The following is a 57,671-nucleotide window of genomic DNA, read 5'->3' on the forward strand; positions in this document are numbered from 1 at the left end:
CTATTCGTTGGATTGTCATTGGATGAGATTTGTTCCAAAACTTATCGGCATGGGATAAGTAAAAAACAAGACAACTAGTGTAGACCTAAGCGGGGAAAGACCTTCCCACAATTTGGTGATGATCCCTACGATTGAGGTCCTGGTTCCTATTGGCACTCTATTTTTATGTATTCATCAAAAAGTACTAATCAATTATAAGTGTATGAAAAAATTATTCATTGTGGCTATTGCCACGCTACTCAGCTACTCCGCCTCAGCGCAAATGTCCACCTATGACCCGTTTTTCAGATTTGGTTTGAAAGCAGGAGTTAATCTTTCCAATATCCGGGGCAATGATCTATCGCTTGGCTCAGGTGGCTCAGCATTTAATTTTGAAGATAATAGCAACCGTGCGTTAGGATTTGCTGGTGGGGTTTTCTTTCGCTTTGGCCGGAAGTTTTACGTACAGCCTGAGATTTTGCTCAGCCAAAAAGGAGGAACATTTAATGTGTACCGCGACGGTGTAACCAACGAAGAAGGAAAACTCGATGTTCGTTTCAGCAATCTTGACGTTCCGGTCATGCTGGGTGGTCGGTTTGGCAAATTTTTCCGGGTCAATGTCGGTCCGGTGGCCTCGCTTCGTATGACCAATTCTGGTAAAATAAGCGATGCGTTTAATCAGTATACGGATAATGAGGTCGAAGAAACGTATAACAATAACGTTACGTTTGGCTATCAGGCAGGCGTTGGTTTCGATTTTGGACGCCTGAGTCTGGATGTTCGGTACGAAGGTAATCTGAATGATGTTGTCAATATCAATTACAACAACGTAGAAACTGCTAACAAATTTGGCCGGAAAAGTAACCTGTTTCAGGCAACTCTCGGCATTGCGATTTTGTAAGGTTTAAGTATTTTTTTGAAAATAGCGAGGCCGTGGATCTATGATTCACGGCCTCGCTATTTTTGTATTTATATTTTCATATTTATATATTTTCACATTTTCACAGGGCTACACCCTGTGCTGATGGATGGAACCCTTTCAGGGCTTGTATTATAATTTAGAAAATTCTATTTTCATTTAGATATCTAAATATTTTTTTGTTGGAAACAATCTCTTTTTTTTATTTAAACACTACATGAAATCTTCATCAATAATCTATTGTATTTAAAAAATAGTATTAAACAAATGATTTTTTAAGTAAATATTCAGAATTAGAACAAACTGTTTTACAATAATTATTTGATTCAATATACTGAAAATCAATAAAATATGAAAACCAAGAACTATAATATAATTGGTCATGGCTATTTAGAATTCGTTTTCAATTAATCTCATAAAAAAAGCTTTTTTCAGGATTTGAACATAGAATATTCTGGTTCAAATCCTGAAAAAAGCTTTAATCAAATTATTGGTACATTCTTATAACTTATCCGATCAAAATGGCAGTCGGTAGCCTGCGGATATTTGGGAGTTTCTAAACAAATTTCTGGCCGACAAATCAACGTAAAACCGTCCTCCGGCGACCTGAAACAGGTTGGCTCCCACAATGATATTAAACACCCCCTGCGTATTGTTAAATTCATTGGATCCTATTTTCATCAATCCAAGTCCAACACCGGCATAAGGGCTGAAATCCGTTTCATTTTTCAGTTTAAAATCATAAATACCATTTACAAACAAACCAAAAGTACTGCTAGTACCAAATCCCAGGAAGGTTTCGGGCATGAGGTAAAAATTAGTTTCCCGGTAGCGGTAGTGGCTTCGGAAACCGATATTGAGCGTCGTGGCTCCACCAAAATTTACTCCACCCAGGGCAGACATTCCGTTATAATGGAGGCGGCTAAAAAAACCGTCTTTGGCCGCATGAGGTCCTACAAATGCCTGCTGCTCGGGAGTAATAAAATTGCGACTTGTCGCAAGTGACGAAACTCCTGCTGCCTGCTCCACTTCCATCTCCTCGGGTAGAGTTTCTACGGGTTCATCCACAATTCTCACAACTCCGTCCTGCCGATTTTGGCCCTGACGAAGCTCTTCCAGTTCATTTCGGAGTGCCTGAAGTTCTGCTTCCAGTTCCTGCCGGTTGTCATTCCGGGCACCTAGTCGTTGGTTCTGCTGACGTTCGTAGCGGCGTTCCAACTGATTCATCGAACGCTCCATGCGTTGCTGATACCGCTGATTGGTACGTTCGATTTCGTCGATACGTTTTTTATACTCATCTGTCATGAGCTTCATTGCAGCCGGATCTCCATCTCGATAGGCCGACCGATTGGCTTCTTCTTCGGCTTGTTCGGCAGCCTTTATTTTTTCGATTCCGTCTTCGAGCGCCTGCTTTTCATCGGTAAGTTCTTTTTCAAGTGTTTCATTTTTCTGAGCTTTGGCGCTGTCGAGTTCTGCCGAAAGTTTACTAATCCGTTTCTCATAGGCAGCCTGCATTTCTACTGCCCTTCTGCGCTCAGTACGCATTGCATCCAGTTGATCCTGAGGAAGATCTCCGTAATTAGCAGAACCCTGTCGACCTCCTGACATTCTGCCGGAATTTCTCATGGAATCATACGAACTATTCCGTTGATCGTTCCGGTTAGAGTTATTAAAATCCTGCCGAATTTCTTCGTTATTTTTTTCTATTTGATCAAGCTTGTCTTCGATCGAACGCAGACGTTCCTGCAATTCTTCCATATATCGACGCTGCGATTGATTTCTTTCAAACTCGCGTTCCGCTTGTTTTTCGGCCTCATCCAGTTTATTTCTGAATTCCGTTGGGTTCATTTTCATGAGTTGCCCATCCTTCTTATCATATGCTTCTTTATTCGCATCTTTTTCCTGCCGCTGAATGTCCTCAATTTCAGCAATTCGCTTTCTGAGTTCGTTTCTTTCCTCGGTTAGTTCATTTACCCGCGTGCGGTCGTCATCGGCCCGGGCGTCACGAATGTCGTCATTAAGGTCGTCGATTTTTTCTTCATAGCTTTTTTTCAAATCTTCGCTACGTTCAATTTCAGCTTTCATGTTTTTCATGACGACTGCATCATAAGATGCTTCTTCAATTTTCTTCACCGGATCTCGCCCATTTCCCAGCAATAGCCCCAAACTCAGGCCATAAGCCCAGCTCGTACTAAGTTCATCCGGATCAACGGTATTTTCCAATAAGTCGTTTGAAGTTAGAAGTGCCTTGGCATAAGCCGTCAGTTTAAGTGATCGGGAAAAAGGAAAATCCAGGCCCAAACCACCTGAGACGAAGGGTTTGTTATCCATTTCAACGCTGATTCCGTTTACTTCATAGCCTTCAAGAGCGTCAATTACTCCACCACCGACGGTTATATTGGGCGTTAGTCCCTGCCCATTGGAAAGTTTAAATTTTCCTTCTCCTCCATACAGAGCGAGGCGATCGGCAGTTGAAAAATAGCCGTCTTCCATCCCTCGCCAGTAAAAACCACGAATGCCTACGTAAGGTCCAAAATTGAATCCTGAACTTACCCCAATAAATTTGGTATTGGCAAATGGTAAACTCTTATCAAAATTCAATTGACCAGCCGTAACTTCGATAGGCAGACTGATACCCCTGGAAAAATTTGCCAGATAGTCTTTGTCAAGTTCCGACAAGTCGCCGGGCTTGCGCCCGCCAAGATAAAAAATCAGTGAGGCCCGAACGGACCAGTTTCTTAACAATTCATTGGGATAATCGGCCAATGCCAATTCATTGGCTGTTCGCTCCGCCGCGCTCGTCAGACTTCGCACCGGCGAATCGTTAAAACTCGTATTGACCGCCTGTACGCCAAAGGTGTATCGGTCTCCTGCACTGAATTGCAGACCGCCCCCGGCCGATACATAAATGTTCTTGAAAGCAGTAAGGTCATCCGGACTCAGCGTTTGAACCCCCGTGCCCAAAGTCAGATACGGAACCACCCCTCCACGGGCTAAATTAATTTTGAAGTCGCCACCCCAGCGCTGTACACCAACATTAATGGTGTCCAATAACGCATTTTGCAAAGCGGGTGTGGAAAGTGAACTGAAATTTCTAGTCAGATTCAGCGATTGCAGGTACGTAGCCCGGAGCTCCACGAACTCTCCGAAACCGAATCCGAGCTGTCCACCTACCAAAAATCCATCACTAATTCCGGTATTTTTATTCCAGAACACATATTCTCCCGAGGGAGCCAACGTATAACTTATTCCTTTAACCTGAGCCTGTGTTACTTGTGCGCTCGCCAAGGCCATCATCAGGCACAGCCCTATCAGGCGAGTCCCCTTTTTGTGTAGTTTCATTTTCATACTCGTACTTCATTTAGAGCTACGCTGCACCCAAAACACGCACCGCCTAACTCGATGGTTAAATCGATTGATACCAAAATCAGATTGAATAGCGGACCCTGGGTCGGTCAAATCCAACTGATTTTAGTTTGTTTTGTCAAACTGTCATCAAAAAGAGTATACCAAAGATGCATCCTGTATGAATTGGCTACGTATAGTAACCAATAATGGAAAGTCCGTGCTCGTAGCTGGGGAAAGATCACCCCTGACGGATCGTAGCTGTATGAAGAAGTAAAAGTTTGTAATAAATTGGGGTGTGCCTATTCATGCATAAATTCCCAGGCACTATGATACCCTCCGGCCTGCTCGGCATAGGAAATAAAATCAGCATAAAACGGCAGACGGGCAATGGTTGCGCTATCGCCAATGACGACAAGTTTTTTTCGGGCGCGGGTCATGGCCACATTCATACGGCGAATATCGTTCAAAAAGCCAATTGTTCCTTCGTCGTTGCTGCGGGTAAGGCTGATATAGACAATATCGCGCTCCTGTCCCTGAAAACTATCAATGGTGTTAACAGTAATTGTCTGATTGAGCTCTTGCGTCAGAGTCAGGTGCTTTTGCAACTCCTGCATCAGCAATACCTGCTGGCGATAGGGAGAAACCACACCCACGGTATACACTTCTTGCGTAGAAAGCTGACTAATGAAAGATACTAAATGCTTAAATAAGAATGCAGCTTCTTCTGGGTTTGCATAGCTTGTTCCTTCGCTCTTTTCTTCAAAACCGCAGCCCGCCGTATCAATAAATACCAATGGCGCTTCGTCAGAATGAACCGTGTGCCGGGCTACGGAAGGATGGGCCATGAGTTTGTTTTCGTAAAAAATCTGTGATGAATACCCCATAATCAATTCGTGCATGCGGTACTGTTCACGAAGCAAAACGACGGCTTCGGGATGCGCAGCAACGCATTTTTCCAAAAGTGTGGTGGTTAAACCCTGCGCAGCAGCCTCGGCTGATTTTACGGTTGGCGGCAATTGGCAATGATCACCGGCCATAATTAATTTGGGTGCTTTTAGTACCGGAATCCAGCAGGCAGGTTCGAGAGCTTGTCCGGCTTCGTCCATCACAACGGCCTGATAGCTCGCTCCGCGCACCGTATAATGATTGCTCCCGACGAGCGTAGCCGCAATTACCTGCGTTTTGCTGACGGTATCCTCAATGGCGTACTGTTCCAGTTTGCCTACCTCTTTCATTAATTTGCGGGATTCGTCAAAGAGTGCATTGCGTTGGTCACGTTCGGCTTTCCCAAAATTGCGTTTGTAGGTATGAGCCAGATTTTTGAATTCGGCGGCTTGTTTTTTGAGCCGCTTCATTTCTTTGGCGGAAGGGTGCTCAGCCAATTTATGTTCCAGCGTTAGCGCCAGCAACTGGTCCGCCACTCGTGCCGGATTGCCAACACGCAGTACATTCAGGCCGGCTGCGGCCAGTTTTTCACTTAACAAATCTACGGCCGTATTACTCGGTGCTACTACTAGCACCGGAAGTGGATTTTGTCGCAGCAACGCCCGGATCGCCGCTACCAGCGTGGTGGTTTTGCCCGTGCCCGGCGGACCGTGCACAATTGCAAGCTCTTTGGCTGCCAAAATTTTCTGAACGGCTATTTGCTGAAATTCATTTAAAGTGGTCGCCTCTGCATTTTCGTTAGAAATCAGACTAAATTCCGGCGATTTCTCAGCTGTCAGTACGCGCAGCAGTGCGCCTTCAACCGGCAGAGCATGACGGGTAGAGGCGGTATTCAGCGCAGCCTGCATTTCGTCATAACTATTACTATCGAAAAGTAGATCAATTCCCAGCTTGCCGTCACGCGTCCAATCGGGCAATTCGTCTACCCGAAAAGATATTTTAAGTTTATTTCCATAAATAAAAGACAGAGTTCCTTGCAGCCGATCGGTTTGAGGTGCATGGTTTGAAAAGAGCGCTACGGGCATTCCTGAACGAAACTGATGCGCCAGGTTGTGATGCGTAGTACGTTCAAACTCGACGGTCAGGTACTCGCCCCGGCCAATTTCCGTAGCGCAGATTGCCACCGGATACCAGGCCATTCCGTTGGCGCGGCGTTCTGATGCCGTGGTAGTCAGGGTTTGTTGCTGGAAACTCCGAAGGTCTTCCTCCCGCTCCGTCTTTACTAGTGCAAGTTGATTTTTAAAATAATCCATGCCCAAAGGTAATGGTTTCGGCATGGACGGGCATTCACCATTTTCATTACTGAAAATCCCTTTATCAGAAATTGTAAAGGATCAGCTACATAAAAAATTAAAATCATCAGGAAGTGAATAAAAATATTATTTACCTACTCTTGCAAAATTCGAGATTACTTTCTTTTTTTGTGAAAGAACATTTCTCTCTCCATGAAGTTTCTAATAGCAATTATTTTGATTTTCAGCGTTATTTTTGCTTTTTGGAAAACAAGAAACAGGAAGCAAACACTGATGCCTATTGAGAGAGAATTGGAACAATTTAAAGTTAAAAATAGTTACATAACAAATATACTAGTTTCGGGTCTCATGCATCATGAATTTGACCGTGCGCTGTCGGAAGGTTTTGTTACCCACATTTCGCATTTTCAACTTCGTCGGCAACCCACTCATCCTTCGGACCCTTCGGCTGTGGCGATTTATACGGGAAGGTTTAAAATTGGATATGTTCCGGTCCGGCATGTTCAGAAGATTGCCGAAGAACTTGACCGGGGCGATCATTTTGGAATTACGTTGAGTGGCTATTATCCGTACAAAATTATATTTGAACAACTGGAACTTCGGTTGACGAATCAGACCCTGCAAAGCAGCCTGTCGCAACCGGCCTTTTAATTTTTTTTAAAGGTTTCTTAGAAATATTCAGCAATTCATTATCTTTGAAGCTGAATACCTAATTTAGAGGAGGGATATTTAGAAAAGCCTGTTTTTACCTAAAAACAGGCTTTTTTGTGCCCACTATTATCTCTAATTCTTCATCCGTACGTCCCATTCTCCCGATTCATACGTTTTGCAAAAACTTTTTTTGAAAAAATAATGGGGAATTATTTCTGAGAAAATAATCATGACCGTCAATTTTTCTGACCAAAAGCCTGCCCCAGGAAAAGTCTGTTTTTTACATATTGAAAAACATTGCCCATGCCCATTAAACCCGACCATGAAGCGTTTGTCCAACCTCCAAATACCAGATATAGCGATGAGAATTTTCAAGAAAGTTTCGATTTTGGCCAGCGTTTTCCTATTTACGCAGTGCGCCACTACCTCCCCCAGTCAATCGCCCACGTTGGGAAGACCGACCGCACGTGTCGATACCCAACCCGCTGCATCAAGTCAGGAGTTGACGCTCGACAAAAGTTGTCCGCTCGATAAAGTACAGTGGTTATACGCAAGCAAAGAGGTAAACTTAGCTAAGCAACAGCAACTTGCCCAACTTATTGCGGAGGCTGCCCTTGTAGACGCCACGACTTTGGACCAAATGGTCAGTAACAATTCAAATAACCCCTTAGCTATTTCTTCCTCACTAAAAGCCCTTATTGATAAAATGGCGGAGACAAAAACGCCCGTCTCGGATGCATTTTATAAAGAGTATGTCAATAGCCGTATGACCATGTGCGCAGTAATTGAAGCTCTGCGCAACGGCTCTATTAAAAAAGATCAGAGTTCAAAAGTAGCCGGAACGGCCTTCAAAGATGTAGTAAAAACGTTTGAAAAGTTTGAGTAAGTTTAGCCGGGATAAATTTTAAAAAAGGTTTTCAAGCTCGAAAACGGGTAGAATGTAAGAATAAGGAGGTTTTCAAGGCATGTGCTCGCAGGGTACTTCACATGCGAAAATTTCAAATCAACTTCTTACCTAAACGAAATGATGATCAGGTTTTGCTTTTTTTTACTGCTCGCTGGATTCTCCATCAACAGTCAGGCTCAAGACGTCAAAGGGCTACAAGAGTATTATAGTTCTTACTTTACTATGGGCGTGGCGGTATCGCCTCGATCGCTGGCATCGGAGGCTGAGTCGGCTTTGATCAAAAAGCATTTTGGCAGCATCACCGCTGAAAATGTAATGAAGCCCGGCCCGATTCACCCCGCTGAGGATACCTACGTTTGGGGACCCGCTGATCAGGTGGTTGAATTTGCTCAGGCCAACGGCATGAAAGTTCGGGGACACACTCTGTGCTGGCACAATCAGACGCCTGACTGGTTTTTTAAAGATGAAAACGGGAACACTGCTTCCAAAGAACTGGTGCTGAGCCGGTTAAAGAAACACATTGAAACCGTGGTTGGCCGCTACAAAGGGAAGATTTACGCCTGGGACGTTGTCAATGAAGCTGTGCCGGACTCACCCGAAGGGACGTATCGGGATAGTCAGTGGTACAAAATTGTAGGGGAAGAATACATAGCCCGTGCATTCGAGTACGCTCATGCCGCCGATCCTGACGCGATCCTTTTTTATAATGACTACAATACCGAACAGCCAAAAAAGCGGGAAAAGATTTTAACCATCGTTAAAAAACTGCTCGCAGACGGCGTACCGATTCATGGCGTAGGCTTGCAGGGACATTGGTCCATCAATGATCCTTCGGCTGAGGAACTTGAAAAATCCATCAACTCTTTTGCAGACCTGGGCCTGACAGTACAAATCACAGAATTGGACGTTTCGGTTTACTCGAACAGTCCCGAAGAGCGTTCGGCTACGGCACCACAGGCCGGAGTTTTTACACCTGAGCGGGAACAAAAACAGCTGGAACGCTACAAAATGATCATGGAGGTTTGTCGGAAAAATAAGGACAAGCTCAGCGGCATCACCTTCTGGAATGTATCCGATCGGACTTCATGGCTTGATAACTTTCCGGTACGGGGAAGAAAGAATTTCCCACTTCTATTTGATCAAAACCTACAACCTAAAAAGGTGTTTTTTGAAGTAACTTCTTTTGAAAAGTAACGAATGAGCAATTAGCTCTTTGCCATCAGCTTGTTTAAATAGTTGATTTTCAAGAATTTATTGCTCTGAAAATCAACTATTTAAATGTATTGGAGCCTAAATTCTTTAAAATAACCTACGCCTAGAAATTATTTCGGATACCAAAACTCAGCTGCGGGCTCAGGAACAGAAAATCGGGCAGCAGCTCGGTGTAGCCACCTCCTTCCAGAAAAAAGGAAGTGGTTTTCATGCGGGAAAAATATTCCAGACCAACGGTTCCGCCCGGCCCCAGCGAAATACTTTTAGGATACGAAACCTCCGCCGTCATTGCCGAAGGATCAGGATAGTAATGCCGCGCGTTGATTTGTCCGCCAAATCCTGCGTAAGCCGTCATTCGATTATTTATAAATGGAACGTACCATAAGTACGTCACATTCAGCATCACTCCTACCGATTGGTAAGTACCTTTGCGGTATACCCGGTTTTTTCCAACCAGGCCACCATAAGTTCCAAGGGCAATATCCAGTGCATTGCGGTCTCCGTATTTCCGAAGATTCAAGGCGGTTGGTTCCCCAAGTTTTGCGCCAACGGCCCAGCGTCGTGGTTGGGCAAACGTGCTGACAGACAAACCTGCCACCAGAAATAGCAACATATAAATTCTCATATTTTCTTTCATTTAGTAAACGGCAAGTACATGGAAGTCTTTTCTAAAAAAAGTACGCCAGACCAAGTAAAAGAGGGTTTATCAGGGAGTTGCGTGAAGAAACCTGCAAAATGAGGCCAGGCCAGTAAGGTCGGCTTCTCTTTATTTTGTACAAAATACGTTGTTTGGCGGGTGATTTATTTTTACTATTGTAGGCAAATTTCTTCTACCATTACCATAACCAGGCTTGTAGTGGCTACTCGTTCAACCAGTAAAGTATTCAATCCCAAAGACTTAATCGCCTATTTTTTAGTAGCCGGCACCGGGGCAGTCGTTCAGTTAGTTTCAAGCAGCCTCATTCAGGATTGGTTCGATATTTCCTTTCAGCAATCGATTTGGCCTTCCTACCTTATTTCTTTGGTGGTTGGTTTTACGCTTACCAAATTGTTTGCCTTTGACGCCCGGAAAACAAATCAGACCAATCGGGAGATGGTGAAATTTTTGATGGTTGCGCTTTTCTCCGGCTTTGTTACTGATATCACGACCCGGCTTGCCTACTTCGTATCAAGCAGCTATTTCCAGATTTTTGAACTGCAAATCCCTTTCTCTCACAAATTGGTAAACGTCAACGAAATGCTATGCTATATTTTTGGCATGGGGTGCAGCTTCGTTAGTAACTACACCCTGCACAAAACCTTTACCTTTAAGAGTACCGGATTTTACGACCGCCTGAAAGCTTTAATTCGCTGATTTTCAAACCAACATTCTGGAATCACATTCTTTCCAGAATAACAGCTGAGGCTCCGCCGCCGCCGTTGCAGATGGCTGCCAGGCCATAGCGTCCCTGTTTCTGCTGCAAAACGTTGACGAGCGTACCCATGATTCGTGCCCCCGAAACACCCAACGGATGCCCCAACGAAACTGCCCCACCAAACAGATTTACTTTTTCCGGCGAAAGACCAAGCGCTTTCATGTAAGCCAGCACGACTACTGAAAAGGCTTCGTTCACTTCAAAAAAATCAATATCCTGCAAGGTTAAACCTGCCCGTTGCAAAACCTTTTTTGTAGCAGCGATAGGCGTTGTTGTAAACCAAAGCGGCTCTTGTTCGGCATCGGCGCTTGCCACTACACGAGCCAAAGGTTTGAGATTTAACTCCTTTACTTTCTGTGCACTTGCCAAAATGAGCGCTACGCCGCCATCGTTGATGGTTGAAGCATTGGCCGCCGTCACGCTGCCATCGGGCGAAAACACTGGACGGAGGGTCGGAATTTTTTCAAAATTGACTTTTTTAAATTCCTCATCTTCCTGTATCAAAATCGGACTTCCTTTGCGTTGTGGAATTTCTACGGGTACAATCTCCTCCCGCAAATACCCTTTTTCGGTTGCCTCGGCGCTTCGTTTATACGATTGAATAGCGTAGTCATCCTGCGCCTCCCGTGAGATTTCATGTTTTTCCGCCGTGCGGTCTCCACAAACACCCATCGCCACGTGGTCGTATGCGTCCGTCAGTCCATCTTTCGACAACCCGTCAATAATTTCCCCATTGCCGTAGCCATAGCCGTAACGTGCTTTGGGAAGATAAAAGGGAATTTGCGACATATTCTCCATGCCACCGGCTACTACGAGTCCCGCTTCTCCCAGCCGAATGGACTGCGCGGCAAAAGCAGCGGCTTTCATACCCGAAGCACATACTTTATTGACCGTCGTACAGGTGGTTTGGTAGGGAAGCCCGGCCCAAAGTGCCGCCTGCCGGGCAGGTGCCTGACCGACATTGGCCGACACGACATTGCCCATAAAAACTTCTTCGATGAGCAAAGAATCCAACACAATTTTTTCCAAAGCACCTTTGATGGCAAGTCCGCCAAGCTGCGTAGCCGGAAGGCCCGACAAGCTACCGCCAAAACTTCCGAGCGGCGTGCGCGCCATTGAAACAATGTATACTTCTTCTGACATGATTTAAATATGTTGATGAATGATAGATGAAAGGATTTATTCAAAAATAGAAACTTTCCCCAAAAATAAATCCTTATACTCCTTATTCAGGAACGTTGCGGGCGCTGGTATCGTATCAATAAAGGGAGAGATTCTCATGAGATATTCTTGGAAAATCAATAATTCAGTTGTAGGTTTGTGCCCAATAATTTCATATTTTTTTTGATAGCTATTTAGTCTACCAATCTACTAAACTTAATAGACTTTGAAACCATCATCCTTAGGTCCTCCCGCGCAGGATTTGGCTCAATCGGCCAATTGGGAGCCGATTCAAGCGGTCAAAATAGCTACCGGCGACCTTTCGGAAGATCGACGCCTGGCAGCTCAGGCTCGTGAACAGGGACTTTCGGTGTGGCTTCCTGATTTACCGGATGAATCGGACTCTCTTTTTACCAATATAGTCTACCAAACCGATAGAAATAAAGGCGATTTGGCTGCTTCCTTAAATAATACAACCCCACTTCCAGCCTGGCGCAACCTGCAAAACCGTCTCATTGAGGTTGTCCTTCGGCAACGCAGCCGGACAGAAATTGCTGTGAATTTGTTTTCGGCGCTGGCGCTCATGGTGGTTGGACATTTGCTGTTTGGGTATGTCAGCGTAGATCGTCTGGGCAATGTGTGGAATTCGTTGCTGGCCGACGAAAACTTTTACTTTTATCTGCTGGGTGGCTTCATTGCTCAAATGATCGACGGCGCGCTCGGTATGGCTTACGGAGTTACGGCAACTACCTTTTTACTAACCTTAGGCGTCCCTCCTTCCGTGGCGAGTGCGAGTGTGCATTCTTCCGAAATATTTACAAGTGGAGTTTCTGGCTACATGCACCTTAAATTTGGGAATGTAAACAGCAAATTATTCAAAACACTGCTCATTCCCGGCGTTGTGGGGGCCATTTTGGGGGCTTATCTTCTGACGGCCCTTGAAGAATATATTTATATCGTAAAGCCGATTGTGGCGGTTTACACCCTGATTTTGGGCGTGCTTATTCTCAAAAAAGCCTTAATGAAACGCATTGAAAAACGTCCGTTTAAAAAAATCGGTTGGCTGGCCATGTTGGGCGGTTCGCTGGATGCCATTGGCGGCGGCGGCTGGGGGCCCATCGTTTCATCTACCCTCATTGCGCGGGGCCGTCATCCGCGCTATACCATCGGGTCGGTAAACCTTACGGAGTTTTTTGTTTCGCTGGCCAGTTCAGTAACGTTTGTAACGCTGATCGGCTTTTCGCACTGGCAGGTGATCGTAGGATTGATCCTGGGGGGCATGGTAGCGGCACCAATTGCGGCAACACTATCGCGCAAATTGCCGATAAAAACCATGATGATTCTGGTCGGAATCGTGGTAATTGTGGTAAGTTTGAGGATTATTTATACCGTCATTCAAAGTAATTTTATGTAAATAAGCGTGTAAGAAAAGTCAACTCCCCTGCCCTCCGGCTTCATTTGGCTTTATCTTGATACACACGTTTTTTTCTTCCTGACTCATGAAAAAACAAACCAAAGTAATCCGGACGCAAACTACACAAACTCAGTACCGCGAGCATTCCAGTCCGCTGTTTTTGACCAGCAGCTTTACCTTTGAAACTGCCGAACAGGGCAAAGCGCTGTTTGATGAAACCGAGCAGGGCAATTTGTACAGCCGCTTTTCGAACCCTACTGTACAAGAGTTTGTCGACAAGGTGTGTATGCTCGAAGACTGCGAAGACGGGGTGGCTACGGCTACGGGCATGGCCGCTGTGTTTGCCAGCCTTGCCGGAATCCTTCAGGCAGGCGACCACCTGATCGCGAGCCGCGCGTTGTTTGGTTCGGCACATCAGATCATTACCCAAATCCTGAGCAAGTGGAATATCACGCATACCTACCTGGACGCCTCCGCACCCGAGGCCGACTGGGAAGCCGCCGTGCAGCCCAACACCCGGATGATATACATCGAAACGCCTTCGAATCCCGGCCTGGAACTGGTCGATATGGAAATGATTGGCCGCCTGTGCAAAAAGCATAACCTAATTTTTAATGTAGATAACTGTTTTGCCACGCCGGCCCTGCAAAATCCGGTTGATTTTGGCGCGCATTTGGTGGTGCATTCGGCTACAAAATTCATGGAAGGTCAGGGGCGTGTATTGGGTGGTGTGGTAGTTGGGGAAGCGGAGTACATCAAACCTCTGCGGTTTTTCTGCCGCCAAACCGGCCCGTCGATGTCGCCTTTTAATGCATGGGTTTTGTCCAAAAGTCTCGAAACGCTGGATTTGCGCATGGAAAAACACTGCGACAATGCCCTGAAACTGGCGCAGGCCCTGGAACAGCACCCGGCGGTAAAGCAGGTAAATTACCCTTTTCTGCCCTCGCATCCGCAGCATGAGCTGGCATTGCGGCAAATGAGCGCTGGTGGTGCCATCGTGACGATTGATCTGGAAGGTGGTTTTGAGCGTGTATCGGCCTTTATGAAAGCGCTGCAAATTCCTTCGCTTTCATCCAACCTTGGCGATACCCGAACCATCGTGACCAACCCATATACAACTACTCATTCCAAGTTGAAACCGGAGGAGAAAAAAGCCTTGGGAATTACCGAAGGATTGATTCGTATTTCGGTCGGACTGGAAGCGGTGGAAGATTTGATTGAAGATTTTGCGCAGGCTGCCGAGGTGAGCGCCCAACTGGTAGCGCACGTATGAAGCAACAGATTGTCCAACTAGCCCTGCTGGTCAATGACTACGATGAAGCTTTGGATTTTTATATACAAAAATTAAGGTTCGAGCTGATTGAAGATACAGTCATGAGCGAAACAAAACGGTGGGTGGTGATTGCCCCGCCGGGCTCGGACGGATGTAGGCTTTTGTTGGCAAAGGCCGCTACACCGGAGCAGGAAACGAGGGTTGGCAATCAGACGGGCGGTCGGGTGTTTTTATTTTTACATACCGATAATTTTGAACGGGATTATCAAAATCTCATCGCTCAGAATATTTCGATTGTCAGGCCACGAAGTGAGGAACCTTACGGAACAGTAGCCGTTTTTGAAGATTTGTACGGGAATTTGTGGGATTTGATAGAACCAATAAAAGAGTAATTTAAGAAAATGATACGTCAGGAAAACTTTACGGTTGACTCACTCACCGAACTCCTCCGCGGAAAAACGGAGGTTGAATCTTTGCAAACACTAGCCGAACTTTTTCCCGGCGAGGTTTCCTTTTCCAGCAGCCTTGGTTTTGAAGATCAGGTAATTACGGATCATATTTTGGCAAATCATCTTCCAATACGCATTTTCACGCTCGACACCGGAAGACTTTTTGAAGAAACTTACAAGACCCTGCAACGAACCAACAACCGCTACGAAACCAAAATTGAGGTCGTTTTTCCCAAAAACCCTTCGGTCGAAAACCTGCTGAATCAAAAAGGGCCGTACAGCTTCTATGATTCCGTTGAAAACCGTAAAGAATGTTGCTTTATCCGCAAAGTGGAACCGTTGAATCGGGCGCTGCAAGGGGTTAAAATCTGGGTGACAGGCATTCGGGCTGAGCAGTCGGGCAACCGTCAGGACATGCCGCAGGTGGAGTGGGACGAGGCGCATCAGCTGTTTAAATTTCACCCGCTGCTGCACTGGACTTTCGAGGACGTAAAGGCCTATGTTTCCAGCCGAAACGTTCCTTACAATCCACTGCACGACAAAGGATTTGTGAGCATTGGCTGTGCACCCTGTACACGTGCGATCATGGAAGGAGAAGATTTCCGCGCCGGACGCTGGTGGTGGGAAGATGAAAGCAAAAAAGAATGCGGTCTGCACGCCCGTTGACCATACGTATCTGATTTAATAAACAGCAGTAGTTCATGGAAAGAAATTTTAAATCAAAATTTTCCCAAAAAACTACGCACGGAACACTACCAAAACTATGACCAATACATTTGATTACCTCGATCAGCTCGAAGCCGAAGCCATCTATATTATGCGGGAGGTAGCCGGGCAATTTGAACGCCCTGCCCTGCTATTTTCGGGTGGAAAAGATTCCATTACGTTGGTTCGGCTGGCGCAAAAAGCATTTGCTCCGGCAAAAATCCCGTTTACGCTGGTACACGTAGACACAGGCCACAACTTCCCGGAAGCGATTCAGTACCGCGATGAACTGGTAGAAAAAATCGGTGCAAAGTTGGTGGTTCGCTACGTGGAAGATACCATCAAGGCCAAAGGCTTGCAGGAGCCTACCGGAAAAAATGCGAGCCGTAACTGGCTGCAAACATACACGTTGCTGGATACTATCGAAGAATTTGAATTTGATGCCTGCATCGGCGGTGCCCGGCGAGACGAAGAGAAAGCCCGTGCCAAAGAACGGATATTTTCTTTTCGGGATGAATTTGGACAATGGGACCCAAAACGGCAGCGTCCTGAGCTTTGGAATTTGTTTAATGGCCGGATTCATAAAGGTGAAAATGTTCGCGTTTTCCCAATTTCCAACTGGACAGAACTTGACGTGTGGTCGTATATCAAACGTGAAAATATTGACCTGCCTTCCATTTATTTTGCTCACGAGCGCGAATGCATCCTGCGTGATGGCCGTCTGCTGAATCATACGCCCGTCATTCAGCCCGACGAGAACGATCAGATTGTTACCCGCCGGGTTCGGTTCCGTACCGTTGGCGATATGACCTGTACCGCCGCCGTAGAATCTGACGCCGCTACCCTCGACGAAGTAGTGGCTGAAATCACGATTTCCCGCATCAGCGAGCGGGGCGAAACCCGAATTGACGATCAGCAAACCGAAGCAGCCATGGAAGACCGGAAAAAAGGAGGCTATTTCTGATACTCCAAACTACGTAGTGTTGGTAGTTATCAGACATTCTTTTTTTCTTTTTCCAACTTTCAATCTTTCTTTTTTTGACTCATGGATTTACTAAGATTTATAACCGCAGGCTCCGTAGACGACGGCAAAAGTACGTTGATCGGGCGACTGCTTTTTGATACAAAAAATATTCTGGCCGATCAGATGGAAGCCATCGAAAAAGCCAGCAAAAGCCGCAACGACGGAGAAATTGACCTCGCGCTGTTGACCGACGGCCTGCGCTCCGAGCGGGAACAGGGCATCACGATTGATGTAGCCTACAAATATTTCCAAACCCCCAACCGGAAGTTTATCAGCATTGATGCCCCGGGGCACATTCAGTATACGCGCAACATGGTGACGGGCGCTTCCAATGCCGACCTTGCCATAATTTTGGTAGATGCCCGGCAGGGAGTTGTGGAGCAAACCCGCCGACATTCGCTCATTGCCGCGATGTTGGGCATTCCGCATGTAGTAGTTGCCATAAATAAAATGGATTTGGTGGGCTATTCCGAAGATCGTTTTCTGGAAATCGCGGCTGATTATAATTCCCTTGCCCAAAAACTGAAAATAAAGGACCTTTCCATAATTCCGGTAAGCGCGTTGAATGGTGATAATGTGGTCGACAAATCTGCTCATATGCCCTGGTACAATGGCGATACCATGCTGACGGTCCTCGAACAGGTGAATGTACTGAAAGATCTTAACCTGAATGACGGCCGTTTTTCGGTACAGTACGTGATTCGCCCGCAAACCGCTGAACTACACGACTACCGGGGGTATGCCGGACGTATTCAAAGCGGTACGTTTCGTCGGGGAGACCGCATCATGGTGCTGCCGTCTGAACAAACATCGACCATTGAAAAAATTGAAATTGGTGGCAATGAAGTAGATGAAGCCTTTGCCGGTCAGTCAATTACCATTTCACTTACCAACGATATTGACATCAGCCGGGGCGATATGCTTATCACTGCCGACTATCAGCATCCTGTGGTGAGTCAGGATCTGGAAACGCTGATTTGCTGGATGGACGACCGCAAGGAACTGAAAGTTGGGGGCAAATTTACCCTGCAACATGGCACCACCCGTACCCGCTGCTCCGTACGCAGCATTGATTATCGCATTGATATTAATTCTTACGAACAACTGGAAGGCATCGAAAGCCTGAAACTGAACGATGTAGCCCGTGTGGTATTACGCACGGCGCAGCCTATTGCCTACGATCCGTACCTTCAAAATCGTACCAATGGTGCAGCGATTCTCATCGACGAAACGTCCAATGTGACGGTCGGTGCGTGTATGATCGAATAATTTCATCCCAAATTTTGATTAAAACGGAACTCCCAACCCGTTTTAATAGTTGAGTTTTAATATACTAATCCGATAGACTATAAGATTTTATATCCTTATGAATACTCTGAAAATTACCGAAAATGTATCGACCGCTGCACAGCGAGATATTTTTGAACTTCAAAGAAAAATCGGTGCATTCACGGACGGAGAAGGAAGCGAAGAAGCTTTCCGGAAGTACCGTCTGGCGCGCGGCGTGTACGGTCAACGGCAGCCGGGCGTTCAGATGATTCGGATAAAACTGCCTTATGGCCGCGTCACGGCGGATCAACTCGTGCGCATTGCGGATTGTTCGGATGAATTTGCAACCGGAAATCTCCATGCAACCACTCGTCAGGATATTCAGCTGCATTTTGTGAAACTTTCGGATTCGCCTCAACTTTGGGCCAATCTGGAAGATGCCAACATTACGCTACGCGAAGCCTGCGGAAATACCGTACGGAACGTAACTGCCTCATCAACAGCGGGTATTGATCCCGATGAACCGTTTGACGTAACTCCTTACGCACAGGCTATTTTTGAGTATTTTCTAAGAAATCCTATTTCGCAGGAAATGGGGCGTAAATTCAAAATCTCGCTTTCTTCTTCCGAAAAAGATTCTGCCTTTGGATTCATGCACGATGTGGGGCTGATTCCACGACTGACTCAAAATGCACAAGGCGAACTGGTCAAAGGATTTAAAGTACTTATTGGCGGTGGATTGGGCGCACAGCCTTTTCCGGCACAGGTTGCCTACGAATTTTTACCCGAAGATCAGGCAATTCCGTTCACAGAAGCACTCATTCGGGTGTTTGACCGCTATGGCGAAAGAACCCGCCGACACAAGGCCCGCATGAAGTTTTTGCTGAACGATTTGGGCCTTGAAACTTTACTCGAAAAAGTGCAGGAAGAATGGATTGCCCTCAAAAGCAAACGACTTCCGGTGGCACCGTTGGCCTTTGACTGGCAAAATCTGCCGGAGCGCACGCCGCTTTCAAGCGAGGAAATCGCAGCGCTTGCCGCAGAGAAATTAGCAGCCGAAGCCATGGATATTTTCCCCAAATGGCTTGCTACCAATGTTTTTGAACAAAAACAAAAAGGATGGTATGGCGTACAACTGCGGGTACTATTGGGCGACATGTCCTCAGACACGGCGCGCGCACTTGCCGAAATCGTACGGCAACACGCAGCGGACGACATTCGGGTGACGGTCAATCAGGGCTATTTGCTACGGTTTGTGAAAGCCGAAGATCTCCCGGTTTTGTTTGAAAAGCTACATGCGCTTGGCCTGGCTGAGCCGGGTTTTGACAGCACGGCTGACATTACTACCTGCCCCGGAACCGATACCTGCAACCTGGCGATTTCGAGCAGCTACGGCATTACCCGGGCGCTGGAAGTAATGATGAAAGAGGAATATCCTGACCTGATTTATAATAATGATATAAAAATAAAAATCAGTGGGTGCATGAATGGTTGCGGACAGCACAGCGCCGCCAACATTGGTTTTCACGGGAGTTCCATTAAGAACGGCAAGCTGGTTTTGCCTGCCTTGCAGGTGCTGCTCGGCGGAGGATTTACGGGTGTCAGCGAAGGACAAATTGGGGATAAAGTCATTAAACTTCCTTCCAAGCGTGGTCCCGAAGCGATGCGCTATTTGCTGAGCGACTATCAGACTAATGCCTTTGAAGGTGAATACTTCAATCAGTACTACGCTCGACAAACCAAAAATTATTTTTATCAACTTCTTAAACCGCTTGCCGATCTTTCTAAGGTACAGGACGACGAATACCGCGATTGGGACCACGACGAGCTGTTCAAAACCGAAGTAGGTGTGGGCGAGTGCGCCGGAGTAATGATTGACCTTGTGGGCACGACGCTCATTGAAGCAAACGAAAAATTGTCACTTGCGCACGAAATGCTTGCGGAGGGAGTTTGGGCCGACGGAATTTACCATGCCTACAATACTTTCATCACCGGTGCCAAGGCGCTGCTGATTGGTGAAGGCATTGCTACCAATACGCAATACGGATTGGTGAAAGAGTTTGATACTCAGTTTGGCAAACAATTTTATACCTCCGAAAATGAAACTCCATTTGCTGAGGTTGTTTTCAGTATTAATAAAAACGAACCTACCGAAGCCTTTGCCCGGACGTTCGTAGAGGCCGCCGGAGAGTTTTTGGCAAAGGTGAAAGAAGTACGCGACAAACAATTGGCCGAAACCGGAGCGCCTGCCTTGCAGGAGCTTACGTTTGGACAGGACAGCTAATTTGACTTTACTCATGAAATTATATCTTATTGGTGCCGGTCCCGGCGATCCGGAACTGATTACGCTGAAAGCTGTAAAGCGACTGCAACAGGCAAAAGTGGTGTTGTACGATGCGCTCATTCATCCCGAACTGCTCGACCACTGCCCCGATACTTGTGTGAAAGTACATGTCGGTAAGCGATTTGCGCAGCACAGTTGCAGTCAGGACGTAATTAACTACATGATTGTGGAGTATGCCTTGCAACATGGCGAAGTCGTTCGGCTCAAAGGCGGTGATCCGTTTGTGTTTGGGCGGGGCTACGAAGAAGCCGAATTTGTGGCGCGACACGGCATTGCTACCGAAATCATTCCCGGCATATCGAGTAGCTACGCAGTTCCTGCGTTGGCGGGCATTCCGCTCACTTCCCGTGGCGTAAGCGAAAGTTTTTGGGTGGTAACCGGCACCACACAGGCACATCAACTCTCGTCTGACCTTGCCTTGGCGGCGCGCTCCACGGCCACTGTGGTGGTGCTGATGGGCGTTCACAAGCTTCCTGAAATCGTTGAAATTTATACGGAGCTTGAAAAACTAAACGAACCGATTGCGATTATCCAAAATGGCACACTTCCGAATCAGAAAATTGTAACCGGAAAAATCAGCAACATTTTGCCATTATCCCAAATCAGCGGCATTGGTTCTCCTGCCATCATTGTCATTGGCCGGGCGGCGGCTCTGCCCGATGCGGCTTTGCAGTGCGTCAGGCAGGTAGTTGCCAAGCCGGATTTGATGTCGTAAGTGGAATTTATAAAGTACAACAAAAAGGGCCTTTGGATGAAGGCCCTTTTTGTTAAAAATTTTGCAAAAAAATAAATAGTTAACAATATCAGGAAAACCAACTCAGCACCCAGGTCCAGTCAAGGTGAATTCCTTTTTGTTGAAATTCAAGGATATAGATCATTCCGGCCAAAAACAAATAGCTCACAAACAGCCATTTTTTCTTCTGCTCGTAGCCTGCCGGGTTGTGTACATATTCAAAAACCATGGAAGCAGAAAAACCCACGACCATAAACAAAATACAAATCGCGCCCGCATCCTGACGGTAATGATGAAACGTACGCAGCGCCGGCGCTCCGAGGGCAAGGTAGACAAGCCACATGCCAAAACCCGTCCGATAGAGGTACATGCTGAGTCGTCGGTCATTTTTAATATCGAAAATCCCTTCAAACATAGCGGTATACATTTTTTATTGATTAGTGAAGTTAGTAATCTTCGGGAACTTATCCTATTTTATTCAAATGATGTCGGATTTCCCGTATTTTTGCAAAAATTACAGTCATGAGAAATATCCCCGTTCGCTTGCTGATTTTCCTGCTAAACGGCATATCAAGGCTTTCCTGGAAAAAGATTTACCGAATTTCCGACGGTATGAGATGGATCATTTTTGATCTTTTCAAGTATCGAAAAAAAGTTATTACCGAAAATCTAAAACGCAGTTTCCCTGACAAAACCGACGCTGAACGAGCTCAGATTGAACGCGCATTTCATCAAAATATTACCGATATTATGGTGGAATCTATCAAATTACGGAGCATGAGCCGCGAAGAAGTAGGAGCTCGTTTTGAAATTGATGCTACTTTGCTCAACGAATTTTACGCAAGAAAACAAAATCCCGTTGTCGTGCTGGGTCACCTGGGAAACTGGGAAATGGCCAATCTTTTTGCTTCTTCCCATTTTTTGCATCAGGTGGTTGCGGTCTATCATCCGTTGACAAACCCTGTGTTTGAAAAATACCTCTACGACATCCGTACCCGCTTTGGCTCCGAGATGATTCCGATGAAAGAGGCCTACACGCGCAGTCCGGTGCCGGGTGAAAAACCGTTTTTGTTTTTTTTGGTAAACGATCAATCGCCCAATCCGCAAAAAGCCTACTGGACAACTTTTCTAAATCAGGACACGGGTATGTTCCGGGGAGTGGAGCAAATCGCCCGCACGTTCAACAGCCCCGTGGTGTATGCCTGCATCGAACGTAACGAGCAACGCCGGGGACACTACCGCGTGCAGCTCAAAACTATTACGGAAAACCCGTCCGAAGTGCCGCTCAACGGAATTCTGGAACAACAGGCTCGCCTTCTTGAAGCGGATATTCGTAAACAACCGGCCAATTGGCTGTGGAGTCACAAGCGCTGGAAGCATGCCAAACCCGCCAAACTTGACTCCTTTCAACTCTTAGAAAAAACGCCTCGCCGTGCCCAAACCCACTAAATTTCTAATTCTGCGATTCTCCTCAATTGGCGACATTGTCCTGACCACACCGGTGATCCGGTGTTTGAAAATAAAGTATCCCGATGCGGAGATTCACTACTGTACCAAAATACAATACAAAGGTCTACTGGAAGAAAACCCATACGTGGACAGGGTGTGGATGCTGAACAAAAGCCTGAAACCGCTGATAAAAGACCTACGGAAAGAACAGTTTGACTATGTCATAGATCTTCACCGCAACCTGCGTACGCTGCTGATTAAGGCCGCTTTGGGCACGCGCTCGTATAGTTTCCCAAAACTCAATAGCCAAAAATGGTTGCTAACCCGGTTCAAAATAAACCTTATGCCTATGGTACATATTGTAGACCGCTACATGGCAACGGTAGCTCCTTTGGAGGTTTTGAACGACAATAAAGGTCTGGACTATTTTATTCCTTATCGGGATATAGTCGAGCGGGCGTGGATACCGCTTACACACCGTAACCGCTTTGTGGCCTATGCTATCGGGGGACAGCATACTACCAAAAAACTACCCGTAGATCGCATGATTGAACTTTGTCAGCGGATCAATTTTCCTACCATTTTGTTGGGAGGAAAAGAAGATTTTGACGCCGGTGAGCAGGTCAGGCTGGCACTGGGCGATGCCCTGATTTTTAATGCCTGCGGAAAATGCAACCTCAATCAATCCGCATCGTTGATCAAACAGTCTGAACTGGTATTTTCGCACGATACGGGTCTGATGCACATTGCGGCAGCTTTTCAGAAGAAAATTTATTCAATCTGGGGAAATACGACGCCGCTCTTTGGCATGTATCCGTACAAAACGCCACACGTGGTGCTTGAAAATAACAATCTTTCGTGCCGTCCCTGCTCCAAAATCGGTTACTCAAAGTGCCCCAAAGGTCATTTTAAATGCATGAATGAGCTGAGTTTCCCGCTGGAAATTAAAGAACTAAGAACGCAGAAATGAGGTTTTACTAGTTTGGAGGATCTTGTTTCCATTTTTTTTAAAACTTCTTTTTTTAACCCAAATTCCTGACAAACAGTCATTTGTACTGTACAGAGAATTGACATACATACTATGAACCGAAACGTTTCGATTGGCCTGGTGCAAATGTCCTGCACGTCGGATATAGAAAAAAACCTTGAAAAAGCCATCGCCAACATACGCATAGCTGCCCAACAAGGCGCTCAAATCGTGTGTTTGCAGGAGTTGTTTAAATCGCTCTATTTCTGCGATGTAGAGGATCACGCCAATTTTAGTTTGGCCGAAGCCATTCCCGGACCTACAACCGAAATACTTGGTGCGGTGGCGGCTGAGCTTGGTGTGGTGATTATTGCGTCTCTTTTTGAAAAACGAACCCACGGACTCTACCACAACACCACCGCCGTGCTCGACGCCGACGGCAGCTACCTGGGCAAGTACCGCAAAATGCACATTCCGGACGATCCGGGCTACTACGAAAAATTCTATTTTACGCCCGGCGATGCTTCCAATCCTACGCAGACTGAAACGGCAGACGGAGATGGGTATCGGGTTTTTGAAACCAAATTTGCAAAAATTGGCGTGCTCATCTGCTGGGATCAATGGTATCCCGAGGCTGCTCGCATCACAAGCCTGATGGGTGCCGAAATTCTTTTTTATCCTACCGCAATTGGCTGGGATACCGAAGAAACAAACCCCATCACCAACGATGAACAATATGGCGCCTGGCAAACCATTCAGCGTGGTCATGCTGTGGCCAATGGCGTATTTGTGGTGGCCGTCAACCGCGTAGGCCGCGAAGCCAATCAAGAGTTTTGGGGCGGATCGTTTGTAGCAAATCCCCACGGACGGCTACTCTATCTGGCACCACATCGGGAGGAAGTTGTTCATACACAGGAAATTGATCTGGCACAAATCGACCATTACCGCACGACCTGGCCGTATTTTCGGGACCGCCGTGTAGACTCCTACCACCCCATCACGAAACGATTCATAGACTGATCGGACCTCATCGCCGATGATTCATTTTAACCAAAACGAACTTTTACCTTGGCAATTCCCACGCATTTAGATACGCTTACACCCAAACAACTTGGGTTTAAATTTCCAGCCGAATGGCACCCGCACCGAGCTACCTGGCTTACGTTTCCACATAATGAGGCCTCCTGGCAAGGCGACAAACTGGCCCGCATGCGTCCACAATACCTGGCCTTTATTAAAGAAATCAGTCGGGGAGAAAAAGTGGGGATTGTAGCTCATAACCAGCAACTGAAAGCGCAAATTGAAGAATGGCTGGATGAAACGGGTGTAGATTTAAATCAGATTGAATTTGTCATAAAACCCACGAACGACGCCTGGTGCCGCGACCACGGTCCGGCGTTTTTGATTAATCCCGACACCCGGCAGCGGCTCGTACTCGATTGGGGACATAATGCCTGGGGAGGGAAATATCCGCCTTACGACGACGACAACCGCACGCCGATTGCCATTGCGGAACATCTGCAACTGCTTACGATTCAGCCGGGTATCATCATGGAAGGTGGTTCGGTAGAATTTAACGGACAAGGAACTGTGCTCACAAGCCGCTCCTGCCTGCTGAACCCCAATCGCAATCCGCATCTGAATCAGGCGCAACTGGAAGAATACCTTGCCAATTATTACGGGATTGAGCAGGTGCTGTGGGTGGAAGATGGAATCGTAGGCGACGATACTGACGGGCACATTGACGACACCACCCGTTTTGTCAAGGAAGATACCGTCGTTGCCTGCGTAGAAAGTGACCCGAATGACGCAAATCATGCCGTGTTACAAACCAATCTTGACCTTCTTAAAAAAATGCGGCTGCCGAATCAAAAACAATTAAATGTTATCGAACTACCCATGCCAAAAGCCGTTATGATTGATGATTTTCGGACGCCGGGCTCGTATGCTAACTTCCTGATTTGCAATGCCGGGGTGATTGTTCCTGTGTTTAATAATCCCAATGATCAACTGGCCATTGATATTCTTGAAAATGTATTTGCCGATAAAAAAGTAATCCCGCTGCCGGCAACCGAAATTATCTGGGGACAAGGTAGTTTTCATTGCCTGAGCCAACAGGAACCCTCTGTTTAACCTTTTTTTTGTGAAGAAAATAAATTTTTACCCACTTCTTTGGGTACTGGCGTTTTCGGCTTGTCAACCTGCCCGACAAACCGTGACCAGCATGCAGGTAAAAACGCTGAAAGCAGTTGACCTCGAAGAAACGCTGACCCGGCAGGACGAATTGCTGATGGCTTACACGCTTACTTCCTATGATCAAAAAGGGCAGGCCGTAGCCATGGCACAAGGTAGCTGGGGAATTGTAGAAGCGAAAAAAGGACAGGTTTTCCCGGAAACAGCTTTTCCGAAAATTCAGCTGCAAATGCCGCTGAATGGCAAAATTGTGGCTTCTCTCGTACTTATTGAAGTAGATAATTACGCCAAAGCACAACAAACACTAACCAAACTGCGTACGTATAACGACTACCTGAAATTTCCGGTTGGTTTGGCCGAGCTAGCCGACGTTGCCCTTACACCGTTGAAATATATTTCCATCAGTTTATCCGCGCTTGGAATTGGCTTTCAGCTCGCCGATCGGCTCGACGACGACGATGTTTTGGGCGAACACCAAACCGTGCTAACCTACGTTGATGCGCAACAAACACCGCTTCGCCCGGTACCGGTTGTGTTTGAAAATTCTTCGTTCGCCAGTTCGTACCGGTATGAATTACGGTATGATCTCCAAAGCCAATCAATTCAGGTAAAGGGCAAAAGCAGGCGCTGAGTTTTTAATCTGTGCCGAAAGCCCGTAACTTTGAATGAATGTACACTATTTGAAACGCCGGAATGTTTACTATACACAACAAAATTAGCTATCAGAATATCAACGTACGTCCCCACAAACTTACCTATCGCTGGACAGCCCTTTGTGTGTTGTTAGCCTTTGGATTGGTGTCATGCAAGACAGTCACACCTCCTCAAATAGCCCCTCCCACGGCTCAGGAACCAGTTTTGCTGCAAATTGGCGAGAATACATACAGTCCCGACGATTTCTTTGATGCCTTTACCCGGAATCGCTTTTCGCAGGATTCGGCCAAAGCAGTGAGTGTCGGAGCTTTTTTTGAGGTATATACCACCAACCGCCTGAAATTGGCGGCTGCCCGGCAGGCCGGGCGCGATACCACAAGCGACTTTCTGGAAGAAATTGCTTCCTACCGCGATCAGCTGGCAACTCCTTATTTAACTGATAAAGAGCTGATTGATGAGCTGGCAAATGAAGCCTACAAACGTCTGGAAGTAGAGGTTCATGCCTCGCACATTTTGACGGCTGTACCCGAAGATGCTTCCCCTGACGATACATTGGCGGCCTATCGTGCAGCAGTGGCGATGCGGGGGAGACTTTTGGAAGGAGAGGATTTTGGAGAAATGGCCCGAAAGTTTTCGGCAGATTCCAGTGCCCGAACCAATCGGGGCGATTTGGGCTTTTTTACTGCATTTCAAATGGTTTATCCTTTTGAAACAGCTGCTTACAATACACCCATTGGACAGATTTCGGAGCCGGTTCGTTCGTCTTTTGGCTACCATCTCATCAAGGTACATGCCCGGCGACCCGGCCGTGGCAAACTTCGGGTGCAGCATATTTTGATCCGGGAACAGAAAAATACCTCAGCTACTACTACTAACGCATCAGCGGAGCAACGCATTCAGGATGCCTATTCCAGATTGCTGGCGGGCGAAAGTTGGGACAAAATGGTGCAGATCTATTCCGATGATTTTCAGTCAAGAACCAAAGCCGGTTTACTTCCTCCATTTGGTACCGGCGAGCTCATGCCCTCCCTGGAAGAAGCGGCCTTTGCGCTGACAGAACCGGGCGCTATTTCCAAACCCGTACGTTCAACTTACGGGTGGCATATTCTGCGTTTGGTTGAAAAACGTCCGCTCGAAGCGTACACAATTATGCAGCCGTACCTGCAGCAAAAAGTAACTACGGACACCCGGGGAAAGCGTATTCAGCAGGCATTTATTAATCAGTTAAAGCAGCAATATACGATTCAGGAAAATTCCGATGCGTGGAGCAAAGTGGCTGAATTGGCCGATAGCTCGTTACTTATGGGTACCTGGAAAATCCCGGCGGATAAACCTGCGATTGTTGAAAACCCCGTGTTGTTTACGATCGAAAAAGAAGCCTCTACGAGTGTCGCTTTTCTTGAACATGTTCAAAAATACCAAACACCACTACCGGCAGGTGCCGCTTATCAAACTGTTATGAAGCGGCATTACAACGATTTTCTTGGGAAAAGACTCCTTGCCTATGAAAAAGCCAATCTTGAAAATAAGTATCCTGACTTCAAAAATCTGCTGACCGACATGCGGGAATCGGTCCTGCTTTCCCAACTCATGGAACAGGAGGTGTATCAGCGTTCGCTGAATGATTCGCTGGGACAGCGCCGGATTTATGAGCAAAATTTAGCGCAATATTCGTATCCCGAGCGTGCGCGTGCCCTGGTGCTGGATGCAAAAGATACCACCACTCTGCACGAAGCGTTTCATTTACTGGAAAAAGAACCTTACCCACTGCAACTAAAAGGGGAAGAACTTTTGTACGAAGAATCGCAAACCAAACCCAATGAGCAGCAGGTTAATACGTTATACATTCTGGCGGCAACATTGAAAAAGAATGCAGATTTTGTGGTAGAAATAAACGGCTACCGAACTGCGGGAGAAGCCGATACGGTGTCTGCTGCACGGATTAACCACGTGGTGCGTTACCTCAATCAGCAGGGGATTTCTATTGGCAGAATTATGGAAAAAGACAATGGTTCTTTTAAGCCTGTGGAAGAACCCGCCCGTAACCGCCGGGTGAGTTTTCTGTTTTTTAGTAGAAATAAAAAAGATATTGAAAAATCCTTTAACAGTAAACAGCCCAATACGCTGAAACTAATCGAAGGTTTTTTTGCCAAAGACCATCCGCTGATGAAAGACGCGCTGTGGGAAGAAGGTGTACAGGAAATGGTGCAGGAAAATGGCCGCGCCCTGGGCATTGAAATTTTAAAAATTGCCCCCCCCCGACCCAAAACTTTCAGTGAAGCACGGGGGACAGTTATTAATGCCTACCAGAAAATTTTGGAAAAACAGTGGATCGAATCCCTTAAAAGTCAGTTTCCGGTAAAAGTGAATCAGGAAGAACTAGAAAAACTCATTAGATAACCGTATTTTGCAACGATAGTAACAAACCAATGTATGAAAATTAATCTTTCTTATTTCCGCCTGATGCTTAGCCTTGCTTTGGGTATACTTTCTCTGAGTAGTTTTGGGCAAGGCCAACAGGGAATCAGCGTGGATAAAATCATTGCCCGCGTTGATAATTATTACATTTTACGCTCTGAACTCGAAGAATTGTATCAGAGCTATACTGCCGAAGGCCAACGCGCCCCTGAGCGTGGTCAATTGCTCGAATCGCTGATTATCAATAAAATGCTTTTGGCAAAAGCCGAAATTGACTCCGTCACGGTAGAAGAAAAAGACGTGGACAATCAGCTCGATGGCCGCATGAGCTACATGATTCAACGCTTTGGCTCTGAAAAAAACCTGGTGGAAGCCTACGGAAAAAGCATCGACGCACTAAAAACCGAGCTCCGTCAGCAAGTGAAAGATCAGGCGATTGTAGAAACGATGCAGCAGAAAATTGCGGGTGACGTAAAAATCACACCCAATGAAGTTCGGAAGTTTTTTAACTCAATACCCAAAGACAGCTTGCCGTACATCCCCTCGGAGGTAGAAGTAGGGCACATTGTCCGCATGGCCACCGTAACCAAAGAACAGCGCGACAAACTGCGGGATCAGTTGCTGGACATCAAAAAAAGAGCCGAAGGTGGCGAAGATTTTGCCATGCTGGCACAGATATACTCAGAAGACCTGGGCTCTGCTAAAAATGGAGGAGACCTGGGATTTGCCAAACGTGGCGCTATGGTGCCAGAATTTGAAGGCGCCGCTTTGGCCCTGAAACCCAATGAAATCTCCAACATTGTAGAAAGTCAGTATGGTTTTCACCTGATCCAACTTCTCGAAACGAGAGGTCAGGAGTACCATGCCCGCCACGTATTACTACGGCCTGACTACAACCGGGGAACCGACGTAACCGAGGCTATCCGCCACCTTGATAGCCTGCGTATTTTGATTAAGGTAGACACGCTGACGTTTGCCGAAGCGGCCAAAGCTAACTCCGAAGATAAAATGACATCAGATGCCGGAGGACTTATCAGTGATCCGCAAACCGGCATTTCAAGGCTTTCTTTGGATGCTTCCATGGATCCTGCGTTGTATTTTGCTTTGGATAGTATGAAAGTGGGCGACATCAGTGTGCCAATTTCCTACCGTACCGAAGACGGCCGCAGTGCCATGCGAATTTTGTGGTACAAAAGCCGCTCGGAGCCACATACGGCAAATTTGCAGGACGATTTTGAGAAGCTGGCACAAATTGTGCTTTCCAATAAGAAAAATAGTGCGCTGGAAGAGTGGTTCAAAAAAGCTGCCGGTGATGTTTTCATTAGTGTAGATGATGAATTTAAAAATTACCAAATCTTTGGCTTAACTCCCAATGGGAATCAGTAAATCAGGCCGTAAACCGTATTTTTATTCTAAATCCAACCTTAACAAACTATCGTGAAATACCAATCGGACGTAGAAGCCGCCAAGGCGATGAATGAGGCCTACCAAAAACTCCGCACCGAAATCGGGCAGGTCATTGTGGGACAGGAAGAAGTAGTAAAACTATTGTTAACAGCTATATTTTGTCAGGGGCATTGCCTGTTGGTAGGTGTGCCGGGACTGGCCAAAACTCTTTTGATTCAGACGATTGCCTCGTCGATGGATTTGAGCTTCAACCGTATCCAATTTACCCCTGACCTCATGCCTTCGGATATTGTGGGTTCGGAAACATTGGATCAACAGCGAAATTTTAAATTTATTCGTGGACCCATTTTTGCCAATATTATTCTGGCCGACGAGATTAACCGGACTCCACCCAAAACCCAATCGGCGCTTTTGGAAGCTATGCAGGAGTATTCGGTAACAGTAGCCGGGCAAAAGCACGATCTTTCGCGGCCGTTTTTTGTGTTGGCTACCCAAAACCCCATTGAGCAGGAAGGTACTTATCCCCTGCCCGAAGCGCAGCTCGACCGCTTCATGTTCATGATTTCGCTGGATTATCCATCCTATGCCGAAGAAGTAAATATTGTAAAAAGTACAACGTCCGACATTCGTCACAAGGTAGCCGAAGTCATTAGCGGAGCCGAAATTCAGGAGTTTCAGCATTTGGTTCGCCGCGTGCCCGTAACTGACAATGTGATTGAATATGCCGTAAAGCTGGTTCAGAAAACTCGCCCTAACACGGCACTTGCCGCCAAAGAATCCAACGATTATCTCGAATGGGGCGCAGGACCACGTGCTTCACAGGCGCTGATTTTGGCAGCCAAGTGCAACGCCCTGCTTGCAGGAAAGTATTCGCCTGATATTGAAGATGTTAAAGCCGTTTCTCTGCCCGTATTGCGGCATCGGATCGTCCGAAATTTTAAAGCAGAAGCCGAAGGAATTACCGTCGATGACCTGATTGGACGGTTAGTTTAGGTTTCTTTTTGATATAAAAAATTCTTTAAAAAGATTTGCACCTGCTCATGTTGAGTATCGGTGCAAATCTTTTCTTTTTTGGCCAAGATGTGTTCTAGGCTCAATTGTTTTACCTCTATATTTCCACTAAATCTTAACAATCCATGACAATCACCGGCAAAAACTTCATAGGTTTCAGCCGCTCTGCTGCCACAGAATCGCATACGTTTCAGGCGTACGTTCCGGCACAGGCTACGCATCTACCCGAAAAATTTTATGCAGCTACGCCTCAGGAAGTGGACGCCGCCATGCAAAAAGGGACTCAGGCATTTGATACTTTCGCAACAACTTCTCCTGCGCAGCGGGCTGATTTTCTGATGGCTATTACCAGGGAAATCATGGTATTGGGCGATGAACTTCTGCAACGGGCCCATCTTGAAACTGGCTTACCATTGCCTCGGTTGCAGGGCGAACGCGCGCGGACCATCATGCAATTAACTCAATTTGCGGACCTTTTGCGCGAAGGCTCCTGGGTAGAAGCGTCGATTGATACCGCCGAGCCGAACCGTAGTCCATTGCCTAAACCCGACATTCGTAAAATGCTCGTACCCATTGGTCCGATTGTAGTTTTTGGTTCCAGTAACTTTCCCTTTGCCTATTCGGTTGCTGGCGTAGATACAGCCCCCGCGCTGGCCGCCGGAAATCCTGTGGTGGTAAAGGCCCACCCGGCTCATCCGGGCGTGAGCGACCTGACGGCTCAGGCCATCCAAAAAGCAGCTGAAAAAACCGGGATGCCCGACGGTGTATTCTCGATGCTTTTTGATGACGGCTACATCGTAGGCTCGGCTCTTGTGAAGCATCCTGCAACCAAAGCCGTAGGGTTCACGGGCTCTCAAAAAGGCGGCATGGCCCTATACAAAATGGCAATGGAACGCAGCGAACCCATTCCGGTTTTTGCCGAAATGGGCAGTGTAAACCCAGTAGTGATTTTGCCCGAATCGTTGTCAGCCGATACCAATTCCCTGGCCCAAATGCTGGCGGCTTCGGTTACGCTGGGGGCCGGGCAGTTTTGCACCAACCCCGGTTTGGTATTTGTGGTTGAATCTCCTGAATTAGAGGATTTTATAACTTTGTATAGCAGAGAAATCAGCAACGTAGCCTCAACAACGATGCTTACCGAAGGAATTTGCAATACTTTTTATCAATTAAAAAAAGAAGCACTTGCCCAAAATGCAGTAGAAATCCTGGCTCTTTCTGAAATCAAAAGCGAGGAGCAAAACCAATCGCAGGCCACGGTGGCGCGGGTAAGCGGAAAGGCGTTTATGGCCAATCCGGCCTTGCACGAGGAGGTATTCGGCCCCTATTCGCTATTGGTCGTGTGTGCCTCCATTCACGAGCTGGAAACCGCCCTTTTGCTTCTGAAAGGTCAACTAACAGCTACGCTCATGGCCACCGAAACGGAGGTCGCAAGGTATCCGTCCATTCTCCGGATTCTGGCTCAACGCGCCGGGCGAATAGTAATGAATGGCGTGCCTACCGGGGTAGAAGTGTGCCCATCCATGCATCACGGCGGGCCGTTTCCTGCCACCACTGATTCCCGGTTTACGTCTGTTGGGAGGCATTCGATTCTGCGTTTTGTACGGCCTCAGTCTTTTCAGGGCTGGCCCAATGCTTTGCTTCCTGACGTTCTGAAAAATGAAAACCCGCTGGGCATTCGGCGTTTGGTAAACGGTCAGGAGAGTTTGGAGGCAATTGATGGGTAAATGGGAGGAACTATATTGCTGAATTTTGCGCTTTTGAGCCAGGAAAACCTATTTTATTTCCTTACTCACTATCAGGCGTTCCGCTTCTTGCCTGCGAAGCGTTTGTTCCGTATGTTTACAGTATCAAAATCTCTTTATAAAATATTGACCTTCATCAGCACAAAAGTCATTTGGCTTTTGTCAGCTCAGGCTGCCTTTTTAAGGCAGATTCTGAACGTACGTTTATTTTCAAATTTTATAAAGAACAAAATGAAGCAAACTATCAAAATAGCTGTCATTGGCGGCACCGGCAAATCAGGTAAATACCTTGTCAACCAACTACTTACGCAAGGTTTCGAGCTCAAACTTCTCCTTAGAAATCCTGATACTTTTCAAAACCACAGTCCTCAGATTCAAGTTGTCTATGGAAGCGTAGCGAATTATGAAGCTGTTTACGAATTATTGGAAGACTGTCAGGCGGTGATCAGTGCCTTAGGACTTGGCGTTCCGGCAAGTGAGCCAACGATTTTTAGTCTGTCCACAACTCACGTCCTTCGGGCAATGAAGGAGCATGCGATCAATCGGTACCTTGTGATAACAGGTTTAAATGTAGACGCACCACAAGACAATAAAAGTTCAAAAACGCAGTTCGCCACCGAGTGGATGAAGCAGCATTACCCGATTTCGACCACTAACAAGCAGCATGAATTTGAGATTTTGACTAAGAGTACTGTCGATTGGACGTTGGTCAGGCTTCCGTTAATTGAGCAAACGGATGTTAGCGGCCCTGTACAAGTTAGCTTAGAGGATTGTCCGGGCGACACGATAAGCGCCACTTCCTTGTCAAATTTCCTGATAGAGCAACTTTTCAGTGATACATATTTTGAGAAATCACCTTTTATTGCAAACGTTTAAAGACTGTCAACCGTGAGTCTGCTTTGGGCTCACGGTTTTTATGAGGCAGTTTTGCTAAGATAGTGGTATCTGCAATGTATAAACAAAAACGATAATCTCTTCCCCTATTCCTCCACCTTCCCCTGATACGTTTGGTATTCTTCCGGCGTATCGAGATCGATAATTCCTTCGTCAAAGTTTACGAACGCAACATCGTCCAGGTATTTTTTGAGGACAGGCTTTGCTCCCTGATCGCCGCTGAGGGCGAGGAGTTCGGGCAGCAGCTCGCGGCCAACGAGGACGGGCACTCCCCACTGTTCTTTGTAGCGGCAGGCCACGGCCTTTTTGCCCGTTTCTTCCCATACCGCCACCATTTGTGTCAACAATCCAGCCGTTATATAGGGTTGGTCGCACACCAAAATCAGCGCGCCACTCAGGTTGGATTCCGTCATGTAGAGCCCTGCCAAACCGATTCTGACAGAAGTAGACATGCCCTCTTTCCAAAAAGCATTATCCACAATCGTAATTGGTAAGTTTTTCAGCTCGGGTACCACCTCTGCCTTATTGGCTCCTACCACCACAACCACCGGCCGAAGTGAGGTGGCAAGGGCCGTTTCGACCGTATGTTGCAGCAGACTTTTCCCCGATTCGAGAGGCAAAATTTGCTTGGGCTTTCCCATGCGGCTTGATTCTCCCGCCGCCAAAATCACAATTCCTAAGGCCATTTTTTATAAAGTAAATTTTTATAAATTACTTATTTTCAATAACTTAAATCCATTATTCCAACTACTCCACAGGCCAAAGCGCCTCAGGATAGCCGACCTCTACCAAAAAAAGTCCGTGGGCAGGTGCCTGTCTGCCGGCCTTTTTCCGATCTTTTGCCAAAATTATTTGTTCAAAATCAGCTACCGAAATTTTCCCGGTTCCCACATCAAGGAGCGTGCCTACGAGCGCACGTACCATACCGCGCAAAAATCGGTTGGCCTGAACAGTAAATATCAGCGTCGGTCCATTCCAGTGCCAATCGGCACGTTCAATGGTACAGAGAAACGTTTTGACGTCGGTATGAACCTTGGAAAAACTTTCAAAATCGTTGTATTGCCGCAGCAAATCGGCTGCCCGATTCATTTCTTCCAGATTCAATTCCGGTCGAAAAACATAGGCTAAATTAGATAGAAAAGGGCTCTTTCGACGAATGATCCGGTACTCGTACCGCCGATGCGTAGCTTCAAAACGTGCGTGGATTTGCTCCGAAACAGGAAATATGGCCTGCACTGCCAGGTCGACAGGCAGCAGGCTGTTGAGCCGATGAACCATTTTTTCAGGGTCTGAAAGTTCCATATCCGCATCAAAATGAGCAACCTGATGTTCGGCATGTACACCGGTATCCGTTCGACTACTTCCCACAATATCAATGGGTTGCCGCCATACGGTAGTCATTGCTTCTTCCAGAGTTTGCTGTACGGACCTTCCCGATACTTGTTTTTGCCAGCCAACAAAGTGAGTTCCTTTATAACTTAACTGAATAAAATAACGCATGATGCAAAGATAAGGCCTGATGAATAATCCTCAGCAGCAAATCAGGAATTACAAAATTTATCATTTTACCAGTACTTTTTTGTAACAATTTCACACATTTCAAGGCTATGTTATTTTCTTTTTATCGTTGCCGGAAGAACCTTAACTTTGAACTCTTGTTGTAAAAACACAACCGTACATTTTGCTCAGACTTTCGGTTCATTATGCTGAGGAAAGCCTGGTAAAATGAATAAAATTTGAGACCGCAAAGTATGAATACCGACGAAAAAAAAGACGAAAAGTCCCTCCATTTCATCGAAGAAATTGTTGAGGAAGACCTAAAAACCGGGAAAAACGACGGTCGTGTGCTGACGCGTTTTCCGCCCGAGCCCAACGGGTATCTGCATATTGGGCACGCCAAATCTATTTGCCTGAATTTTGGCATGGCCCAAAAATACGGCGGCGCCACCAACCTGCGCTTTGACGACACCAACCCTGCGACCGAAGATGTAGAATATGTAGACTCCATCAAGTACGATGTGCAGTGGCTCGGTTTCAATTGGGTGCAGGAACTGTATGCCTCCGATTACTTTGGTCAACTCTATCAGTTTGCCGTTGAACTCATTAAAAAGGGTTTGGCTTATGTAGACGACTCTTCGGCGGAGGAAATTGCGGCAATGAAGGGCACGCCTACCGAGCCCGGTACGGATAGCCCATATCGCTCGCGGTCGGTGGAGGAGAACCTGGCACTTTTTGAAGAAATGCGGCAGGGAAAATGTGCCGAAGGTAGCCGGGTGCTGCGTGCCAAAATTGACATGGCCGCCCCCAACATGCACCTGCGCGACCCTCTGATGTACCGCATCAAATATGCCCGTCATCACCGCACGGGCGATACGTGGTGCATTTATCCGATGTACGACTTCGCGCACGGACAATCGGACGCAATTGAGAAAATAACGCACTCGATTTGTACGCTCGAATTTATCCCGCACCGTCCGCTGTACGAATGGTTTATTGAAAACCTCAGCATTTTTCCTTCCAAACAGTACGAATTTGCCCGGCTGAATCTGACGTATACCGTCATGAGCAAGCGCAAATTGCTGCAATTGGTCAACGAAAAACACGTCAGCGGCTGGAACGACCCCCGCATGCCTACGATTTCGGGGCTGCGCCGGCGGGGCTATACGCCCGAATCCATCCGCAATTTTTGCGACCGCATCGGCATCGCCAAACGCGACAATCTCATTGACATGAGTTTGCTGGAATTCTGTATTCGGGAAGATCTCAACAAAAAAGCCCTCCGCCGCATGGTGGTGCTTGACCCCATAAAAGTCGTAATTACCAATTTTCCGGAAGGAAAAGTAGAGCCTTGCCCCAGCGAAAACAACCCCGAAGCACCTGAAACCGGGAATCGGGAAATGCCGTTTACGAGAGAATTATACATTGAACAGGAAGATTTTATGGAAAATCCTCCTAAAAAATATTTCCGTTTGGCGCCCGGTCAGATGGTGCGCCTGAAAAGTGCGTACATCATTAAGTGTGAAGAGGTTATCAAAAACAGCGACGATACCATTCAGGAAATTCGCTGTACGTACATTGAGAACAGCAAAAGCGGTCAGGATGAATCGGGAATAAACGTAAAAGGCACCCTGCATTGGGTATCGGCGGCGGAAGCTGTTCCGGTAGAAATCCGTTTGTATGATCGTTTGTTTAAGGTCGAAGATCCTTCGTCCGAATCGGGCGATTTTAAGGAATATCTAAATCCCGAATCGCTCACGGTCATTACAGGCTACGCTGAACCTGCCCTGCGGGAAGCGCAACCGGGCGAGTCGTTTCAGTTTTTGAGAAAAGGCTACTTCTGCACGGATGAAGAAAGTACCACAGAAAAGCTGATTTTTAACCGCACCGTTACGCTGCGTGACAATTGGGCGAAATCTGGAAAATAGATTTTTGTATTTTCTAAAAATCCCTGCTTTAACGCTCACGAATGAGTTTTGAAGCAGGGATTTTTCTTGGGAAAGATGTTAGCTTTGGCTTTCTGAATTAGGCCAAACGGTCCATGATGGCGAGAGAACTAATACAGTAAAAAGGTTTACGATTAGTACTTATGATAATAAAACAAGCATTTTTAGAAGTACAAGTTTTGGAATGGCTGACATTCTTTGGGACAAAGTAGAAAATTACAAAGCCTACATACTTTCGCTACTCTTTTTCAAACGACTTTCCGATAATTACGAATGGGAAACAGAAAACGAAATAATTGGTCACCTATAAACGCACTAGCTAATGCAGACAGATAACAATCACCCCTACATAGCCGACATTAAAGCCATACTCACAGCCGCCAAACAGCAGGTTTATTCTGCCGTAAATACTGCAATGGTGCAGGCTTATTGGCTCATTGGTAAGCGCATTGTGGAGGAAGAACAAAACGGCAACGAAAGGGCTGAATATGGCAGTTTTTTGATTAAAAATCTTTCAACAGAACTGACCCAAACGTTTGGCAAAGGTTTTTCGGAAAGAGCCCTCAGAGAAATCAGGCAATTTTACCTCACTTTTCCACACGCTAACATTCGGCACTCACCGAGTGCCGAATCTGAAAACCCAACGGAAAAATACTTGTTTACAAAATTGAGCTGGACGCACATTAGGCAACTATTGAGAGTAGGCAACTCCGAAGCAAGAGCATATTACCTCAAAGAGACCGCCGAAAACAATTGGTCGGTACGTACCCTGGACCGAAACATTGCCACTCAGTACTACGAACGATTGTTCCTGTCGCACGCCAAACAGCCTGTGATAGACGAAATGCAGGAAAAAACCAACGAGTTTACGCTGGATAAAAATGAATTTCTGAAAAGCCCTGCCGTGTTGGAGTTTTTAAATATCTCGCCCAATAAAGGCTATACCGAAGCCGAACTCGAAAAAGCAATTATTGATAACATACAGGATTTTTTGCTGGAATTGGGCAAGGGCTACGCCTTTGTAGCGCGGCAGCAAATCATCAAAACTACCACCCGAGACTATTTTATTGACCTCGTTTTTTACAATTTTATCCTTAAATGTTTTGTGTTACTAGACCTTAAAACCGAGCGAATAAGCCATCAGGATGTAGGACAAATGGACATGTACGTGCGGATGTACGACGAAGAAATAAAAGCCGATAACGACAACCCCACCCTCGGCATTATCCTGTGCTCAGAAACCGATCAGGACATAGCCCGGTACTCTATTCTCAAAGGCAACGAGCAACTTTTTGCATCCAAATACAAACTCTATCTCCCTTCTCCCGAAGAACTAAAAGCCGAAATAGAGAAAGAAAAACTTAATTTTAAATTGCAACATGCCATTGGTTAGCCACTTACCCTCACTACATCTCAGGCAAAACCTGCCCTGCGGAAAGCGCAACCGGGCGAGTCGTTTCAGATTTTGAGAAAAGGTTATTTTTGCACGGATGATGAAAATCTTAGATTCACATTTGAAGTGCAACTTTTTATTTAACTCATTGATTGCCAATTAATATTTGTATGAAGATAACAAGTCACATCGATAAACTTTTCACTATTGCGGGCGTTGTAATTTTAATATATCTACTTTCAAAGTTGCTTATTTTCAATTTAGATTTTAGATCATTTGATTATTTATTATTGGCTACATTGTCTTCAATACCAATAGCCAAAGACTATTTTATTAAAAAAGGTAGTGAAAGTTAATCTTATTCTTGTGAATAGAAATACAACTAAATTTATTGTTTTGTACAGAGAAATACGAAATACCTGAGTAGATATTTCAACTATACCTACACAACTCTGACTAACTACAAATTCAATTCGATTGTATTTCTAATATGCACAATCCTTGGTCAAAGAAGCCTATCCTTATTGAATAGTCAAAATGGAAAGAAGAATAGTTAAGTATTTAGATATATTTTTTGGTATCGTCCTTGTAGCGAAACTTCTTATAGAAAGTGGATCTAATGAAAAGTTCCCTTCAATTATAGCGAGCTGTATTTATCTATATGCTGCTTTAAGAATGGCTTTTTTTATTTTCAAGTATAATTACAAATCAAAAACTTAAATATTGGCTTACCTTACAATTTGATCGTCCAAAGGCTCGTCAAAATCATCACTTAATGATGAGTGAATTGAAATGTAAATAATTTTGAATGTCAGGCTGAGCGAACAGGGCCGCCTGGCGGTCGAAGCCCGCCGGCAGACTGGCTTCGACCGCAGCGGCGGCCGCTTCGCTCAGCCTGACAAATTCCTAAACTTTATACTTTCTTTACAAATCTACTCACCTATCAATAATGTGAAAGCCCCTTTGGAAATTCCAAATGGTCGCTTAGTTAGCTTTGATTTTCAGAATGTGAATCACAAGGACAAAAAGTGTCAATATTTTTGTTGTAAAGCCAGAATCACTACTCCCCTTCGAGCGGCAGCACATCAACCGCTACTTTTAACTTCTGCTTTCCCGAACTAAATAAAATTCCTTTGAGCGGCGGAACGTCGCTGTAATCGCGACCCCAGGCCGTGGTAATGTGCCGCAGGCCAGGAATGACGTTGTTTGTCGGGTCAAAATCGCACCAACCCAAGCCGGGCACATAGGCCGAAATCCAGGCATGCGACGCGTCAGAACCCTGTAACTTTTTGGCGCCGGGCGGTGGCTTGGTTTCCAGGTACCCGCTTACATAGCGGGCCGCAAAACCCATGCTGCGAATTGCTGCCAACGCTACGTGCGAAAAATCCTGACAAACCCCTTTGCGGTCTTTTAGTACCGATAAAATAGGCGTATGAATCGTGGTTGCGTCGGGCATAAATTCAAATTCCCGGAAAATCCTGGCACACAAATGCTGAACAGCCTCAAACAGTGGTCTGTTTTCTGGAAAAGAATCTTTTGCAAAAGCTTGAATTTCTTTTTCCCAATGAATAAACGGACTCGGAAGCATGAATTGTAACAACTCGTTGCGCAGATTTTGATCCACCTCTAACAGTCTTCGCGCCTCAGCGCAACTCACCGACGGTTTTCCTTGAAGAGGCGGAGGGGCCGGCAAATTTTCCACGATACTCTCAGCCACCACGTGCAGTTCTTTGTGCGGCTGCTGAATGGAGAAATAGTGAATGGTATTTCCAAAAAAATCTGTACGCTGCACGAGCTCGGCAGGCGTGGGCGTGATAGTTAGCGTAAAAGCGCTGCATAGCTGCGTGGGGGTCGTTTTAGGACACAAACACGCAAGGCTGTGGTAGCCGTTCACAAAAACCTGGTACTCGTAGGTCGTCCGGTGTATTAATTTATATTTCATCCTTCCCGGTCAGATTAGCCTCAACAAAAAGCGAATGCTGAATCGCCACGTGGTTAAAGTAAAGATTGGTAATATTTTCGGAAGCCGAAAGTACCAGCGTGGTAATATCGGCCATGAGCGTATCCAATTCGGCCCGGTAGAGCGTTTCTGCGTCATACTGACAAAGTTGCGTGACATCAACCAGCTGAATTTTAGTAGCAGCTTCCAGAATCGTCTTTTGGGCCGGATTGAGGCGTTCCCCCGAAATCAGTGAGGGTAATTTATGCAGGTATTCAATCAGTAAATCAAACTGATACGTCAACGAATAAGGCGAATGTTTATCCAACAAAACCATATCAAGTACGGCCACCAAACTCAGCTGCGAGCGGTAACTTGTCCGAAATCTCCCGAGCAAATGATGGTAATTCAAAAGAGCTTCCAGCAGTTCATTTTCGACAAAATCAGAATTTCTAAACACAAATCCTGACCGAATCACACTAACCCGCGAAAGAATACGCTCCATGAGTTTCCCACATTCGAGCAGGTAAAAGGCATTGTCGCGCGCCATCGTTTCGGAAACCGCGCCGTAGAAAGTGAACATGCGGGTATAGAGCTTGTCCAGATTTTTTTGAACAATGCGCTGTTCCGCTACGTGTTGATCCATGCTGCGAAACTTGGCAAGGCTCCCTTCAATGAGGTCAATTGCCCGCCCAACTTCGGGAGTCCACTGATCGCGGACGGATTTGATGGCGCGCAAAAAAGAATCAACCGAAGAGCCAATAGAGCCCATTCGATTGACATTAAATACCAGATCACTGATTTCCAGCAACGGATGCTGCAACCGCTCTTCTTCACCTTCGTCTACAAAACCCGGATACGTAAGGGTCAGGTGAGTAAGCGAGCGTAGCATGAGCGTCAGGTGTTCGGCTTGTTCAGGACCCCCATAATTTTGATTGACACTCAGGCTATTAAGCAAAACCTGAATATATGTAATCGTTGATAAAACGCGTTCGCCGTAGCGGCCCACCCAAAATAAATTGTCGGCACTGCGACTAGGCAATGAACTTTGCTTGCGGCCCTGCGAAGTAGAAAGCGTGACCGAAAGTGTTTCCTGCGCCGGCTCCACCTCGTCACCTACAATCCAGGTATCTTTTGAAATACCGCCATATTGATTGGAAAAAGTAAAACGGTCGCGTTCCGGCGAACTCCTCGTGAGGCCACCGGAAAGTACCTGATAGCCATTTTCGGTGCCAATCACGAAGGCCCGCAAGGCGGCAAAACGAGGTTCGATGCGGGAATTGACATAGGAAGGTGTCGTTGAAAAACTTACTTCTTCCTGCGCCACAAAATCTGCCGGATTGGCCTGAATTTCTCGTTTTAGCTGCTCCAATTGATCTTTGGAAAGCGACTTGCCATAGATAGATCGGCTTGCTCGATTCGCTTTTTTGATGATCAGTTTATGCAGATTCTGCAATACATAATTTTGCTCGCGCTCCTGCCCGCACCACCAGGTAGCTACGGAAGGCAGCAGCAGATCCTGCCGCAGTAAATGCCGACAGGCTGCGTGCATGAAGGCCATGAGCGCGTTGTTTTCGAGTATTCCTGAGCCGGGCGGATTAATCACCGCTACTTTACCACTCCGCATTGCCTGCAACAATCCCGGCACGCCAAGTTTTGATTCAACCCGAAGTTCGAGCGGGTCGCACCAGTCGTCATCTACCCTTCTGATTATGACATCTACTTTTCGAAGTCCTTCAATGGATTTCAGCCAAACATAGCCATCACGCACGAGCAGGTCGTCGCCCTGCGCCAGAATATAGCCGAGGTAGGAAGCCAGATACGCATGTTCAAAATACGTTTCATTGTTGGGGCCGGGAGTTAAATACACGATTGTTAAATCGTCTTTTCCTTTCCCAAAAACCTTTGCAATTGTACTTTGGGTAGTGTTAAAAAAAGGCGATAGTCGTCTGACAAACAGACTTTCGGCCAAATCGGGCAGAATTTTGCTCATGACCGTCCGGTTTTCGAGCGCATAGCCCGAGCCCGACGGCACCTGCGTACGATTGTCGAGCACCCACATGCGTCCATCCGGGCCCCGCGCCATATCCACGGCATATTTGATAAGCTGATGCTGACCCGAAAGTTTTACATCATGACAGGCGCGTAAAAATCCGGTATTGCGATAGACCAGATCCGGCGGCAGCACTTTGTCCCGAATCAGAGTTTGCGGTCCGTACAAATCTTTCAGAATCAAATCCATCAGTTCGGCACGCTGTTGCAGCCCACGGCTGATTTCTTTCCATTCGGTTTGATGAATCAAAAACGGAATCGGGTCCAGCTGCCAGGGGCGGTTCAGGCCGTCAGAACCTTCATAGACGCTGTAGGTCACGCCATTTTCCTGAAGCCGACCCACAATTTCCTGATTTCGTACACCCAGTTCGCGCAAACCCAACTTTTCGAGCGCAGAAAAAAGTACATTCCAATGCGGTTTGAGTTCTCCCTTTCGATCCACAACTTCATCATACGAATAAAGCTCGCGGCGATAAGCCTGTAACAATCCGACGGAATTTTTCTGAATCATAGTGAGGTTGCTTATGTAGGGTTTAGGTCTTTCCAGTACTGTCTTACTTTCTCTCAAAGGTAGGAAAAACCATTTCTTCCTTACGTGCTGCGGTTATTTTCGCCGTTTTGTTATTACTTACTTTTCCAGGCCTGCCGAAGATCGAGTAACGTCGGATATTCAGGATTGATCAGATTTATGGGTGTATCGGCCTTCAAATTCTTTTTGTGCTCCGCTACAAACCGTGAAATCGTTGGTGTTGTTTTTACCGAAATCGGCACCGTATCCTGCTGCGAGGGCGTATGTCCAAAATTCCAGAACCGACTGATGCGACGCGACTCCGCTTCGTAGCTATTTACCGGATACGTATCAAAACTACGACCTCCGGGATGAGACACAAAGTAGGTACAGCCACCCAGTACCCGATTGTTCCAGGTATCCACAATATCAAATACCAGCGGCGCGTCTACGCCGATTGTCGGGTGCAGTGCCGATGGCGGATTCCAGGCTTTGTAGCGAATACCCGCCACAAACTCGCCTTTGATGCCCGTACTGCGAAGCGGCACCCGGCAACCGTTACAAACGAGAATATGACGATCCTGTACAATTCCGGTCAGTTTTACCTGCAAACGTTCGAGCGACGAGTCCACGAAGCGGGCCGTGCCGCTATTGGCCAACTCTTCTCCCAATACGTGCCAGGGTTCAATTCCCAGCCGGATTTCGAGCTGCATGCTGTCTACCTGAATAGTGCCATAGTGCGGAAAGCGGAATTCAAAGAAAGGATCAAACCACGAAATATCGAAGTTATAACCCGCCGCTTTAAGATCGTTGACCACGTCAATCATGTCGAGGTAGGCAAAATGCGGCAGCAAAAAACGGTCGTGAAGCTCTGTGCCCCAGCGAATTAGCTTTTTCTTATAAGGTTCTTTCCAGAACTTAGCCACCAACGCCCGCACGAGCAGGTTTTGTACCAGGTTCATGTGTTTGTGCGGGGGCATATCAAAAGCCCTGAATTCTAAAATCCCCAGCCGTCCGGTAGACGAATCGGGCGAGTAAAGTTTATCAATACAAAATTCTGCCCGGTGGGTATTTCCGGTGATATCTACCAGAAGATTTCTAAAAATTCGGTCCGTCATCCAGAATGGTACTTCACCCGATTCCGGTATTTGGTCAAAGGCAATTTCTACTTCATACAACCGCTCGTCGCGTCCCTCGTCGATGCGTGGCGCCTGACTCGTGGGCCCGATAAACGAACCCGCAAAAAGGTAACTCAAAGCCGGGTGATGCTGCCAGTAAGTAATCAAACTTCGGAGCAAATCCGGCCGGCGCAGAACCGGGCTATCGGCTGGTGTGGCCCCGCCAATTGTCACGTGGTTCCCTCCGCCCGTACCCGTATGCCGGCCATCGACCATGAACTTTTCGGTGCCCAACCGCGCCAAAAACGCCTCTTCGTAAAGTGCTGTCATGTTGTCGACAATCTCCTGCCACGATTTTGCGGGATGAATATTTACTTCAATTACACCCGGATCCGGGGAAACTACCAGTTTCTGCATACGGTAATCTGACGGTGGTGTGTAGCCTTCAATCCGAACGGGAATCTGCAATTTTTCTGCCGTTGCCTCAATCGACGCAATCAGGTCGAGGTATTGTTCGAGGTAATCAAGCGGCGGCAGGAAGAGGTACAAAATTCCATCCCGCACTTCTACACAAATAGCTGTCCGAATGGTTTCTATTTCAAATAAAGGAGTTTTTTCTTCCTTGTCTTTTTTGGGCGTAGAGCGGGTCAAATCATAAGGCAACGACTGTGTCGGTTGCTTTTCTTCGTCATGCGAAAATTCCTCTTCGTAGCGGTCGTTCACCGTTTGTTCATAATTGCCTAGTTCCGGCAGGTCATCAAACAAGCTGCGTTCAATGGGCTGTGGCGTTTTTTCTTTGGTCACAAACGGAATGGACTCCAACGGCAAACGCAAACCCACGGGTGAGTTGCCCGGAATCAGGAAGCAATGCCCCCGCCGAAACTCCCAGGGATGACTCTGCCAGGTGTCTTTTTCCGTATTCCATCGCAGCGGAAGCACGTAGCCAACGGGCGTGTTGAGACCTCGTTCCAATACGCTTGCCAGTGTACGTCGCTCTACCGAATCCGACAAATCTACCGAAAGCGGATCCAGATTTACGGGAATTTTACCTTCTTCCAGCGCCCAATAGAGCGGGTCTTCGTAGACTGCCGACAGAGCCGCCGGGTTTACGTTCAAATATTTCATCAACTCATCCGAAAACCGTTTGGCATCCTCATGCGAGAATCCATTATCGGTTTCTTTGGCAATCAGCGCATCGTTTTTCCAAATCGATTTGCCATCGTTGCGCCAGTATAGCGCATACTGCCAGCGCGGAAATGGCTCACCGGGGTACCACTTTCCCTGTCCAAAATGCAGCAGGCCACCGAAGGCAAAACGGTTTTTGAGCCGCAGAGCCAGGTCGTAGGAAAGCTTCCGTTTCAAGGCTCCATCGGCTACCGAATTCCACTCCGCCGATTCAAAATCATCAATAGATACAAAGGTTGGCTCGCCGCCCATCGTCAGGCGCACATCGCCCCGAATCAAATCATTTTCAACCACTTGCCCTACCTGCATTACCTGCTGCCATTGCTCGTCGGTGTAAGGCTTGGTCACGCGCGGATCTTCCAGAATGCGAAACACCCGATTTTCAAAATCAAAACTTACTTCACAGCGATCCATGGCACCCGTTACGGGCGCAGCGCTGCTATAATGCGGTGTGCAGCAGAGCGGAATATGTCCCTCGCCGGCAAAAAGCCCGGAAGTTGGATCCAGACCAATCCAGCCGGCACCGGGTACATACGCTTCGGCCCAGGCGTGCAGGTCGGTAAAGTCCTGCTCAGGTCCCGACGGGCCGTCGAGCGATTTTATATCGGGCGTAAGCTGCACCAGATAGCCCGACACAAAACGGGAGGCAATGCCCAGATTCCGAAGGATTTGTACCAGTAGCCAGGCGGAGTCCCGGCACGAGCCGCTGAGGGTGGTGAGTGTATCTTCACAGGTCTGCACGCCCGGCTCCATTCGGATATTATAGCTGATGTCGGCATTGAGCTGCTGATTGAGTCGTACCAGAAAATCCGTAATTCTAAGTTTATTAACGCCGCCATGTTTTGCCAGCCAATGGGCTAGTTTGGGGCCTGTTTCCTCTTTTTCAAGGTAAGGCACCAGCTCTTTCTGCAATTGGGCATCGTAGCTAAATGGGTATTCTTCGGCATATTCTTCCACAAAAAAATCAAAGGGATTGATCACCTTCATTTGGGCAATCACTTCCACTTCTATGCGTAATTCGTTGGTTTTTTCAGGAAAAACTACCCGCGCCTGATAGTTCCCGAAAGGATCCTGCTGCCAGTTGATGAAATGATTTTCGGGAAAAATTTTGAAGGTATAGCCTTCAATTGGTGTTCGGGAATGAGGCGCAGGACGCAATCGAAAAATGTGGGGGGTGAGGTTCACAAACCGATCGAAGGTGTAGGCGGTTTTATGAGAAATAGCAATTTTTATTGACATAATGATATAATTATAATTTATTTGGTCAAAACAGAGAGTTGCAAAATATTCTACGTCATTCGTTTTTCAAAAGAAAACTTTTAATTGTTAATAAAAAAACGGTTTCAACATTTTCACGTTTCACAGGGCTGCACCCTGTGCTCATGGATTTCGCCCTTGCAGGGATGGGATTGGTTTTGTCATTTCTCGTATTTCCTATTGGTCAACAGGGCTGCACCCTGTGCTGATGGATTTCGCCCTTGCAGGGATGGGATTGGTTTTGTCATTTCTCGTTTTTCCTATTGGTCAACAGGGCTGCACCCTGTGCTAGTGGATTTCGCCCTTTCAGGGCTGGGATTGGTTTTGTCATTTCTCGTATTCCCATTGGTCAACAGGGCTGCACCCTGTGCTCATGGATTTCGCCCTTGCAGGGATGGGATTGGGTTGGTTTTAATATTTTCAATAAACTATCGCTTCCAAATGTCTGTTTGGGGAGTAGTGGAAAGGTTTTTTCTACGGGTATTCTACATTACCATTTCATCTAACTAACATTTATAATGAGTACAGAACAAAAAACAGCCTTGATTACCGGAGGCTCAAAAGGCATTGGATATGGCATCGCCGAGGTATTGATTAAGGAAGGAATTAAGGTAGCTATCACGGCCCGTACCGAAGAACAGGTTGAAGAAGCAGCAGCGGCTTTAAACGCTATTCGTGAAGGTTTTGCGTTGGGAATTGTGTCGGACGTGCGACAGCTTTCTTCTCAAAAAGAAGCCGTTGCAACCGTTCTAGGGGCCTGGGGGCGTTTGGATTATTTTATTGCCAACGCCGGTGTGGGCCACTTTGCTACGATTCAGGAGATGACTGAGGAAGAGTGGAACGATACCATTGATATTAATTTAACCGGAGTTTTTTATAGCGCCAAGGCGGCTTTGCCTGCGCTCAAAGAAACCAAAGGATATTTCATTACTATCGCCAGTCTTGCCGGAACCAACTTTTTCCCGAAGGGATCTGCCTACAACGCCAGTAAATTTGGCCTCGTCGGGTTTTCGCAAGCCATGATGATGGACGTGCGGCAGGAGGGCATCAAGGTAACTACCATTATGCCCGGCTCCGTCGCTACTTATTTTGGAGGCCATACGCCGGACGAAAAGGATGCCTGGAAAATTCAGCCCGAAGATATTGGACAATTGGTTTCAGATTTGATCAAAATGCCTGCCCGTACGCTGCCGAGTAAGGTAGAAGTTCGGCCTTCGATGCCGGGTAAATAATTTTGAATATCACTTTGTTAAGCCTTGCCGAAGTTTCAGCAGGGCTTTTTTTGTTTCACACACGCCAGCGATGCCACCCAAGCCAGGCGGCAACTAATAATCCTGCCGCCAAAAGTGCTAGTGGAATATGGTACAAAATCGCCAGCGTTAGCACAATGAATCCTGCAAAAACAGGATAAATACTAGTTTCAAATAAAACAGCTTTGCGGTAGAGTTGCACGTAGTAGAGCACTACGCAGCCAACGCCCAGGAGGTTGAGTTGCAGAATGTCCATTCCTGAAAAACGTGTACCATAGCGATAGATCAACAGGGTTTCGGGCAAAAGGCACAGCATACTTACCACCAGCATTTCAATCAATCGACGATTGGCCGAGCGTGGCAGGTTACGGGTCCACCGCCAGATTTCGTAATTCCAGTGATATATTTCGTACAAAAGGCCGCAATTGAGCAAATACGCCAGGGTAAATCCCACCGCCGGAAGCCGCAAATCGTAAGTGCCTGTGCTGTCGTATACCAAAGCGGCGGTCATCGCCAGAAAAACTCCTGTTTTGGAAATCAGCACAGTTATTCCACGCTCCCGTAGCAGCCATTCGAGTGTCCAGAAAATCCAGTTTTTGGGTCTTGGGAATGGTAAAAACCCGCCTGCCCGACTTTTTTGAGCATGTGCTCCCGGATTCCGGAGACGCCACACCGCCAGCAAAACCAGCAATGCATTTAGCCCAAACAAGAAAAATGAAAGCGGCAAGGTAGCATTCAGTATTTTTTCCTGAATACTGATCAGGGTAAGATAAAAGGCATACAAAATAAGCGGAAGATGCAACCCAAATGCCATAACAGACAACCTCCATAAAAGTATTTTTGCAGGTAATAGTCGAAGGTGATAGATGAACAGGTAGCGGGCTTGTGTCCATAGCTGTTGTACGTAATATCCTGCAAAAAAAGAATACAACAACCAAAGGCCGAGCAGGTAGGTCATGCCGTTGGGATCTTTTAAAAAGAAAAGCGCAAATGCATAGTGCTCACGGCTGGAAAGAAATCCAAAAAGCACAAAAAGTATGACCAGAAAAAGGCCTGCGTGCTGTCGGTAATATTCCCGTACAGTGGATAGTAACAGCACCTTCATACCGGGAGAGGAACCAACGTTCGGTTTTGAAGTAAAAAGCCACCAGACAGCGGTAGATCCGCCGGATCAAAGGGTTGGTGGGACGATAGTAAGAACGAGACGCCGCGGCTGTGGTACTTTTTGATGAGCAAAAAAAGTGCACTTCGGGCCTCCTGATCAATGGTTATGAGTGGTTCGTCCAGGATAATCAGGCCGGGCTGTCCCAGAAAAGCGAGCGCAAGCGACGTTTTCTTGACCATACCACTTGAACAGGCACCCAAAGGCTGGCTCAGGAAGTTAATTCCCAGTGCCTGAACGAGTTCTTCCAGTTGACCGGGCGGACTCTTTTTTGCCTCTGCTACAAAATGCAAAAGGTCAGCAGGCGTAAGAAACGAAGGATAGAGCGGTTCGGCTTCGCCAATATTTACGCGCAACCGGTACAAAATCGGCTGTTTTTTCTGGTCAATGGAATCGTCCAGCACGACCGTTCCTTCAAACGGGAGCATGCCCGCCAAAATTCGAAAAAGGGTAGATTTTCCGGCCCCATTCTCCCCCTGAATCCAGAATATGCCCGCAGGAATCTGCCAGGTATCAATGGCCAAAACGGCATGACTACCATAGCTTTTGTTTAGCGCTGTAAGTGCAAGTTTCACCGAATTTGCATATATAAATAACTGATATACAAAGTAGTTCAATTTTTCAGTGAGAGAAAAACAATCTGCAATTAATTTTAAAAAATAGTAGATTTGTACAAATAAAAACCCAAATCTGTTCAGTCATGGAACGCCTTATCACGTACTTTGAAACGATCCCATCCAGCCATCGCAGCGCTATTTTGGTAGGAGGCATCACCCTCTTTTGGCTCATTGAAAGCGCAGCGCCGCTATTTCGGTTCCGATACAACAAATGGAAACACGCAGGACTCAATATCTTCTTTACCCTTACGACCATCATCATCAATTTTGCAATGGCGTTTATTTTGGTAAAAGCCAGCGATTGGGCCGTTCAAAACAGTTTTGGGATTCTGGAATGGTTGCCCACGCTCCCGCTGTGGGCCTTCGCTCTGACGGGCCTTTTGCTTCTTGATTTGATTGGTGCGTGGTTTGTTCATTGGACCGAGCATAAAGTGAAGTGGATGTGGCGGTTTCATTTGATCCATCATTCAGATACACAGGTTGATACTACTACGGCAAACCGCCATCATCCGGGCGAGAGCGTTTTTCGGTTCGTATTTACAACTGCCGCTGTGGTACTTGTTGGCGCACCTATGTGGATGGTATTTTTGTATCAGGCTTTATCAGTTGCACTTTCGCAGTTTAATCATGCCAACATAGAACTTCCCAAATCAGTGGATTCGATTCTAAGCTGGTTTTTGGTAACGCCCAACATGCACCACGTGCATCATCATTACGTGCAGCCGTACACAGATACCAATTACGGGAACATCTTCTCTATCTGGGACCGGCTCTTTGGTACTTTTGCCCAACACGAGGGCCACAAACTTGTATACGGCATTGATACGCATCTGGAAGCAGAAGAAAATACCAATCTTGGAAATTTACTCAAAATCCCGTTTCAGGCTTATCGTCCGCCGGTAGGAAGTAAGTTTTCGGAAGAATCCTTTTCTTCATCTATTTCATCCGAAAAAAAGCAGGCAACAAGCGCTTAAAAATTCCAGTAAAGCGGTTTTTGTGGAGTTCTATATAAGCTTTGTACGCAGGTGGTGCAGGGAGCAGGAAAGCCGGGCACATCGGGTAGATCGGGCGGGCAGTTCACAATTTCTGAATTGCGGCGGTCCACTACGTGCGCTTTGCGGGAAATACCCACCGCACTAAAAAATCCAAGTACCTGCTCATCAGGATCGCTCAGGCAGGTTATATTTCCGGGCACTGCCGAAGGAGCTACGTCAAAAACGCCGCCGGTGTTTTGCAAAAGCTGACGAACGGTTTTCCAGAATACGTACGAGTCCCGCGAAAGGGCCTGCTGCTCTACTTCCAGATAGTACCGGTCGCGACAACCGACGGGCACCGTTCCGACCTGTTTCCGTGAAATCTGTTTACCATTGATGAGCGCATCGTTGGCCACATTGATGCAATTCACGCCTGTACATCGAATAATGTCCCAGCAATCGCCGCAACACGAAACACGGTAGAGGGGATTCCCGAAGCGGTCGTTGATGGAGCCGCAGGTTCCGACAAGTTTATAATGCAGGAAATTCCAACGGTAATAATTTCCATTTTCAATCGGATCTTTCGTATCAATGTAGACATTCCAACCACCCAAACGACTTTGATTGGAGAGTGCGTCAATTTCCTGAAAAGGTTCGTCGTAAACACGGTCAATTTCGCCCGCATCCCGAATTAATTCGGGCTTTGATTCATATTTTTTTCCATCAATCTCCATATGTAGCTGATACGTGCGCCCCGTTTCTCCTTGCAGATTTTGGGTTTTATACAAACCCGATTCGGGCACTTCCAGCAGATTTTCCCGATTTCCGGCATCGTCGGTTATGTAAACCACGGCGTTCTTTATACCAATACTATATCCGGCAAATGAGTAGTTGGCGGGCCGCACGAGCTGAATTGTGTAGGGTCCGGGCTCATTGGAAATAAAACCCTGCACAACCACGGCATCGGGCTGTTCTTTAAAGTCGGGTTCAAAAGGTGTAATGCAACTAACGAGCGCCAACAAGCTCCACGTCAGGGCTTTGACAAAAACAGGTGAGAATAATTTATTTATTTTTTTCACGATAGATTCAAGATATATAGTCAACGCAGCCAGATTCTTAGGCTTGGTTTTTCTTCTATTTTTTATTTAAAACTTAAAATTATAGGTCAAAGAAGGAAAAATTGAGGCGAAGATAGAGAGCTTGTAGGCCTCGGTTGTGGCATAAGGACGCAGGCTGTAAAATACTGAAAAGGCATTTTTGCGGGCATATACATTATACAACGAAAAAACCCAGCTGCTTTTCCACCTTCGGTCGGGTCGTAGTTCGGGATTTTGGTCAAAGGTGATGGAAAAGTCAAGCCGGTGGTAAGCCGGAATACGGTCCTGATTTCTGTTGAGATAAATGGGTACATTGGCCCCAAAAATGGTCGGTTCGAACAGCGTGTACCTCCCGTACGGAAAAGTAGCCGGACGTCCGCTGCTTAGCGTAAAGTTAAAAGCCAAAGTTACCATCAGATTTGGGCGAAAAATTGCCATGGTATTGAGCGTATGCGGCCGATCAAAATTGGCCGGGTACCAGTTTCCGTTGTTGATGCGTTCTTCGGGGAAGGCTCCGTTCATTTGCAGAAACGTACGCGCATACGTGTAACTCACCCATCCAGTCCAGAATCCGGTGTTTTTCTTAGCCATCAATTCCAGCCCGTAGGCACGGCCATCGCCCTGTAAGACAGCGGTTTCGAGTGCGGGATTCAGCACAATATCTGCACCATCCTTATAATCCAGCACGTTTTGAAGTTGCTTGTAATATACTTCGGCAGAGGTTTCAAAACGATTATTTTTGAGATTCCGAAACAATCCCAGCGAAACCTGATCCGCAATTTGGGGCCGAATGTAGGGGCTACTGCTCGTCCAGCGAGCGGTCGGCAGAGCTGCGGTTGTATTGGAAATCAGGTGAATGTATTGCCGCATGCGGTTGTAGCCCATCTTGACAGACATGGCAGGACTAAGCGCCCATCGCAACGCCGCCCGGGGTTCCAATCCGCCATAGGTTTGAATGACATCCCCGTTTTGGTAGACTTCCGTTTCAGTAATCACATCTTCGGCCAACGGCTGATTTGGGGCATATTGGTAAAAAGAAGCGGGACCAAGACGCATAAACAACGAATAACGCAAGCCCAATACAACCGACACTTTCTGTGACAGTTTCCACTCATCTTCCACATAAGCAGCGGCTTCAATTGATTTTTCACGTTCAATATCAAGCGCCTGCACGTTAGAAAACGGTCCGGGAGTGAGGGTATTGGGCGCAATGCCATAGCCAATGATTCCACCCCCAGCCATCCACTGATGTCGGTCGTTGGTTTTGTTGCTATACTGTACTTTGATATTTTGGTACAACACGGATGACACCAAATCCAGGGCATTGGCCGAGTCCGGCACGGTGGTAGTGGCCCGGTAGCGCGACAAAACCGCCGCTGCCTCCCAGACTACCTTGTCTCGCACATCAAATTGCCAGCGCAAAGTTCCGCTTGTGGTGCTGTATCCAAACAAAGAAGAAGAGGCGTTGACATCCACGGTTGACAAAGAATCGGATGGAATTTTGAAAGTATCATTGCTGACATAGCCTGTAAACGTCAACTCGTGGCGATCATTGATGATCCAGTACCATTTGTTGGTAATATCATAAAAATTGGCCTTCGTTCCTCGTAACGGAATCGGGCCGATTTTGAATAGAAAATCATTAAATGAAGCTCTAGCGGCAATAAGCGTAGAAAGTTTTCGGGAAACTACGGGTCCTTCAAGAGTCAGGCGGCTCGACACCAGGCCAATGCCTCCGCTGCCAGAGAATTTTTCAGAATTGGGGTATTTCAACCGAACGTCCAGCACAGACGAGGCCCGCCCGCCATATTGAGCAGGTACGCCTCCGCGTTGCAGGGTCACATCCCGCACGGCGTCCTGATTAAAAACCGAAAAGAAACCAAACAGGTGCGAGGTATTAAAAATCGGGGCGTCGTCCATCAGCACCAGGTTTTGGTCAATGCTCCCGCCACGTACATTGATACCCGTAGTGCCCTCTCCTACCGTCGTCACGCCGGGCAGCATCAGCAGGCTGCGCATCACGTCGACTTCGCCCATGAAGGCCGGGATTTTTTGGATGCTGCGAATATTCAGTCTCGAAGCGCCGATTTCTACCTTCTGCACATTTTCTTCGGGCTTTCCGGTCGTGACGGTCACTTCATCCAGAAATTTGGTGTCTTCTTCAAGCTGAACTTCCAGGCTCATTTGGCCCACAGGTAATTCTATCTCTTTAAAGAGCGGCTTGAAACCAATTGAACTGAATTTTATGGTGTGTTTTCCGGCTTTTAACGCCATGAAATAAAATCCGTTTTTATCGCTTTGTGCACCCCGGCGTGTTTCCATGGCAAACACCGATACGCCGCTCATTTTTTCGCCGGTTGCGGCATTTGTTACATTCCCAAAAAGTCCGGCAGCGTCGGTCCCCTGTGCCTGTACAGCGAGCTGAAAACCCATTAAAATAATCAGAGGAAAGATCCAACGCATAGGCTATTGTTTAGGTGTATTAAAGTTTCTTTTACAAGATTGTGTTAACTGGTTTCTACTATTTTCTGATTTATTACAACACGTTCACATTCACAGGGCTGCACCCTGTGCTAGTGGATTTCGCCCTTTCAGGGCTGGGTTTTGATTCTTTTTATTCCTTCGTTTCCTTACACAGGGCGATACCCTCTGCTAGTGGATTTCGCCCTTTCAGGGCTGGGTTTTCGCAATTTTCGGAAGATTAATCTGTCAATTATATGCGCCTTTTGGCAAGATATGCCTCCATTTCCTGTAATGACAGGGCATTAAAAGTCATGGTTTTGGGAAGACCGCCTTTTCGGGCAACCGCTACGCCGTAGTGCATATCATAGTATCCGTCCATTTCGTGCGCATCGGGATTGATGCTAAGCTGAACCCCTTTTTCGAGGCAATATCGAATCCAGCGCCAATCCAGATCCAGGCGCCAGGGGCTCGCATTGATTTCGATCACCACACCATGAGCCGCACAGGCATCAATAATCACCCGATGATCAATTGGATAGCCGTCCCGAGAAAGCAAAAGTCGGCCTGTGGGGTGTCCCAGAATCGTTGTATAGGGATTTTCGATGGCACGCAGCAATCGTGTGGTCGCTTTTTCCAGCGTCATGCTCAGGTTGCTGTGTACAGATGCCACCACGTAATCGAACGTTGATAAAATCTCAGCCGGATAATCCAGCGAGCCGTCACCCAAAATATCCGATTCAATCCCTTTCAGAATTTTGAATGGTTTGGTGGAAGAATCCTGTGCGTAGGCAGCATTTAGCTGCTCAATTTCCCTTTGCTGTTCCAGAACTCTTTCTGCTTTTAGTCCATTGGCATAGGCGGCAGTTTGGGAGTGGTCGGCAATGCCCAGATACTCGAAGCCCAGCTCGCGGCAAAAATCCGCCATTTGTTTGAGACTATGCTGACCATCCGAATAGGTGCTGTGATTGTGTAGAATTCCTTTGAGATCCTGCCAGGTTACGAGCGCATCGGTAGTATATTTTTGTGCCCATTCGAGTTCATTATGCCCTTCTCTCATTTCAGGGACGATGAATGGGAATCCGGCTTTTTTATAAATATCTTCCTCAATATCAATGGGCTCCGTTCGGGCTATTTGCAGAAGCGAGCGCCCTTCGGCGTTTGTCAGGGCGAGGTGAGCTTCGGCACTGCTTTGTAAAAACCGCTCGGCTTCCATGCGCAGCGGGGGCACGCAGGCTAGTTCTACCGCAATTTCGTGATCCGCCATTTTGCCCCTCCACACAAAGGGCGTTGAGTTCTTTTTGTCCTGAATCAGAAAATCAAGTGTAGCCAACGTAGCCTGTACAGCCACGGGTGAGTCGTGGGCAATCAGCAAAAGTAAGGTATCAACGGTTTCAGTTTTGCGGCGAAGTTGTCCGGCTATTTCTATTCGGTCAAAGTACTTTTCGAGTGATTCGAGGAGCTGTGTCCCCAGCATTTCGGCCTTATCCATTCGCAATTTTCCGGCCTGACTCCGCATAAATGCCAGCGAATCCAGAATCTTCTGCTGTGTACTTCCTCCAAAACCTTTCAGGGCCGCAATGCTACCATTTTGGCACGCAATTTCGAGTTCGTGCAGGGATTCAATGCCCAACTCCCGCCACAAAACGGCAATTTTCTTGGGGCCAATTCCCTTGACCTGAAACATTTCCAGCACGCCGGGAGGGGTTTGTGCCAGCAGGTCATTCAATTCCTGAATCGATCCTTTTTCTACCAGTTCTCGTATTTTTTCGGCTACTTTTTTACCAACACCCTGTAAAGCAACAAGATCGCCGAACGCAAGTTCGGCGATCTGTTGATTTACCAATTTATCCAGATTAAAAGCGGCTACTCCATACGCCCGCACTTTAAAAGAATCAGCTCCGTGCAGTTCCAGCAGGCGGGCGGTCAGTTCAAGCGTATCTATAATTTCAGAATTAGTCATGCGATTTCGGGTCTAAGGCTTCTACATTTCTGCAAATATAGCCCGAATTCACATACTACTTATCCCACCACACTTTTGTATCAAGCTCATCGGCCCCCATCCGGCTGATAGCCGCCTGCACATTGGTACTGTTCACCGAAATCTCGGAATTGGGATAGGTTAAACGATTGATAAAATCAGTTGAAATTCCTTTTCCGGGAAAAGGATTTGGCGTTAAAACCGGAAAATTGCTTCGACGAAAATTAGCAAAGGCCTCGGGACCGTTCATCAGAGACGCCACCCAATATTGCGTATTGATTTGTTGCAAACCGTTGGACGAATCGTACGGATGAGCTGCCAGATAGGCGGCAATATCTGCCTCCGGAATTGCCGAAGCAGCATCGTAAAGCGCCATTTGCTCCATGTGAGCCCGAACTCCATTGGTAAAAAATGTAGCCGCAGATCCTTGTACCCAACCCCGTTGTACAGCCTCAGCCACGTGAAGGCTCGTTTGGGCATACGTTACCAAAAACATAGGGCTTTGCTGTTTGGCCAGCCGGGTGCGGTCCAGCTGACTATAATCGTAGAAACTTGCCAGACCATCGGCTTGTGCACGAGCCACAATGCCGCTATTGTCAAAACCCAGTGGCATACCAATCTGAACGGCAGGATCGATAGATGCCCGAGCTGGCACCTGCTGCGGCCCGGAGGCAGCACCTACGTAGCGGGTTGCGATGGATTTCAGCCGGGGATCATTATTCATTTTCAAATAGTTAACAAAAGGTGCGGCCAGGTAGTAATTATTGGCTTCGGTCGCATTGAGTGTTCCGCCCAGGGCATTGGTATAGTTGGCATTGTGCTGCACCACGGCGTTGTCATTGTTGGCCTGCATGACGCCACCCTGAACGGCTCGCTGAACGGTTTGCTGAGCTAATGTTGGGTTTGCTGCCGATAGCCGCATACCAGCTCTCAGCAATAGCGAAAAGCCAAATTTTTTCCATTTGTCCACATTTCCTGAGTACAAAACATCCGCAGTTTCTACGGTTTTGGAAGCATCCAAAGCGGCCGAAGCTTCGGTCAATTCTTTGATTATATCGGTATAAATGGCTTCCTGTCCGTCATACACTGGTAAAACAGCTTGCTCTGAAAAGCCTTTTCCCGCCTGGAAATAGGGAATATCTCCGTACGAATCGGTCAAAACCATAAATCCATAGGCCTGAAAAATACGCGCCATGTGGTACAGATTGGAACGCGACGGATCCGAAGAAGTAACCCGGATAATATCTGCCGTATTTCGAATCACCGAGCGGTAGTAGCGCTGCCAGATTTCCTGAGTCACGTTGCGGTTGTCCTGATTAAAATTAGCTCCCGCCAATACACCCGAGTTGGGCGTAACGATTTGCTGCACAATACCCATGTCATACACCAGAATTCCGCCCGGAAAAGATGCATTGATGACAGCGTTATTGAGTAAAAAAACCGGATTCAGCGTAGTAGCAGCAGTTCGGTTGGTATTCATTTCGTCAAATCCTTCGTCG

The 57,671-nt window shown here is 46.9% G+C and carries 44 protein-coding genes (1 of these 44 cut by a window edge); 28 read left to right on the plus strand and 16 right to left on the minus strand.

Features of this window, described 5'->3' with window-relative positions; all coding sequences use genetic code 11:
• The first annotated feature begins 202 nt into the window (after positions 1-202).
• Complete coding sequence (locus tag EZE20_RS18935) at positions 203-880, plus strand: porin family protein (RefSeq protein WP_165933526.1); 678 nt, start codon at positions 203-205, stop codon at positions 878-880.
• Positions 881-1,414: 534 nt separating this feature from the next.
• On the opposite strand, the gene EZE20_RS18940 is transcribed toward EZE20_RS18935, so the two are convergent.
• Together EZE20_RS18940 and EZE20_RS18945 are read right to left on the minus strand one after the other, a co-directional pair.
• Complete coding sequence (locus EZE20_RS18940; RefSeq protein ID WP_132120625.1) at positions 1,415-4,246, minus strand: coiled-coil domain-containing protein; 2,832 nt, start codon at positions 4,244-4,246, stop codon at positions 1,415-1,417.
• 299 nt (positions 4,247-4,545) lie between these two features.
• On the minus strand, positions 4,546-6,444 hold the full coding sequence (locus EZE20_RS18945; RefSeq protein WP_132120739.1) for an AAA domain-containing protein: 1,899 nt from the start codon (positions 6,442-6,444) through the stop codon (positions 4,546-4,548).
• A gap of 348 nt (positions 6,445-6,792) precedes the next feature.
• Between EZE20_RS18945 and EZE20_RS18950 the strand changes: the two genes are divergently transcribed.
• The 3 genes from EZE20_RS18950 to EZE20_RS18960 all read left to right on the plus strand — a co-directional run bounded on the left by EZE20_RS18950 (position 6,793) and on the right by EZE20_RS18960 (position 9,196).
• The gene (locus EZE20_RS18950) at positions 6,793-7,095 is read left to right on the plus strand and encodes an HIRAN domain-containing protein (protein WP_132120627.1); all 303 of its coding nucleotides are present in this window, start codon (positions 6,793-6,795) and stop codon (positions 7,093-7,095) included.
• A gap of 361 nt (positions 7,096-7,456) precedes the next feature.
• Complete coding sequence (locus tag EZE20_RS18955; protein WP_132120629.1) at positions 7,457-7,981, plus strand: hypothetical protein; 525 nt, start codon at positions 7,457-7,459, stop codon at positions 7,979-7,981.
• Between the two features lie 138 nt (positions 7,982-8,119).
• A complete protein-coding gene (locus tag EZE20_RS18960) occupies positions 8,120-9,196 on the plus strand; it encodes an endo-1,4-beta-xylanase (RefSeq protein WP_228713883.1) in 1,077 nt (358 codons plus the stop codon).
• Positions 9,197-9,317: 121 nt separating this feature from the next.
• Here EZE20_RS18960 and EZE20_RS18965 read toward each other — a convergent pair whose 3' ends face one another.
• On the minus strand, positions 9,318-9,839 hold the full coding sequence (locus EZE20_RS18965) for a hypothetical protein (RefSeq protein WP_132120631.1): 522 nt from the start codon (positions 9,837-9,839) through the stop codon (positions 9,318-9,320).
• A gap of 231 nt (positions 9,840-10,070) precedes the next feature.
• Here EZE20_RS18965 and EZE20_RS18970 point away from each other — a divergent pair, with 231 nt between their 5' ends.
• Complete coding sequence (locus EZE20_RS18970; protein WP_132120633.1) at positions 10,071-10,568, plus strand: GtrA family protein; 498 nt, start codon at positions 10,071-10,073, stop codon at positions 10,566-10,568.
• A 22-nt stretch (positions 10,569-10,590) separates the two neighbouring features.
• On the opposite strand, the gene EZE20_RS18975 is transcribed toward EZE20_RS18970, so the two are convergent.
• A complete protein-coding gene (locus EZE20_RS18975) occupies positions 10,591-11,772 on the minus strand; it encodes an acetyl-CoA C-acyltransferase (protein ID WP_132120635.1) in 1,182 nt (393 codons plus the stop codon).
• Between the two features lie 244 nt (positions 11,773-12,016).
• Here EZE20_RS18975 and EZE20_RS18980 point away from each other — a divergent pair, with 244 nt between their 5' ends.
• The 8 genes from EZE20_RS18980 to cobA all read left to right on the plus strand — a co-directional run bounded on the left by EZE20_RS18980 (position 12,017) and on the right by cobA (position 20,983).
• Positions 12,017-13,204 carry a sulfite exporter TauE/SafE family protein gene (locus EZE20_RS18980; RefSeq protein ID WP_228713885.1) on the plus strand — a complete coding sequence of 396 codons (1,188 nt, stop codon included), beginning with the start codon at positions 12,017-12,019 and terminating at the stop codon, positions 13,202-13,204.
• A gap of 85 nt (positions 13,205-13,289) precedes the next feature.
• Positions 13,290-14,477 (plus strand): trans-sulfuration enzyme family protein, encoded by a 1,188-nt coding sequence (locus tag EZE20_RS18985; protein WP_132120637.1) that lies wholly within the window; start codon positions 13,290-13,292, stop codon positions 14,475-14,477.
• On the plus strand, positions 14,474-14,869 hold the full coding sequence (locus EZE20_RS18990; RefSeq protein WP_132120639.1) for a VOC family protein: 396 nt from the start codon (positions 14,474-14,476) through the stop codon (positions 14,867-14,869). Before EZE20_RS18985 ends, EZE20_RS18990 begins: the two co-directional genes overlap by 4 nt.
• A gap of 9 nt (positions 14,870-14,878) precedes the next feature.
• Positions 14,879-15,592, plus strand: a complete 714-nt coding sequence (locus EZE20_RS18995; protein ID WP_132120641.1) for a phosphoadenylyl-sulfate reductase — start codon at positions 14,879-14,881, stop codon at positions 15,590-15,592.
• Positions 15,593-15,650: 58 nt separating this feature from the next.
• A complete protein-coding gene (gene cysD, locus EZE20_RS19000) occupies positions 15,651-16,595 on the plus strand; it encodes a sulfate adenylyltransferase subunit CysD (protein WP_262709663.1) in 945 nt (314 codons plus the stop codon).
• 81 nt (positions 16,596-16,676) lie between these two features.
• A complete protein-coding gene (locus EZE20_RS19005; RefSeq protein WP_132120645.1) occupies positions 16,677-17,924 on the plus strand; it encodes a sulfate adenylyltransferase subunit 1 in 1,248 nt (415 codons plus the stop codon).
• 97 nt (positions 17,925-18,021) lie between these two features.
• Positions 18,022-20,208: a nitrite reductase gene (locus EZE20_RS19010; RefSeq protein WP_132120647.1), complete on the plus strand. Its 2,187-nt coding sequence runs from the start codon at positions 18,022-18,024 to the stop codon at positions 20,206-20,208.
• A gap of 13 nt (positions 20,209-20,221) precedes the next feature.
• Positions 20,222-20,983, plus strand: a complete 762-nt coding sequence (gene cobA, locus EZE20_RS19015) for a uroporphyrinogen-III C-methyltransferase (RefSeq protein WP_132120649.1) — start codon at positions 20,222-20,224, stop codon at positions 20,981-20,983.
• Positions 20,984-21,071: 88 nt separating this feature from the next.
• Here cobA and EZE20_RS19020 read toward each other — a convergent pair whose 3' ends face one another.
• Complete coding sequence (locus tag EZE20_RS19020) at positions 21,072-21,416, minus strand: hypothetical protein (protein ID WP_132120745.1); 345 nt, start codon at positions 21,414-21,416, stop codon at positions 21,072-21,074.
• 107 nt (positions 21,417-21,523) lie between these two features.
• Here EZE20_RS19020 and EZE20_RS19025 point away from each other — a divergent pair, with 107 nt between their 5' ends.
• The 10 genes from EZE20_RS19025 (at position 21,524) to EZE20_RS19070 (ending at position 33,718) form a co-directional block, all read left to right on the plus strand.
• Entirely contained in the window at positions 21,524-22,450 is a 927-nt protein-coding gene (locus tag EZE20_RS19025) for a lysophospholipid acyltransferase family protein (protein WP_132120651.1), read from the plus strand.
• Complete coding sequence (locus EZE20_RS19030) at positions 22,434-23,420, plus strand: glycosyltransferase family 9 protein (RefSeq protein WP_132120653.1); 987 nt, start codon at positions 22,434-22,436, stop codon at positions 23,418-23,420. The genes EZE20_RS19025 and EZE20_RS19030 overlap by 17 nt, the downstream gene beginning before the upstream one ends.
• Before the next feature lie 111 nt (positions 23,421-23,531).
• Positions 23,532-24,437 carry a carbon-nitrogen hydrolase gene (locus tag EZE20_RS19035; RefSeq protein ID WP_132120655.1) on the plus strand — a complete coding sequence of 302 codons (906 nt, stop codon included), beginning with the start codon at positions 23,532-23,534 and terminating at the stop codon, positions 24,435-24,437.
• 54 nt (positions 24,438-24,491) lie between these two features.
• Positions 24,492-25,550: an agmatine deiminase family protein gene (locus EZE20_RS19040; protein ID WP_132120747.1), complete on the plus strand. Its 1,059-nt coding sequence runs from the start codon at positions 24,492-24,494 to the stop codon at positions 25,548-25,550.
• A gap of 10 nt (positions 25,551-25,560) precedes the next feature.
• On the plus strand, positions 25,561-26,241 hold the full coding sequence (locus tag EZE20_RS19045; protein ID WP_132120657.1) for a hypothetical protein: 681 nt from the start codon (positions 25,561-25,563) through the stop codon (positions 26,239-26,241).
• Positions 26,242-26,303: 62 nt separating this feature from the next.
• The gene (locus tag EZE20_RS19050; protein WP_132120659.1) at positions 26,304-28,664 is read left to right on the plus strand and encodes a peptidylprolyl isomerase; all 2,361 of its coding nucleotides are present in this window, start codon (positions 26,304-26,306) and stop codon (positions 28,662-28,664) included.
• A gap of 33 nt (positions 28,665-28,697) precedes the next feature.
• Positions 28,698-30,068: a peptidylprolyl isomerase gene (locus EZE20_RS19055; RefSeq protein ID WP_132120661.1), complete on the plus strand. Its 1,371-nt coding sequence runs from the start codon at positions 28,698-28,700 to the stop codon at positions 30,066-30,068.
• Positions 30,069-30,119: 51 nt separating this feature from the next.
• A complete protein-coding gene (locus EZE20_RS19060) occupies positions 30,120-31,082 on the plus strand; it encodes an AAA family ATPase (RefSeq protein ID WP_132120663.1) in 963 nt (320 codons plus the stop codon).
• A 143-nt stretch (positions 31,083-31,225) separates the two neighbouring features.
• Positions 31,226-32,824: an aldehyde dehydrogenase (NADP(+)) gene (locus tag EZE20_RS19065; RefSeq protein ID WP_132120665.1), complete on the plus strand. Its 1,599-nt coding sequence runs from the start codon at positions 31,226-31,228 to the stop codon at positions 32,822-32,824.
• A gap of 249 nt (positions 32,825-33,073) precedes the next feature.
• Positions 33,074-33,718 (plus strand): NAD(P)-dependent oxidoreductase, encoded by a 645-nt coding sequence (locus EZE20_RS19070; protein ID WP_132120667.1) that lies wholly within the window; start codon positions 33,074-33,076, stop codon positions 33,716-33,718.
• Between the two features lie 104 nt (positions 33,719-33,822).
• Here EZE20_RS19070 and EZE20_RS19075 read toward each other — a convergent pair whose 3' ends face one another.
• The gene (locus EZE20_RS19075; protein WP_132120669.1) at positions 33,823-34,422 is read right to left on the minus strand and encodes a nucleotidyltransferase family protein; all 600 of its coding nucleotides are present in this window, start codon (positions 34,420-34,422) and stop codon (positions 33,823-33,825) included.
• Positions 34,423-34,483: 61 nt separating this feature from the next.
• Complete coding sequence (gene truA / locus EZE20_RS19080; RefSeq protein WP_132120671.1) at positions 34,484-35,236, minus strand: tRNA pseudouridine(38-40) synthase TruA; 753 nt, start codon at positions 35,234-35,236, stop codon at positions 34,484-34,486.
• Between the two features lie 251 nt (positions 35,237-35,487).
• Between truA and EZE20_RS19085 the strand changes: the two genes are divergently transcribed.
• The 3 genes from EZE20_RS19085 (at position 35,488) to EZE20_RS19095 (ending at position 38,572) form a co-directional block, all read left to right on the plus strand.
• Positions 35,488-37,161, plus strand: coding sequence for a glutamine--tRNA ligase/YqeY domain fusion protein (locus tag EZE20_RS19085; RefSeq protein ID WP_132120673.1), 1,674 nt, complete (start codon positions 35,488-35,490; stop codon positions 37,159-37,161).
• Between the two features lie 202 nt (positions 37,162-37,363).
• Positions 37,364-37,489: a type I restriction-modification system subunit M N-terminal domain-containing protein gene (locus EZE20_RS24440; RefSeq protein ID WP_228713889.1), complete on the plus strand. Its 126-nt coding sequence runs from the start codon at positions 37,364-37,366 to the stop codon at positions 37,487-37,489.
• A gap of 12 nt (positions 37,490-37,501) precedes the next feature.
• Positions 37,502-38,572 (plus strand): PDDEXK nuclease domain-containing protein, encoded by a 1,071-nt coding sequence (locus EZE20_RS19095; RefSeq protein ID WP_132120675.1) that lies wholly within the window; start codon positions 37,502-37,504, stop codon positions 38,570-38,572.
• Between the two features lie 1,060 nt (positions 38,573-39,632).
• Here the strand turns inward: EZE20_RS19095 and EZE20_RS19100 are convergent.
• The 3 genes from EZE20_RS19100 to EZE20_RS19110 form a co-directional block, all read right to left on the minus strand.
• Entirely contained in the window at positions 39,633-40,514 is an 882-nt protein-coding gene (locus EZE20_RS19100) for a transglutaminase family protein (RefSeq protein WP_132120677.1), read from the minus strand.
• Positions 40,504-43,074, minus strand: coding sequence for a circularly permuted type 2 ATP-grasp protein (locus tag EZE20_RS19105; RefSeq protein WP_132120678.1), 2,571 nt, complete (start codon positions 43,072-43,074; stop codon positions 40,504-40,506). Before EZE20_RS19105 ends, EZE20_RS19100 begins: the two co-directional genes overlap by 11 nt.
• Before the next feature lie 113 nt (positions 43,075-43,187).
• Positions 43,188-46,613: a transglutaminase family protein gene (locus EZE20_RS19110; protein WP_132120680.1), complete on the minus strand. Its 3,426-nt coding sequence runs from the start codon at positions 46,611-46,613 to the stop codon at positions 43,188-43,190.
• Positions 46,614-47,149: 536 nt separating this feature from the next.
• Here EZE20_RS19110 and EZE20_RS19115 point away from each other — a divergent pair.
• Positions 47,150-47,863: an SDR family oxidoreductase gene (locus tag EZE20_RS19115; RefSeq protein ID WP_132120682.1), complete on the plus strand. Its 714-nt coding sequence runs from the start codon at positions 47,150-47,152 to the stop codon at positions 47,861-47,863.
• 55 nt (positions 47,864-47,918) lie between these two features.
• On the opposite strand, the gene EZE20_RS19120 is transcribed toward EZE20_RS19115, so the two are convergent.
• Both EZE20_RS19120 and EZE20_RS19125 read right to left on the minus strand, forming a co-directional pair.
• Positions 47,919-48,986 (minus strand): hypothetical protein, encoded by a 1,068-nt coding sequence (locus EZE20_RS19120; protein ID WP_132120684.1) that lies wholly within the window; start codon positions 48,984-48,986, stop codon positions 47,919-47,921.
• Complete coding sequence (locus EZE20_RS19125; protein WP_132120686.1) at positions 48,983-49,618, minus strand: ABC transporter ATP-binding protein; 636 nt, start codon at positions 49,616-49,618, stop codon at positions 48,983-48,985. The genes EZE20_RS19120 and EZE20_RS19125 overlap by 4 nt, the downstream gene beginning before the upstream one ends.
• Before the next feature lie 125 nt (positions 49,619-49,743).
• Here EZE20_RS19125 and EZE20_RS19130 point away from each other — a divergent pair, with 125 nt between their 5' ends.
• Positions 49,744-50,634 carry a sterol desaturase family protein gene (locus tag EZE20_RS19130; protein ID WP_132120688.1) on the plus strand — a complete coding sequence of 297 codons (891 nt, stop codon included), beginning with the start codon at positions 49,744-49,746 and terminating at the stop codon, positions 50,632-50,634.
• On the opposite strand, the gene EZE20_RS19135 is transcribed toward EZE20_RS19130, so the two are convergent.
• The 4 genes from EZE20_RS19135 to EZE20_RS19150 all read right to left on the minus strand — a co-directional run.
• Positions 50,631-51,713 carry a DUF4249 domain-containing protein gene (locus tag EZE20_RS19135; RefSeq protein WP_165933527.1) on the minus strand — a complete coding sequence of 361 codons (1,083 nt, stop codon included), beginning with the start codon at positions 51,711-51,713 and terminating at the stop codon, positions 50,631-50,633. The two genes, EZE20_RS19130 and EZE20_RS19135, sit on opposite strands and share 4 nt — an antisense overlap.
• A gap of 66 nt (positions 51,714-51,779) precedes the next feature.
• Positions 51,780-54,194 carry a TonB-dependent receptor gene (locus EZE20_RS19140; RefSeq protein WP_132120692.1) on the minus strand — a complete coding sequence of 805 codons (2,415 nt, stop codon included), beginning with the start codon at positions 54,192-54,194 and terminating at the stop codon, positions 51,780-51,782.
• Positions 54,195-54,444: 250 nt separating this feature from the next.
• Positions 54,445-56,154, minus strand: coding sequence for a PHP domain-containing protein (locus tag EZE20_RS19145; protein WP_132120694.1), 1,710 nt, complete (start codon positions 56,152-56,154; stop codon positions 54,445-54,447).
• A gap of 55 nt (positions 56,155-56,209) precedes the next feature.
• Positions 56,210-57,671: the 3' portion of a SusD/RagB family nutrient-binding outer membrane lipoprotein gene (locus tag EZE20_RS19150; RefSeq protein WP_132120696.1), read on the minus strand. 59 nt of this gene lie beyond the right edge of the window; the window shows 1,462 of its 1,521 coding nt (coding positions 60-1,521); its start codon lies off the right edge, out of view; the stop codon is at positions 56,210-56,212.

Origin of the sequence: Arundinibacter roseus (genome assembly GCF_004348825.1) — a bacterium.
Lineage (GTDB): Bacteria > Bacteroidota > Bacteroidia > Cytophagales > Spirosomataceae > Arundinibacter > Arundinibacter roseus.

What these genes read in the sequence shown, in the direction of transcription:
- EZE20_RS19005 (WP_132120645.1), top strand. Translation starts at nt 16,677, where the DNA reads ATGGATTTACTAAGATTTATAACCGCAGGCTCCGTAGACGACGGCAAA.
- EZE20_RS19145 (WP_132120694.1), bottom strand. Translation starts at nt 56,154, where the DNA reads ATGACTAATTCTGAAATTATAGATACGCTTGAACTGACCGCCCGCCTG.
- cobA (WP_132120649.1), top strand. Translation starts at nt 20,222, where the DNA reads ATGAAATTATATCTTATTGGTGCCGGTCCCGGCGATCCGGAACTGATT.
- EZE20_RS19075 (WP_132120669.1), bottom strand. Translation starts at nt 34,422, where the DNA reads ATGGCCTTAGGAATTGTGATTTTGGCGGCGGGAGAATCAAGCCGCATG.
- EZE20_RS19055 (WP_132120661.1), top strand. Translation starts at nt 28,698, where the DNA reads ATGAAAATTAATCTTTCTTATTTCCGCCTGATGCTTAGCCTTGCTTTG.
- EZE20_RS19010 (WP_132120647.1), top strand. Translation starts at nt 18,022, where the DNA reads ATGAATACTCTGAAAATTACCGAAAATGTATCGACCGCTGCACAGCGA.
- EZE20_RS19025 (WP_132120651.1), top strand. Translation starts at nt 21,524, where the DNA reads ATGAGAAATATCCCCGTTCGCTTGCTGATTTTCCTGCTAAACGGCATA.
- EZE20_RS18935 (WP_165933526.1), top strand. Translation starts at nt 203, where the DNA reads ATGAAAAAATTATTCATTGTGGCTATTGCCACGCTACTCAGCTACTCC.
- EZE20_RS19105 (WP_132120678.1), bottom strand. Translation starts at nt 43,074, where the DNA reads ATGATTCAGAAAAATTCCGTCGGATTGTTACAGGCTTATCGCCGCGAG.
- EZE20_RS19050 (WP_132120659.1), top strand. Translation starts at nt 26,304, where the DNA reads ATGTTTACTATACACAACAAAATTAGCTATCAGAATATCAACGTACGT.
- EZE20_RS19120 (WP_132120684.1), bottom strand. Translation starts at nt 48,986, where the DNA reads ATGAAGGTGCTGTTACTATCCACTGTACGGGAATATTACCGACAGCAC.
- EZE20_RS19035 (WP_132120655.1), top strand. Translation starts at nt 23,532, where the DNA reads ATGAACCGAAACGTTTCGATTGGCCTGGTGCAAATGTCCTGCACGTCG.
- EZE20_RS24440 (WP_228713889.1), top strand. Translation starts at nt 37,364, where the DNA reads ATGGCTGACATTCTTTGGGACAAAGTAGAAAATTACAAAGCCTACATA.
- EZE20_RS19140 (WP_132120692.1), bottom strand. Translation starts at nt 54,194, where the DNA reads ATGCGTTGGATCTTTCCTCTGATTATTTTAATGGGTTTTCAGCTCGCT.
- EZE20_RS18990 (WP_132120639.1), top strand. Translation starts at nt 14,474, where the DNA reads ATGAAGCAACAGATTGTCCAACTAGCCCTGCTGGTCAATGACTACGAT.
- EZE20_RS19085 (WP_132120673.1), top strand. Translation starts at nt 35,488, where the DNA reads ATGAATACCGACGAAAAAAAAGACGAAAAGTCCCTCCATTTCATCGAA.
- EZE20_RS18965 (WP_132120631.1), bottom strand. Translation starts at nt 9,839, where the DNA reads ATGAGAATTTATATGTTGCTATTTCTGGTGGCAGGTTTGTCTGTCAGC.
- EZE20_RS19070 (WP_132120667.1), top strand. Translation starts at nt 33,074, where the DNA reads ATGAAGCAAACTATCAAAATAGCTGTCATTGGCGGCACCGGCAAATCA.
- EZE20_RS18955 (WP_132120629.1), top strand. Translation starts at nt 7,457, where the DNA reads ATGAGAATTTTCAAGAAAGTTTCGATTTTGGCCAGCGTTTTCCTATTT.
- EZE20_RS18950 (WP_132120627.1), top strand. Translation starts at nt 6,793, where the DNA reads ATGCATCATGAATTTGACCGTGCGCTGTCGGAAGGTTTTGTTACCCAC.
- EZE20_RS19065 (WP_132120665.1), top strand. Translation starts at nt 31,226, where the DNA reads ATGACAATCACCGGCAAAAACTTCATAGGTTTCAGCCGCTCTGCTGCC.
- EZE20_RS18945 (WP_132120739.1), bottom strand. Translation starts at nt 6,444, where the DNA reads ATGGATTATTTTAAAAATCAACTTGCACTAGTAAAGACGGAGCGGGAG.
- truA (WP_132120671.1), bottom strand. Translation starts at nt 35,236, where the DNA reads ATGCGTTATTTTATTCAGTTAAGTTATAAAGGAACTCACTTTGTTGGC.
- EZE20_RS19110 (WP_132120680.1), bottom strand. Translation starts at nt 46,613, where the DNA reads ATGTCAATAAAAATTGCTATTTCTCATAAAACCGCCTACACCTTCGAT.
- EZE20_RS19095 (WP_132120675.1), top strand. Translation starts at nt 37,502, where the DNA reads ATGCAGACAGATAACAATCACCCCTACATAGCCGACATTAAAGCCATA.
- EZE20_RS18960 (WP_228713883.1), top strand. Translation starts at nt 8,120, where the DNA reads ATGATGATCAGGTTTTGCTTTTTTTTACTGCTCGCTGGATTCTCCATC.
- EZE20_RS18940 (WP_132120625.1), bottom strand. Translation starts at nt 4,246, where the DNA reads ATGAAAATGAAACTACACAAAAAGGGGACTCGCCTGATAGGGCTGTGC.
- EZE20_RS19130 (WP_132120688.1), top strand. Translation starts at nt 49,744, where the DNA reads ATGGAACGCCTTATCACGTACTTTGAAACGATCCCATCCAGCCATCGC.
- EZE20_RS19100 (WP_132120677.1), bottom strand. Translation starts at nt 40,514, where the DNA reads ATGAAATATAAATTAATACACCGGACGACCTACGAGTACCAGGTTTTT.
- EZE20_RS19115 (WP_132120682.1), top strand. Translation starts at nt 47,150, where the DNA reads ATGAGTACAGAACAAAAAACAGCCTTGATTACCGGAGGCTCAAAAGGC.
- EZE20_RS18985 (WP_132120637.1), top strand. Translation starts at nt 13,290, where the DNA reads ATGAAAAAACAAACCAAAGTAATCCGGACGCAAACTACACAAACTCAG.
- EZE20_RS19020 (WP_132120745.1), bottom strand. Translation starts at nt 21,416, where the DNA reads ATGTTTGAAGGGATTTTCGATATTAAAAATGACCGACGACTCAGCATG.
- EZE20_RS18975 (WP_132120635.1), bottom strand. Translation starts at nt 11,772, where the DNA reads ATGTCAGAAGAAGTATACATTGTTTCAATGGCGCGCACGCCGCTCGGA.
- EZE20_RS18995 (WP_132120641.1), top strand. Translation starts at nt 14,879, where the DNA reads ATGATACGTCAGGAAAACTTTACGGTTGACTCACTCACCGAACTCCTC.